The organism is uncultured Bradyrhizobium sp. (genome assembly GCF_936928535.1).
Taxonomy (GTDB): domain Bacteria; phylum Pseudomonadota; class Alphaproteobacteria; order Rhizobiales; family Xanthobacteraceae; genus Bradyrhizobium.
Window position 1 is genome coordinate 113337 of the sequence record NZ_CAKZHY010000094.1, and the last position, 56513, is coordinate 169849.

Consider the following 56513-nt stretch of genomic DNA (forward strand, 5'->3'; position numbering starts at 1 on the left):
TGAATTCCGAATCGCACCAGAGTTGGCCAGTCGTGGAGCCCCAGCCTTTCTTTCCCGCACCGCGTCGCCGGTGGCCGCTTGCGCTCGTCACGGGCGTCATCTTTGCGCTCGCAGGCGCAGGCGCCTGTTATGTCTGGCTGAATCCGGGATTGTTGATCCAGTCCGCGGGACGCGAGGCCGCCGACCCCGATTCCAGTGCCAATGACAAAGCTGTTATGACCGACCTGCTCGCAACGCAGCAGAAGTCGGCCGACGATCTGGCCGCGATCGAAAAGGCCGTCGCCGATCAGCAGGAGCAGCTCAAGGCGATCGTCGGTCAGCTTGCCGACCTCAGCTCGAAAATCGACGCGCTGAAGGGCTCATCCCCTCAGCCATCGGTCCCGCCATTTCCCTTGCCTGGGCCGACTGCGTCGATACCGCCGGCTTCGGCGTCTCAAGTCGCACCAGCTCCCGCAGCGCGCGCCGTCCCACGGTCGAAGAAGCCACCGCGCGCAGCGACCCAGACGGGTCCGATCTCGGTCGGGGGAGCGCCGCTGAACGCTACGCCCGCGCGCTGAGCAAGCCCTTCTAGACAATCAGCTGCTTCGCCGCCGCCGAGATCATCACCAGCCCGCCGGTGATCACCGCGACGTCGAGGATCGCGGTGTGGATATGCACCGGCATCCGCTCGACGAAGGCTTTGGCCAGGAATGCGCCGGGGATGGCGATGCCGCCGATCAGCAGCGCGAGGGCGAGCACCTGCGCGGTCACCGCGCCGGCGAGGCCGAACACCGAGATCTTGATGAGGCCGGTGCCGAGCGAGACCATCGCATCGGTCGCAATCACAGCGGCGCCTTCAAGGCCCGCGGCCATCAGCAGCGAGAGCAGGATCACGCCCGAGCCCGACGTGCCGCCGACAAGGACGCCGTAACCGACCGAGCCCGCCGCAAGGCCGGTGTCGCCGATCCTGACCTGGCGACGGCGCAGGACACGGCGCAGCGGCACGCTCAGGATCAGCATGGTGCCGATCACGAGCGCCGCGCCTGTATTGGTGAGGCGGGTGTAGCCGTAAGCGCCGAGCGCGGTCGTCAGCGCCGCGCAGGCCAGCACGATCGCTGCGCGGCGACGGTCGGCATAGCGGAGATAAGCAACCGCGCGGCTGGAATTGGTGAAGAGCGCCGAGATCGCGATGATCGGCACAACAGGCTCGGCGCCGACGAGAGGCACCAGCACCAGGGGCATCAGGGCGCCGGTGCCGTAGCCGGCGAGACCACCGATGATCGAAGCAAACAACGCCATCATTGCAACCAGCAGCAGCTGGAGAAGCGAGATGTCGGCGAAGCCTGAAACGATGCTCAATTTTTCCCGTCGCGGCTGACGCGTGCCAAGGCCTGGTCGGCGATGGCAGCGAGTGCGGCCTGCTCTAGGGGAAAATCGGCCGCGAGCCAAGCGTCCTCGGCGAGTGTCAACACATGTCCGAGCGCGGGTCCTTCCGAGAGGCCCCGCGCGATAAAGTCGGCGGCCTTCAGCGGAAATTTCGGCGCGGTCCAGCGCTGCGGAAGCTCGGCGAGCTCGCGCCAGCGCGACGAATGCGCATCGTCGCCGCGGCGCGCCCAGGCCAGCAACACGCGATCGTGATAGCGCTCGGGGCCCAGCCGATAGACCAGCCGCCGCGCGCTGGCCTCGTCCCTGGTTGGGAAGCGCCACCAGCGATGGCCCATCGAGTCCAGCGCCTTGGTTTCCGCATTGGAGAGCCGCAGGCGCGTTGCGACACGCTTGGCGTCCTCCGTGACGGCGACGGTGAGCGCAGCGAGACGGCGCGTCGGGCTTGCGGTGAGGCCGAGCGTGCGCTCGATCGCGATCATCGCCTCAAACGGCCCGGCATAGGCAACGCCGCCAATCATCGCCTGCAGCAGGCCGGCCTCGATCATGGCGAGTGCGGCGGCGGACGCGCCTTGCGCCACCAGCAATTTCAGCATCTCCATGCGCACTCGCTCGGCCGAGAGCGTGGCAAGGCCTTCGCGCCCGCGGATGCAGGCGAGCGTGCCGTCACGATCGGGCGCGCCGACGCCGAAGGCGGCGTGGATGCGGAAGAAGCGCAGGATGCGCAAGTAATCTTCGGCGATACGCTGGTCGGGCGCGCCGATGAAGCGGACGCGGCGCGCCTTGGCATCCGCAATGCCGCCGACATAATCGTAGACCACGCCGCTTGCATCGACCGACAGGCCATTCATGGTGAAGTCGCGCCGCTCGGCGTCCTTCACCCAGTCGCGGCCGAAGGCAACCTTGGCCTTGCGGCCGAAGGTCTCGGTGTCCTCGCGCAGCGTCGTGACCTCGTAAGGCGCGCCGTCGATGACCAGCGTGACGGTGCCGTGGTCGATGCCAGTCGGCACGCATTTGATGCCGGCAGCCTTGGCGCGCCGCACCACCTCCTCCGGCAATGCCGTGGTTGCGATGTCCATATCGCCGGGCGGCAGGTCGAGCAGCGCGTTGCGGACGGTGCCGCCGACCACGCGCGCCTCCTCGCCGTCGGCGTTGAGCAGTTGCAGGACGCGCGCGGTCCCGCCTGCGATCAGCCAGGGCGCACCAGCAAGGATCGGCTCCGTGCTCATCGTCCGGCCCTTAGCTTTCTCTGCCCGGCACGAGCTTGCCGTTCTCGATATGGGCGGGAATGTAGGTCGAGTTCGGCGCGGCGCCGGAGAAATGCGCAAGGCCGATCAGCCCGGCGATGACGAGCACCAGCGCCACCAGGATGAGGCGCGCGACGACGGTGATCGGCCAGGACGATTGCACGAACAGGCCGGACCGCGTGGCGGCCAGAAACAGCGCATAGACGGCAAAGGGGATGAGGAAGATTCCGATCTCGGTCAGGATCGGCCGGATCATGACGAATAGATCCGCTCATACAGCACACGGAGCATCCCCGCCGTGGCGCCCCAGATGTAGCGCTCCGCAAACGGCATCGCATAGTAAAACCGCTCCATGCCGCGGAATTCCTTGCTGTGGACCTGGTGATTGGCCGGATTCATCAGGAAGGATAGCGGCACTTCGAATGCGTCATCAACCTCGGAATGGTTGATCGTCAGTTGAAAACCGGGGCGGACCCTGGCCACCGTCGGCAGGATGCGGAAGCCGAACGCGGTGCCATAGAGATCGAGATAGCCGATCGGATCGACGAAATCCCTCGATAACCCGACCTCCTCCTCGGCCTCGCGCAGCGCGGCATCGAGCGGCGAGGAATCGATCGCGTCGATCTTGCCGCCGGGAAAGGCGATCTGGCCGGCATGGTCGTTGAGATGCGCCGAGCGCTGCGTCAAGAGGATGGTTGGCTCGGCATGGTCGACCACGGCTATCAGGACCGCCGCGGGACGCACCGGCTGCTCGCGCGCGACGATCTCCAGCATCTTGTCGGTGCCGGGATCGCCCGAGGCCGGGATGATATTCGGATCAAACAGCCCGGGCGGCACGTCGAAACTGAGCTTTGCCTTGGAGCGGGCGAAGAAATCTGCCGCGCGGAACGCGACGGGCGCCTGCTCACTCTTCGAGATGGAGTTGGAGATCAGCTCGTTCAAAGCGCGGCCCTCACCTGCTCCGCGTCGGCCATGGCGAAGAACTCGCCTGATGATTCGACGCCGAACATCGGCTGGCCATCGACCATCCGCTCCTCGCCCATGTCAACCAGATCGTAATAGAGCGCACGGGTGACCTTGGCCCAGAGATCGGCGCGGACATGCAGGTATGGCGTTAATCCGCCGTCCGCCGCCTGCTCGAAGCGGAGCCGGTGCGCGCCATCGCAGGTGACCCAGTCATCGACATTGGTGCGGAAGCTCAGCACGCGATGGTTGTCCTCGTCGTGCTTGAGCATCTCGACCGCCATGAACGGCGCGTCGTCGACGCGGATGCCGACCTTCTCCACCGGCGTGACGAGAAAATGCTTGTCGCCCTCGCGCTTCAGAATCGTGGAGAACAGGCGAACCAGCGCGTGACGGCCGATTGGCGTGCCCATGTAGAACCAAGTACCATCGGAAGCGATTCGGATGTCGAGATCGCCGCAAAACGGCGGATTCCACAGATGCACCGGAGGCAGGCCCTTTTTGGCGCCTTCGGCATTGGCAGCACTTTTGGCGGCGGCACTCAGCCCCTCAAGACCTTGGTTTGTGCTCTGCCCTTGGTTCGCCATGGTTTGCCCTGACTTTGCGTTTTGGCACGATTGGTGCAGGTCTGACTTAGAAGTCTACGTTGCACGTAAGTCTACGGTTCCACCCCGGATTCGTCCGGTGTGGAGGTCTCCACTTCGTGATGCCGTACATAACCCGAAGCCGATAAGGTGGGGATAGGTTAATTCAACGAATACATGGCGTTCCTGCAAGTCTAGCATAGCGCCCATGACGCAGGTTGATGCGATCATTCGACGACGCAGGGAAGCCGCGTGGCAGGCTTGAGGAGCTAACGGATGGCAGAAAGTGTCGAGAAGCTCGAAGACGGCATCGTCCGTTCGGCCGAGCAGGTGTCCGCTCAGATTCGCGCGGCGAAGGATGCGATCGGGTCGGTCATCTTCGGCCAGGATCGTGTGGTCGAGAACACGCTGGTCACCATCCTCTCCGGCGGCCACGCGCTGCTGATCGGCGTGCCCGGTCTTGCCAAAACGAAACTGGTCGAGACGCTCGGCGTCACGCTCGGTCTCGATGCCAAGCGCATCCAGTTCACGCCTGATTTGATGCCGTCGGATATTCTCGGCGCCGAAGTGCTCGACGAGAGCACCGCCGGCAAGCGCTCGTTCCGCTTCATTTCGGGCCCCGTGTTCGCGCAGTTGTTGATGGCCGACGAGATCAACCGCGCCTCGCCGCGCACGCAATCGGCGCTGCTGCAGGCGATGCAGGAGCAGCACATCACCGTGGCGGGCGCGCGTCATGATCTGCCGAAGCCGTTCCATGTGCTGGCGACGCAGAACCCACTGGAGCAGGAAGGCACCTATCCGCTCCCCGAAGCGCAGCTCGACCGCTTCCTGATGGAGATCGACGTCGACTATCCCGATCGCGATGCCGAGCGCCGCATCCTGTTCGAAACCACAGGTGCCGAGGAGACGCTGGCGAAGGGATCGATGAACGCGGATGCGCTGATCACGGCGCAACGGCTGGTGCGCCGCCTGCCGGTCGGCGATTCCGTGGTGGAAGCCATCCTCTCGCTGGTGCGTTCGGCCCGTCCCGGCGCCGAGAGCGGCGAGGCCGGAAAATCCATCGCCTGGGGCCCCGGCCCGCGTGCCAGCCAGTCGCTGATGCTCGCCGTGCGCGCCCGTGCGCTGATCGACGGGCGTCTCGCGCCCTCGATCGACGACGTCCTCGACCTCGCCGAGCCCGTGCTGAAGCACCGCATGGCATTGACGTTCCAGGCCCGCGCGGAAGGGCGGACCATTCCTGACGTGATCAAGCAATTGAAGACACGGATCGGTTGATGGCGGCAGAGAACGGGCACACAGCGAAGGAGATCATCGCGATCCGACGTGCCGATGGCGAAAGCCGTACGCTCGCCGCTTCGCTGCCGCGCCTGGTGCTCGAGGCCCGCCGTATCGCCGCCAACGTCATCCACGGCTTGCATGGACGGCGCCGCGCCGGCTCGGGCGAGAACTTCTGGCAATACCGCCGCTTCGTCTCGGGCGAGCCGGCGCAGAATGTCGACTGGCGCAGATCGGCGCGTGATGATCATCTCTATGTCCGCGAGCTCGAATGGGAAGCCTCGCACACGGTCTGGATCTGGCCCGATCGGTCGCCGTCGATGGCGTTCGCCTCGAAGACCGCGCGCGAATCCAAGCTGGAGCGCACGCTGATCGTCGCCTTCGCGCTGGCCGAGCTGCTGGTCGCGGGCGGCGAACGCGTCGGCATTCCCGGATTGATGGCGCCGACCGCCAGCCGCAGCGTCATCGACAAGATGGCGCAGGCGATGCTGCATGACGATGCCATCAGGCTGAGCCTGCCGCCCTCTTTCGTGCCCGCGGCTCTCGCCGAGACGATCCTGCTGTCGGATTTCTGGTCGCCGATCGCGGAGATCAGGACGACGCTCGCAGGGCTGTCCGGCTCCGGCGCGCATGGCACGCTGGTGCAGATCGTGGATCCCGCGGAGGAAAGCTTCCCCTATTCCGGCCGCGTCGAGTTCGTCGAGCCGGAAGGCTTTGGCATGATCACCGCCGGCCGCGCCGAGAGCTGGGCGCAGGATTACACCACGCGGCTTGCGCTGCACCGCGACCAGATCCGCGCCGAGACCAACAAGCTCGACTGGCTGTTCACGACGCATGCGACCGACCGCTCGGCGGCTGAACTCCTGCTGTTCCTCCATGCCGGCATGCAGGTGAGCAAGTCGGGCGCCCGCGTCACCTCGATCAAGGCGGGGCCGGCCGCATGATGGGATTACCGCTCGCCTTCACCGAACCGCTGCTGCTGATCGGCCTCGTCAGCCTTCCCGTGTTGTGGTGGCTGCTCCGCGTGATGCCGCCGCGGCCGCGCCGGATCGAGTTTCCGCCGACCCGCCTGCTGTTCGACATCGCGCCCCGGGAAGAGACGCCCGCGCGGACCCCATGGTGGCTGACGGCACTGCGGCTCCTGGCCGCGGCCCTCGTCATTTTCGCCGCCGCCGGCCCGATCTGGAATCCGCAAACCGGCCTTGCCGGCAGCAAGGCGCCGCTGATGATCATGCTCGACGACGGCTGGAGCGCCGCCTCGAACTGGGACACCAGGATCCGGGCCGCCGACGAGCTGATCGCCAACGCCGACAACGACCGCCGCGCGATTGCGCTGGTGCCGCTGTCCGAGCCGAACCGCGACATCACGCTGATGCCGGCGGGCGCGGCGCGCGTTGCGCTGCGGCAGATCGTGCCCAAGCCCTATTCGATCGAACGGGGTGAAACCCTTACCGCGATCGATCGTTTCCTCAAGACAACCGGCGATTGCGAGATCGCCTGGCTGTCTGATGGTGTCGACACCGGCCGCGGCGAAGAGTTCGTGGCTGGGCTCGGCAAGACCATAGGGGATCGCAGCTTGACGCTGTTCGAAGGCGGCACCTCTTCCCCGCTCGCGCTGGTCGCGGCGGAAAATGCGGCCGCGAAGATGACCGTGAAGGTGCTGCGCACCGACAGCGGCATTGCCACCGGGACGGTGCGGGCCCTCGACCAGAAGGCCTCGCCGATCGGCGAGGCGCGCTTCACCTTCGGGATGCAGGACAAGGAGACCGAAGCGGCGTTCGACCTGCCGGTCGAGCTGCGCAACGATATCTCCAGGCTCGAGATTTCAGGCGAGCGTTCGGCGGGCGCAGTGCAGCTGCTCGACAAGCGCTGGCGCCGCCGCGCCATCGGCATCGTCTCGGGCTCGACAAGCGAGACCTCGCAGCCGCTGTTGGCGCCGACGTTCTACCTGACGCGCGCGCTGGCGCCGTTCGCCGACGTCAGGCTCGCCGACAAGGGCGCCCCGCAGCAGGGCATCACCCAGTTTTTGGACCAGAAGCTGCCGATGATCATCCTCGCCGATGTCGGCACCGTCGCGCCAGAATTGCGCGAGCGCCTCAACGCCTGGATCGACCAGGGCGGCGTGCTGGTGCGGTTCGCAGGTCCCCGCCTCGCTCAGGCCGAAGACGATCTCGTGCCGGTCAAGCTGCGCAAGGGCGGCCGCACGCTCGGCGGCAGCCTGACCTGGGAGAAGCCGCAGCATCTCGCCAGCTTCACTGCCGACGGCCCGTTTGCCGGCATCGCAGTCCCCAAGGATGTCACCGTGAGCCGGCAGGTGCTGGCCGAGCCCGACGCCGTGCTCGCCACCAAGAGCTGGGCCTCGCTCGAGGACGGCACCCCGCTCGTGACCGGCGAACATCGCGGCAAGGGCATCGTCAGCCTGTTCCATGTCAGCGCCGACATGCGCTGGTCGGATTTGCCGATGTCCGGCACCTTCGTCGAAATGCTCCGGCGTGTCGTCGACATGTCCGGCTACACCGCCAAGCCCGGCCCCGGCGTCGCCACCGAGGCGACTGCCGAGACGCTGGCGCCGCTGCACACGCTCGACGGCTTCGGCGCCTTCGGGCCGCCGCCCGCCACCGCCAAGCCGCTGACGGCTGATTACCGCGACCGCGCCACGCCGGACCATCCGCCCGGCTATTACGGTCCGGCAGAAGGACCGCTCGCCGTGAACACGCTCGCTGCTGCCGACCGCATCGCCGCGCTCAACACCGCGCCCCTGCACGCAAGGCGCGCAACCTACACCAACGCCGAGCCGCGCGACCTGCGCGGCTGGCTGCTGTCGACCTCGCTGGCGCTGTTTCTGGTGGACGCCCTCATCGTCGCGCTGCTCGGTGGCGGTCTTGCCGCATTGCTGCGCCGGCGCGCTGCACCTGCCATGATCCTGCTCGGCGTCCTGCTCGCAGGCATCGCGGTGCTGGCGCCGACGCCCTCGCGTGCCGACAGCGCGTCGGACGAGTTCGCGATGAAATCAACCTCGCAGACCCGCCTCGCCTATGTCGTGACAGGAAATGCCGACGTCGATTCCATCGTCAAGGCCGGCATGTCCGGCCTGACGCTGTTTCTGGCGCAGCGCACCGCGCTCGAGGCCGGCGATCCTGTCGGCGTCGATCCCGCGCGCGACGAGCTCGCTTTCTTCCCGCTGATCTACTGGCCGATCGTGCCGGGCCAACCGAAGCCGCCGCAGGACGCGATCAACAAGATCGACGCCTATATGAAGCAGGGCGGCACCGTGATCTTCGACACCCGCGACGCGGTCGAAGCGCCGCCCGGCGATAACGGCGCTTCGCAGACCCCGGGCATGCAGGCGTTGCGCGAGATCCTGTCATCGCTCGACGTGCCCGAGCTCGAGCCGGTGCCGCGCGAGCACGTGCTGACCAAGACGTTCTATCTGCTGCGCGACTTCCCCGGCCGCTTCAATTCAGGCCAGACCTGGGTCGAGGCGCTGCCGCGCGAGGATGACGACGAGAACGCACAGCGGCCGGCACGCGGCGGCGACGGCGTCTCGCCGATCATCATCACCTCCAACGACCTCGCCGGCGCCTGGGCGCTCCGTCCCGACGGCCAGCCGATGCTGCCGCTCACGCCGGGCGAACCGCGCCAGCGCGAATTCGCCTACCGCGCCGGCGTCAACATCGTGATGTACACGCTGACCGGCAACTACAAGGCCGATCAGGTGCACGCACCGGCCCTGATCGAACGGCTGGGGCAATAGGATAGAGATGAACTACGGCATCGCGTTCACGCCGCTTGTCCCTGCGATCGTCCTGTGGATCGCGCTGGCGGCAATCGTCCTCATCGCCATCGTGCTGCTGGTGGCGCGGGCGCGCGGCGCGGCCGTGCGCGTGGCGGCGCTGGCGCTGTTCCTGCTGGCACTCTCCAATCCGTCCTTCACGCGCGAGGACCGCGATCCCCTCACCTCAGTCGCCGCCGTCGTGGTCGACAAGAGCCCGAGCCAGAATTTCGGCAAGCGCAACCAGGAAGCCGCAAAGGCGCAGGAGGCGCTGGTCGACAGCCTGAAGAAGATCAAGGGGCTGGAGGTACGCGTCGTCGAGGCCGGACAGGCCGACGGCGAGACCGACGGCACAAAACTGTTCGGCGCGCTGGCCTCTGCGCTGTCGGATGTGCCTGTCGACCGCGTCGCTGGCGCCTTCCTGATCACCGACGGCCGCGTTCACGACATCCCGGCCAATGCCGCCGCGCTCGGCTTCCAGGCGCCGGTGCAGGCGCTGATCACCGGGCAGAAGGACGAGCGCGACCGCCGCATCGCGATCACCGCGGCGCCGCGCTTCGGCATCGTCGGCCAGAACCAGACCATCAGCTACAAGCTCGACGACCAGGGCGTCACCGGCGAGCGCGCCAAGGTCACGGTGCGCCGTGACGGCGAGGTCATCAACGAGCGCACGCTCGCGAGCGGCCAGAGCGCAAGCGTCGACGTCGAGATCAAGCATGCCGGCCCCAATATCGTCGAGATCGAGGCCTCGCCGCTCGAGCGCGAGCTGACGCCGGTCAACAACCGCGCCGTCGTCGCCATCGACGGCGTCCGCGACAAGCTGCGTGTGCTGCTGGTCTCGGGCGAGCCGCATTCCGGCGAGCGCACCTGGCGCAACCTGCTGAAGTCCGACGCCAGCGTCGACCTCGTGCATTTCACCATTCTGCGTCCGCCGGAGAAGCAGGACGGCACGCCGATCAACGAGCTATCGCTGATCGCGTTTCCGACCCGCGAGCTGTTCCAGCAGCACATCAATGAATTTCAGCTGATCATCTTCGACCGCTACGCCCGCCAGGGCGTGCTGCCGATCCCCTATTTCGAGAACATGGCACGCTATGTGCGCGCGGGCGGCGCCGTGCTGGTCTCGGCAGGCCCCGACTATGCATCGACCAGCAGCATCTGGCGGACACCGCTGGACGCGGTGCTGCCGGCCGAGCCGGTCGGCGTGACCGAGAAGCCGTTCTATGCGCATCTCTCCGATGTCGGCAAACGCCATCCCGTCACGCGCGGGCTGGAGGGCTCGGCATTCGAACCGCCGCACTGGAGCCGCTTCTTCCGCACCGTCGAAACCCGCAATGCGGTCAACCCGCCCGTCATGACGGGTGCGGACGGCAAGCCGCTGCTGTTCCTGTCGCGCTTCGGCGAGGGCCGCGTTGCGCTCCTGCTGTCGGACCACATCTGGCTTTGGGCGCGCGGCTATGAAGGTGGCGGCCCGCATCTCGATTTGCTCAGGCGCATGTCGCACTGGCTGATGAAGCAGCCGGACCTCGACGAGGAAGCGCTGCGCATGCAGGTGCAGGGCAAGGATCTCGTGGTCGTGCGCCAGACCATGGCGGACACCGTCCAGCCGGTGAGCGTGACCTCGCCGTCCGGAATCTCGCATGATCTGACGCTCAGCCCCGGCGATCCCGGCGAGTGGCGTGCCAGCCTTCCCGCAAACGAGCTCGGCCTGTGGCAGGCGACCGACGGCACGCTGAAGGCGCTGATCAATGTCGGCCCGACCAATCCGAAGGAATTTTCGGAAGTCACCTCCACCACCGAGACCCTGAAGCCGCTGACGCAGGCGACCGGCGGCAATTCGTTGCGCATTGCGGATGGCGGCAGCGTCGAGCTGCCGCGCATCGTCCCGGTGCGCTCGACCGGCGTCTTTGCCGGCGACGGCTGGATGGGCGTGCGGATGCGCGACGCCAGCGTCGTGAAAGGCGTCGGCGTGCTGCCGATCTTCTCCGGCCTGATCGGCCTTCTGTTGCTGCTCGGCGCGTTTGCGGCGACCTGGGTGCGCGAGGGGCGGTAAAGATCAGTGCTCTCGCGCTTCCGTCTCCCTCTGTCGGCGAAGGTAGCATGTGAGCTCGGCAGGGGTCTGAACAAGCGCCTCGTCCTTCGAGACGACCGCTTCGCGGTCTCCTCAGGATGAGGCTAAGCGGCAGCTTTTGTCGAGTTGCAGCCGCGCACTCCGACCTCATCCTGAGGGCCCGCCGCAGGCGGGCGTCTCGAAGGATGGGCCAGAGGCAAGCATGCCGAGTTGCCCGAACGACACATGCGGCTCACTGCCTACTACCCTGAGCCCGCCCGCAGTTGACATCCGCAGATCGATCAGGCGATGTTACAATATAACATCGCGATACCCCGGTTGGGTGCCTCGCGATGCGGGGTGGTTTTTTTGAGATGAAGTGGTTCCGGTCGAATATCAGGCACGGTGCCCGCCTCGCATTGTTTGCGATGCTGGTGCAATTCGCGCTGACCTTCGGCCACAGCCATTGGTTCGCGCAGGCTGCGCCGCTCGCGCAGTCGCAACTCGCCGACAGTGCCAAGGGGACGGCCAAGAGCATTGCGTCGCCCGATAGCGCGGCGGTTCAGAAGCAATCACCTGCAAATCCCGATCGCGAACATCCGGGCGAGGACAATTGCGCGATCTGCGCGCTTGTCGCGATGGCCGGCACGGCCATGTTCGCGACACCGCCTTTGCTGCATTTGCCGCAGGCGGTCGAGCTGCTCTACCGCACCACCGATGCCGAATTCATTCATCTGGAATCGGCACGCCACGCGTTCCAGCCGCGCGCCCCTCCCGCCTCCTGATCTCCCGTCGATTGAACTGTCTTGTGCATCGGCCGCACGTCGCGCCGATTCCACTGGGCTATCGCAGATGACCCGTCGCATGGCGACGGCGCATGCCGCCTGCAAGCGCTCTGAATGCGCGCGGCGGTGCGCGATCGGAAATCAGGACAATGCTGTCTTCAAAAGCAATCTTGGCGGGCGCGAGCCTCGCCGCACTCACGCTGTCTTATCCCGGCGCCAGCGCCATGGCGCAGACGACGGCGCCCGTCACGACGCTTCCCGGCGTCGAGGTCGATGCGCCCAAGCAGGCGCAGGCGAGGCGCCGCCCGAAAGTTCGCGTCGCCGTCGACAGGCGACGTCCGGCGTCGCAGGCGCGTCCGCAGACCGAGGCGCCCGCTGCCGTCGAGGGTCCCGGCGAACGGCTCGATGCCGCGCGCCAATCCATTTTGCCGCCCGGCGGAGCCACGGCGCACACGCTCACGCGCCAGGCCATCGAGGCGCTGCCGCAAGGGACCAACGCCTCGCTCGACAAGGTGTTGCTGCAATTCCCCGGTGTCACCCAGGATTCCGCGGCAAGCGGCGATCTGCATATCCGCAACGAGCATGCCAATCTGCAATACCGCATCAACGGCGTGATGCTCCCTGACGGTGTCGGTGCGTTCGGGCAGATCCTCGACACCGGCATCGTCGGCAGCCTCAGCCTGCTCACCGGCGCGCTGCCGGCGCAGTATGGCCAGCGCACCGCCGGGGTGCTCGACATCTCCACCAAGGCCGACGCCTTCAACAACACAGGCCTCGTCGGCGTCTATGGCGGCAGCAACGGCACCATCTCGACCAATGTGGAATATGGCGGGACCGCCGGGCAGACGCAGTATTTCCTGTCGGGACGGTTTCTGCAGAACAATCTCGGCATCGAGAACCCGACCCCGTCGGTCAACGCGATCCACGACCGCACCAATCAGGAGAAGGGCTTTCTCTATCTGTCGACGATGATCGATCCGGAGAGCCGCCTCACCTTCATGAGCGGCGTGTCGAATGCGACGTTCCAGATCCCGAACAATCCGGGCCAGGCGCCCGCCAACACGGCGTTCGGCGTCTCGAATTTCGACTCGTCCCGGCTGAACGAGCACCAGAACGAGTTCAACCAGTTCAACGTCGTCTCCTACCAGACCTCGAACGGGGAGTTCGACACGCAGACGTCGTTTTTCAATCGCACCAGCCTGCTGCACTTCTATCCTGATCCGATCGGCGATCTCGTCTTCAATGGGGTATCGTCGGACGTCTATCGGCAGAGTGTGGTCAACGGCATCCAGCAGGACACGTCATGGCGCATCGGCTATGCGCACACGCTGCGCTTCGGCCTGTCTGTCAGTGCGGAGCGGACGCTGGTCAACAGCGGAACCACGGTGCTGCCGCTGGTCGATCCCACTGACCCGACCGCAGGCACAATCGACGCGCCATTCTCGGTGTTCGATTCCAGCGCCAAGACCGGCTGGCTGATCGGAACCTATCTCCAGGACGAGTGGAAGATCACCAACAATCTGACTGTGAACGCCGGCCTGCGCTTCGACCAGATGGTGCAATTCGTCGATGCGAACCAGCTCAGCCCGCGCGTCAGCCTGACCTGGAAGCCGTTCGACGGCACCACTTTCCACGCCGGCTATGCCCGCAACTTTACCCCGCCCTCGCAGGTGATCGCCTCGCCCGTCAATCTTGCCCTGGTGACGCCACCGGGTGCGCCTGCCAACACGCAGACGCCGGAGGTCGGGCTGAACAGCCCGGTGCTGCCGGAACGCTCGCACGTCTTCGATGTCGGCGTGACACAGAAGATCTACGCCATCCCCGGTCTCGAAGTCGGTGCCGACGCCTACTACAAAAAGGCGCGCGACCTGCTCGACGACGGCCAGTTCGGCGCGGCCTATGTGCTGAGCGGCTTCAACTACGATCGCGGCGAGAATGTCGGCGTCGAGCTGAAATCGACGTACCGAAACGGAAATTTCAGCGCCTACGCCAATCTCGCCTGGGCCAAGCAGATCGCGACCAATGTCGTCTCGAACCAATATCTGTTCGGGGCGGATGAGCTCGCCTACATCTCCGGCCATTACATCTACACCGACCACGCGCAGATGCTGTCGGGCTCGGCCGGCGCCTCCTATCTCTGGGCGGGCACGCGCTACAGCATGTCGATGGTCTATGGCAGCGGCCTGCGCTCGGGCTTTGCCAACACCGATCATCTCCCTGGCTACACGCAGGTGAATCTTGGCCTGTCGCACGATTTCAACATCGTCGCGCCGAACAAGCCGACGACGCTGCGGTTCGACGTGGTCAACGTGTTCGACACGATCTACCAGATCCGCGACGGCTCCGGCATTGGCGTGTTCGCCCCGCAATACGGACCGCGGCGCGGCCTCTATGTCGGCGTCTCGCAGCGGTTCTAATTGCGCGGTATCCTTGTGGCGCATCCTTCGAGGCGCCCGCCTTTGGCGGGCCCTCAGGATGAGGACGGAGTGCGTGGCACCAGTTTTAGCGGACGCAGATGTCGCTTAGCCTCATCCTGAGGAGACCGCGGAGCGGTCGTCTCGAAGGACGAGGCGCGCGCACAATCGATGGCCTACTTGCGATAGGCGACGCAGTCGATTTCCACCTTGCAATCCACCACCATGCTCGACACCACGCAAGCGCGCGCCGGCGGATTGGCGCCGAAATATTCGGCGAAGACCTTGTTGAAGCTCGGGAAGTCGCGGGGGTCGTCGAGCCAGACGCCGCAGCGCACGACATCCTTGGGTTCGAAGCCGGCTTCGGTGAGGATCGCGAGCATGTTGCGGATCGCCTTGTGCGATTGCGCGATGATCCCGCCCTCTATCACCTCGCCGTTCTCCATCGGCGTCTGGCCGGAGACGTAGAGCCAGCCATCGGCCTCCACCGCACGGGCAAACGGAAGGTGCTGGCCGCCGGTGCCGGTGCCGCCGGCCACGCCGTATCGTTTCAACGTCATTGGGTATCTTCCTGTCTCGTGATTCAAGTCAGGGCCCGGCCTGGCCGCGCGAAGGTGCTGCGTCCGTCCGCGACCACGGCCTCGCCGGCGACGAAGACCGAACGGATGCCGGCCGGCATTTCCGTCGGCGTCTCGAACGTCGCCTTGTCCATGATGGTCTCGTCGAACAGCGTGAGGTCCGCGATCATGCCGGGTCGCAGGATGCCGCGGGCGGACAGGCCGAAGCGCTGCGCAGGCATCGCCGTCATCCGCCGCACGGCATCTTCCAGAGACAGCCAGCCCTGCTCGCGCGTCAACCGGCCGGCGACGCGCGGGAAACTGCCATAGGCCCGCGGATGCGGCTTGGTGCCCGGGCGCGGAATGCCATCGGAGCCGACCATGTGCAGGCGATGGGTGAAGGCCGCGCGCAAATCGGCCTCATCGAGCTGGAACATGATGATGCCGGTCTGGCCTTGATCCTCCTCGATGCAGCGGACCATCAGCTCGAAAGCGGAGATGCCGAGCTCGCGCGCGGCATCGACCATCGACTTGCCTTCGAGCGGCTTCAGCGCCGGATTGGCGGTAGCGGAGATGCGCACATTGTGCCAGCCGATCAGCACGATCTTCGACTGCGCCGCATGCGGATCCGGATCGCCTTCCTCCACCAGCACGCGCAGCGCCTCGCGCTTCTGCGGATCGCGCAGACGCTCGCGCAGCGCGTCGATGCCGCCTTCAAGGGCGGCCGGCGGCAGCAATTGCAGCATGTAGGAGCTGCCTGCGGGATACGGGTACATGTCGAAGGAGATGTCGATCCCCTCCGCGCGCGCCGCTTCGAGCTTGTCGAGCGCCTTGGGGATGGCGCCCCAGTTCGGCTTGCCCGCCGATTGCAGATGCGACAGCAACCCCGCCGCGCGCGACGCACGCAAGATCGCGATGAACTCGTCGATGGATTGCAACAGGCCGGCTTCATAGGAGCGGACATGTGCGGTGAGCAGCTTGCCATGCGCCCGCACCGTCTCCGCCAGCGCGTTCAATTCATTGGTGTCGGCATAGGCGCTCGGCGGATAGACCAGGCCGAGCGACAGGCCGGCCGCGCCCTGGGCGAGCTGCCGCGCCAGCAGCGCCTGCATCGCCGCGATCTCCTGCGCCGTCGCCGCGCGGCGCTCATAGCCGAGCACCGCAAGGCGGATCGCGGCATGTCCGACCAGGGAGACAAGGTTGAGACCCACGCCCGGCCCTTCCAGAGCATGCCGATAGCCATCGAAGCTGCCGAAGATTTCGTTCGCCCTGACTTCGCCGGCGAGCCCCGAGAAGTGCAAACGTAGCATCTCGGCGGAGCCCGTGGTGGCTGGATAGAGCGAGAAGCAGCAATTGCCGACCACGAGCGTGGTGACGCCCTGCATCACCTTCTCGGGCCTGTCGGGCTCGCGCAGGCAGATCAGATCGTCATGGCAATGGGCGTCGATGAATCCCGGCGCGAGATAGCATCCGCTCGCCTCGATGATCTCGGCCCCCTCCGCCGGCAACGCAGCCCCGATCGCCGCGATGCGGCTGCCGCTGATACGCAAGTCCGCCTCGAACCACGGCGCGCCGGTGCCGTCGATCAGCCTGGCATTGCGTATCAGCGTGTCCTTGCCGTCGGTCGTCTGGGGCATGCCCCTCTCCTCAAGTCGCAGGCACGGCGCCTGCTGGCGGTGCCTCTTCGAAATCGGGGATCGGCTCGATCCGGCCGAGCACCACGACGTAGAAGAAGATGCCGATCAGCAGCACGACGCCGGCGATCATGAAGGCACCGGCGAAGGATTGCGTCCAGTCCACCACGATGCCGGTCACGATCGGCGCGAGCACGCCCATCATGTTGTTGGTGAAATTCAGGATGCCGCCGACGGTTCCTGCACCGCCCTTGGGCGCGATCAACGACACGATCGAGGATCCGACCGGCGCTGCGGCTGACAACCCTGAGATCGCGATCGACAGCCACAGCAGGGCCCAGCCCGGCCTCACGGTGAAGGCCGCACCGATCACGGCAAGCCCCATCAGCATGCCGACGATGATCACCGACTGGCGCACCCGCGTCGAGTCGTAGCCGCGCGCGATCAGGTGATCGACCAGGAAGCCGCCGATCAGGAGATCCGACAGGGTCGCGAAGATCCAGGGGATGGTCGAATAGCCCGCGGCCGACATCAGGTTCATGTGCATGGTCTGGGCGAGATAGCCCGGCAGCCATGTGAGGAAGAGATAGAAGGTGTAGCCGTAGGCGGAGAAACCGATGGTCAGGCCCCAGACCTTGCGATTGCGCAGGAGGTAGCCGAGCATGCGGCTCTGCCCTGCGGTCGCCGGGCCTTCCGGCGTGCCGCCGCCAGCGACGATGTAATCATGCTCGGCCTTGGAGAGCTTCGGATCCTCGCTCGGATTGCGATAGATGATGTAGTAGGCGATGAAATACGCAAAGCTCAGCACCGCCGTGACGCCAAAGCCCCAGCGCCAGCCGTAGAGAAAGATCACATAGGCGACCAGCGGCACGCCGATCACGTTGGAGAATTTTGCGGCGGAATCGAAGATCGCGGTCGAGCGCGCGCGCTCGTCGAGCGGAAACCAGTGGCCGGTCGCCTTCTGGCTGGCCGGAAAGGCGGGGGCTTCCGCGACGCCGAGCAACAGGCGCGCGCCGGCGATGCCCCAGAGACCGCTGGCAAGCGCGGTGATGGTGGCGGCGACCGCCCAGAGGAGGCTCGAGGCGCGGCCGACCATGGTGACACCGAAGCGGTCGAGCACCATGCCGCCGGGGACTTGCAGCAGCGAATAGGTCCAGAAAAACGCGCTGCCGAGCAGGCCGATGTCGGTGGCGGTGAGGCCGAGCTCCTTGGTGAGCTCGGGCGTCGCGGCCGAGAGGCCGACGCGATCGATGTAGTTGATGAGAATTCCAACGCCGAGCAGACAGCCGATCAGCCAGCGTCGTCCGGGTACCTGCTTGCCTGCATTCGCCATGTCGAATCCTCGCTTGGACACGCAGGATCGCGTCTCTCGCCCCGACATGGGACGGGAGAACCTCGTCGCGCCTGCAATTGCATTGTCTCTTATAGTGTACAATATTATCTTATAGCGACAACGTAGATATTACAGCGGCGTGATGTCAAGCCCGGACATTCTACTCCCGCTCGCCGCGACGCGCATTCGCCGAGCGTTGCGCGCTGCGTCATCATTGGAACGCGCGACGACGCCCCCGCGAAGACGAAGCGGATGAATCGGTCAGCGACGCTGACGGTCGGCTTGTTCAGGAACGGTCCGAGAGTTCCGTTGCGGTGGCGACCAGATCGTCGAGCAGCGCGGTTCTGCGCTCCTTCACCGAGTCAGCGGGGACGACGAAGCAAAGCGTCGCGACCGCGACACCCTTCTTGTCACGGATCGGCGCGGCAAGGCAGGAGGTGAAGCGATCGGACAGCGCGGTCGTCACGCATTTTCCATCGCGCCGCGCGCGCGCGACATCCTTGATGAAATCATCGACGTCGAGCACGCGGCCATCGGGAAGGCGAAAATCCTCTTTCGGCACGAAGGCGCGGATCTCGGCCGGGCTCATGTGATCGAGCAGCAAGCGGCCGGAGGCCGTCCAGGGAAGCGGCACCTCGATGCCGACATCGGTCGTGATCCGGAACAGCCCCGACCCGTCACGTGTATCGACCACCACATATTTGCGGCCGCGCAGCGCACAGAGCTGTGCCGTGGCGCTGTGCTGGGTGGCGAGACGATCGAGCGCCTCGCGGCATCGGCGATGCAGCGGATTGGCCTCCGCATAGGCCCGCCCGTAGAGATGCACCGCCTTGCCGAAATAGACCTGGCCCTCGCCGACGCTCTCGAGCAGGTCCGCCTCGATCAGGCGGTTGGCGATGGCATAGACGGTCGATCGCGGCGCCCCCATTTGTTTTGCGAGGTCGCTGAGCTTGGAGGGCGCACGCAAGTGCAACAGCGCTTCCAGGAGATCGATGGTCCGATCAATCCCGTTCTGGCGTTCCGCGGGCGGGGCGCCCTTCTTCGATGCAGCCAAACTTCACACATCCTTCGTCAGCTTCGCCTTGCGGTTTTGGCATAAACCGTGCCGAGGGTATAGCGTGTCCGCCTTTGCGCATTCAGAATTCAGCTTCAATGTTATCCAGATCACAAAGCTGCAGCCGTTCTCCTGCGGTTTGCCGCAAGCGTGATCAGCACCCCCTCCAAACCTGTGGTAGCATCTCTTGGTGAAGCTCTATTAGCGTGCAATTGTTTTGAACACCATGGCAGGTTGTGATTGCAACACTGCCTGTGCCGAATCCGAACAGCAACGATCGCATTGCTTGCGATCAACGTGCCGGACAACCGACCCAATTTATTCACGCGCAGGCGAGGCCAAGCGTCTGCAAGCCATAGCACCTTGACTGCGGAATTTTCTCGATCGGCGCCAAACAGCGCCTGCGCAAACCCAGAAGCGATCGCGAGACATTCAGTTCAGGGAGTAGCAACATGGCTCTCAGCAGCAGCAATTTGACTGATATTGGACAAGGCGCCGGCAAGACCAGCAATTTCTGGATACGATACGAGGATTCGCTCGCCGACCAGACCAACGTGGTCAATAACGCAAACTCCCTGCTCAGCGTCGTCGAGAACGAGTTCACCGTTACCACCGGCTGGTTCGGAACGCCCTCTACCCAGTTCGGCACCAGTCACCGGCAAGAGGTTCGTCTCGACCAGGCCGACACCGACCTTGGCGGCGGCAGCTTCAGCTTTCCCGGTGCCAGCAACAACGGCTTCGGAAATCCGATCAGCCTCGATTCGCAAAACCTGATGAGCGATGCGCCGCTGCCGGCGCAGCGCGTCGAAATGGTATTCATGGCCGAGTGGGTCGAGGTGCTGATGGGCATCCGCGGCAACTGGAACGCCGGTGACAGCAGTGGCGAAGGATTGTCGCATTGGTCGGCCATCACCCGCTTCCAGCAGGGGCATGACCATTACTACGGATCGTTCGTCGCGAACTGGTTGAACGGCGACGGCTCCCCCAATCAAGGATCGATCCTGCCGAACCCTGCGCGCGGCGACTGGGTCACCACGACCTACACGGGCTCGACCGTGAGCGACGGCACGTTCGTTCACGGCGATGGCGATCCGGTCAGCTACGGCTGCGCGCTCGGCTTCATCTACTATCTCAACGTCCAGCTCGGCTTCAGCATCAACCAGATCATCGCGAACTACGCTTCCAATCTCGCCAGCGTCTACCACGCGTTGACCAGCGACAATTCCAACCCGTTTCCGATCTTCCTCGGCCTCGTCCAGAGCGTCTATCCGCCCGGCGTGACCGCGTCGATTTCGGGCCCCAACCGAAACAATCCGTTCCCGATCGCCCGCGTCTCCTTCGGCGCCGGCAAGAACACTTTTGGCAAGGACGAGGCGCAGGACATCATCAACACGCAAGGCGGCTACGTTCCCAACGCCTTCACGATCTTCGTCGAGGGGTTCAGCAAGTCTTCCTTCCTGTCGCTCGGCATCACCGTCGGAAGCTTTGGCGGTTCGTTCCCAGGGCTATCAGGTGTTGCGATCACGCCCAACCCGACCGGCGTGCAGTTCGAGAGCGGCATCAACGACTTCACGCCGCAGCGTATCGAGATCCCCTATGACCTGCATATCGACACGCCGTTGCTGGCACAGTTCCCTACAAGCGGCGAGACCGAATTCGACCTCACGGTCTCACTGAATGCCTCCGCGACCGGACAGGTCAGCGGCTCGCAGGCCACAATGCAGTTCGAGCTGATCGCCGGCGCCGATCCTTATTTCACCAATCTGAACGCCGACCACAGCAACCTGCCTTATCTCAGCCAGGACCTGCGCGTCTTCACGATCACCCCGGCGCTCAATGCGACGCCGATCCCCGGCGTGCCTGCGCTCGCCGACAATGTCTCCGGCGCCTACACTTACATCCAGAACCTGCTGTCGCGCTGGAATTCAGCGGCCAACGGCTTCACCAATCCGAACGGTCCCGATCCGTTCACGACGATCCTTCCTGACCAGGGCGACGCCAACCAGGGTGACTCATCCGTCAATCCGTTCACCGTGCAGATCAGCGGCACGTTCCCGCCCAATATCAGCATCGATAACAATTACAGCTTTGCCGTCGCGCGCGTGCGCTTGCGTGGCTCCGCGGCATCGCAAGCCAGCAATGTCCGCGTGTTCTTCAGGCTGTTCACCACCCAGACCAACGATACCGACTACGACGTCAACGGCGCCTATCTCTCCAACAACGATCCCGCCGGCAAGCCGGGATCACCGAGGCTGGGTGCCGGGAACACGACGATCCCGTTCTTCGCGACCAACAATTTCTCGAGCCAGACCGACTATACGACCGGTCCCAACATCCATACGCTGACGATCCCTGACCATCAGGACCAACTCTGGTGGTATTTCGGCTGCTTCCTCAATCTTTATGACAACGGAAACGTCATCAACGGCGCGCAGGTGCAGACCTTATTGAACGGCACGCATCATTGCATCGTCGCCCAGATCGCCTTCGACGACGCGCCGATCCCGCAAGGCGTCTCGCCTTTGTCCTGGGACCAGCTCGCGCAGCGCAACCTCCAGGTCACGCGCTCGGACAACCCAGGCCCGGCGGCGGCGCATCGCATTCCGCAGACCTTTGACACGAAGCCGGGCCGGACCATCCGTCCACCGCACGGGCCGAACACGATCTATCCGGACGAGTTGATGATCGAATGGGGCGACGTGCCGTCGGGCTCGGTCGCCTCGCTGTACTGGCCGCAGGTGCATGCCAGCGACGTGCTGGCACTGGCCAAGGCCTTCTACGGCGTCTCGCCGCTCGGCATGAGCGATGCCAACACCATCCGGATCCCGATCACCCGTGGCGTCAGCTATGTGCCGATCCCGCCCGGCAGCGGCGACAATTTCGCCGGCCTTATCACCATCGATCTTCCCCTGGGCGTCCGCAGCGGACAGGTCTTCGACGTCACGGTCAAACGGCTCGGCACGCGCATCGGCAAGCCTTTGCCGCCGCCACCGCCGCCGGGCCCCAAGCTGCAGACCGCGCCTGCCGTGCTGCACGCCAACGGCAAGACGATGCAGGAGGGAACCGCCAAGGGCAGCTCCAAGCCACATCGCACCGAACCGACACGCGTGGAGCGGATCCCCCAGTGGCGCTACGTCGTCGGCACGTTCCAGATCCGCATTCCCGTGACCACGGGCGACAAGATCCTCCCCGCGGAGGAGACGACGCTCGCGATCATGAAATGGCGGCTGGAGCAGATGTCGCCGTCCAATCGCTGGCACCCGGTGCTGGTGCGCTACATCAAGTACATCTCCGACCGCGTCGACGGGCTCGGCGGCAACGCGAGTGCCGTGCCGCCTTCACTGACCTTTGTGCCGCCGTTGCCGAAGCCGCCACATGAGCCCGAGCGCGAGCGCTGCGGCAAGGTTTGCGAGGTGCTGTTCGACTGCCACGGCGAGTTCACCGGCTTCGTCCTCGAGGATTGCTGCGAGAAGCATGTGTTCCACAGCCGCGCCAGAGACGTCGGCAGGCTCGCGGTCAAAGCCTGCCGCTACGGGTTGACGCTGTGCGTCTGGGTCGACGGAAAGGACGGCGAGAAGATCCGCAAGCTCGCGATCAAGGCGTAGGAACTGGCGCGCCGAGACGACCTCGTCGATATGACCGACACGGTCGTGCGTAGGCGCGCTAGCTCGAAAGAAAATGCAGCAAGTCAGTCATGCCCCGTCCCTCGCCGTCGGGAACGGCGTCGAGCTGTTCCCGCGGCTGCTTCTGCCGGTTGACCCAAAAGGTGGGGTAGCCGAACAGCTTTGCGCCCGAGGCATCCCAGCCGGCGAAGGCGGCAAACAGGATTTCTTCGCGCTTCAGGGCGAAGGCATCGACACCCATCTGGTAGGCGCGTGGATCGGGCTTGTAGGTCCTGACAGCATCCGTGCTCAGCTGAAATTCGAAGATGCCCTCGAGCTCCGTGCCGCTGATATTGCCGTCAAACATCGCGGGCGAGAAATTGCTCAGGAGTGCCAGTCGCAAACCGCTTTCCTTTAGTCCGGACAAGGCCGGCAGCACGTCGGGCCAAGTCGGCATTCTGAGATAGCTCTCGACGAGAGCGCTTCGCTTGACACCGGTCAGCTCAAGATCGAGCGCCTTGCAGGCGAACACCAGCGCCTCGTCGATAACGCCGAGGAAGTCGCGGTAACGTCCTGCCAAGCTTCGAAGCCAGGTGTACTCGAACTGCTTCGTTCGCCAGACGTTCGAGAGCTCGGCGCCGCGCCCGGGAAACAGCTGCTCCGCCAGCGCAAAGACCGGACGCGGATCGAAAATCGGAAAGCCGTCGAAGGCGATCGCCTTGATCGGTGTGCCTGCTCCCGGGGAGGAGCTTGCGATTCCTGATGCGATGGACAACGACGTGATCGCGAGAATCTGGCGACGACTGAAGGGCATCTGTGAGTGCTCATGCGATAGACGAACCCCCACCGATCATGATTGACCATGCACCTCGGATATTCCCGATTGCAGCGGATCGGGACGCATGCCGCGCACACAAAGTCTGCGCGCGTTGCTACAGCACCGGCAGATCAGGAACCCTGCATATAGCGAACGGGATTCTCAGGATCCGCTGCGAAGATGCCGGCCACCTCCGCGAAAAGGCTCGATACGGCATCCTGCTTGAGGTCGTCGAACCGCTCGAAGCTGAAATTATTGCCTCCCATGCGGAGCTCGCCGAGTTTGCCGGCATAGCGGGAGACGATCGGCGCGCCTTGCCTGGTCACGGTCACGTAGACGCTGATGTAGTTCTTCTGGAGCGCAACGCCGATCACCGGCCAGTCCGTGCTTTTGCCTGATTTGATGGCGTAGCGAAACTTGCCATAGCCGATCATCTTCATGCGCATGCCCGCCTCTCCCGCCGGCGTTCCCTGATGGAAATGGCGTTTGAGGACTGGCGCGGCCGAGACGATCAGCTTGTGCAACTCAGTCAGATCGCGCTTTCGCTCGGGATCGAAATCGAGGTAGGCCTGCAACGTATCGGCGGTGACGCGAAACATGTGAGCCTCGACTGCTGGCTGCTGCGCTACTCCCGCGCCTTGCTCCAATCAGGGGCAACCGTGCCCGAGACGCCTTCGAAGGCGCCATCCGCAAGCTCGAACACCAGGACGCGCGCGGCATCGACCGGGCCCGGCATGGTGATGCGGCCCTTGGGCACCAGCTTGAAGCCGACGCGGCTGTAATAGGGCTCGTCGCCGACCAGCAGCACGATGCGATGCCCCTTCTCCCTGGCCTCGCTCAACGCCCGCTCCATCAGCATACGGCCGATGCCGCGGCTGCGGAACGGCGGCTCCACCGTCAGCGGCCCGAGCAGCAGCGCCGGCGTCTCGCCGACCGTCACAGGCAATTGCCTGACGGAGCCGACCAGCAACGTACCGATGCGGGCGGTGAAGGAGACGTCGAGCAGGTGGTCGACATGTTCGCGGATGCGATAGGCGCTGAGCACGAAGCGGCCGGGGCCAAACGTGCGTTCGTGCAGGCGTTCGATCGCCTGGGCGTCGCCTGCGGCTTCGGGACGGATGGTGATGGAAAGATCGTTCATGTAACCAGCGCGTTTTCGAGCGAAGTGGGACCCGGTTCGCGTTCAGAAAACGCGTCAATACGGGAAGCGGAGTAGCATCTGGACGTGCTGCCGTCCATGGGAGCGCTCCAGGTCAGGTCCTTATCAGCCCCGGCTGGGACAGATAGGCCAGCATTTTCATCTCCCGCCGTCCTCGCGTGACGGTGTCGAGCACGAGGCCCGAGGAGACCGACAGCATCGCCATGATCATCAGGCCCATCGACAGCACGGCGGTCGGCAACCGCGGCACCAGCCCGGTTTCGATGAAGGTGATCACGACAGGAATCGCAAGCAGCACCGACACGACAGCCAGCAGGATGCCGATGGCTCCGAAGAAGCGCAGCGGCTTTTCGGAGCGATAGAGTTTCAGCATGGTGCCGAGAATGCGAAAGCCGTCGCGCCAGGTGTTGAGTTTCGAGAACGAACCTTCAGGCCGCGCGTAATAGGGCGTCTCGACCTCCGCCACCGGCAGCGACAATTCCAGCGCGTAGACGGCAAGCTCGGTTTCGATTTCGAAGCCATCCGACAAGACCGGGAACGATTTGACGAAGCGGCGCGAGAACACCCGGTAGCCGGAGAGGATGTCCTGGAAGTCGCGGCCGAAGGTCCAGGCCAGGAACCCGGTCAGCATGCGGTTGCCGGTGCGATGGCCGAGACGGTAGGCGGCTTGCGACTGGTCGATGCGGAGCCCGACCACCATGTCGAGATTTTCGCCGAGCAGCTTGTCGATCATGCCCGATGCGCTCGGCGCGTCGTAGGTGGCATCGCCGTCGACTAGTACGTAGATGTCGGCCTCGACGTCGGCGAACATGCGACGCACGACGTGGCCCTTGCCCTGCCGCCGCTCACTGCGGACGATCGCGCCGGCCTCGCGCGCAACGGTCGCGGTGCGGTCGCGTGAATTATTGTCGTAGACATAGATCTCCGCCGCGGGCAGCGCGCTGCGGAAGGCGGTGACGACGGTCGCGACCGCGGCCTCCTCGTTGTAGCAGGGCACCAGCACGGCGATGCGAGGTTGCGCCGACGTCATCGTGGTGTGGCTCCGAGACCAGCCGGCGCATGCTGAGCCGACGCAGCCTCAGACACAGCGGCAGGCTGCAGCAGCCGCGCAAACGACAGCGTCCACAACGACAGCATCGTGACCGGCACGACATAGTATGGCGTGAAGATCGGGTGGCTCATGAAGAAGCCGAGATTGACGACGAGGTTGCCGGCAACGACGAGCGCAGCCTGTTGCACATGCGGCTCGACGGCCCGCAGCAGCGCGAGCGTGGCGCCGATCGCAAGCACGATCAGCACGATTTGCGTGTCGCGCAGATACTGGCCGAACACGGCAAGGTCGAACGCGGGCGCCACCACGTCGGCGCTGCCGTAGGTCGTCGCCAATGCGCTGCCGGCGTTGATGGCCTGCGCGACCAGCGTCGGCGCCATGCCGACGAGCACGCCGGCACCGAAGGCGAGGCCCCGCACGAAGGTTGCGAGCGAGCGCGTCCACATAAAAGGAATGCCGAGGAACAGGAAATAGCCGGCGGCGAGCAGCGCGTTCGGCAGCCTGAAATTGACGGAGGCGCCGAGCAGGAGACCGATCAACGCGATCAGCAAGACGCTGCGTTTGTCCCGGCTCAGCCATATCGCGGTCAGGAAACCGGAAAGGGCGCACAGCGCCATGGTCGGAGCGACCGAATAGCTCGCCTTGGCTGGGTTGACCATGAGATAGACGGCAAGCGCGCCGAACAGGCCCGCAGCAACGACCGATGGCAGCGTCCGCGCCATCGCAATGCCTGCGAGTGCGAGGCCGCACACGATCAGGCTCGCGGCAATGTAGAGCGGCACCACCTGGTGGCCTTCCGGAAACAGCGCCAGCAGAAAGCCCGTGCCCGGCGGGTATTGCAGCACGACCTTCCCATCACGCATCGGATTGTGGCAGGGCCAGCGGATCGGATCCTTCCACTCGGGAAAGGCGATCTGCTTCATCTTGCCTTCGAAGTAGCGATCGTCGTCCCTGACCGCATTGGTGTCGAGCCCGCCGGCGCCAAAGCGCTGGAACAGATGGGCCTGCCTGAGATAGCAGATGTCGTCATAAACCCCGCGCGCCTCGCTCCAGCGCGACATTGTCCAGATGTTGCTGGCGAGGATCGCGAGGCAGATCAGGCCGAAGGCGAGTTTTGCGGCTTTCATCAGGTTTCCGTGGTGTCCTTGAGGACCCGTACTAGCATAGCCAGCCCTCAGCGCCACGTCGCCATCACGGGCTTGCCATCGAGCACTTCCGCGATCCGCAAGCGCGTGCCGGGCGTTACCCCCTCCGGCAGCGCGGCGACGTCGAAAAAGCCGCATTCGACGATCTCGCGGTTGGGCGCAGGCAACCGGTCCTGCCGGAAATGCCTGACGACGTAGACCGCGACATGGTCGCGGCGGGAGACGTGGCTGTTCAGGAAAATGCCATGCAGCGAGGCCTCTCCGGTCAGGTCGATGTCGCCCTCCTCCTTGAGCTCGCGGCGCATCGCCTGTTCCATGGTCTCGCCGAAGTCGACGCCGCCGCCGGGCAAATACCAGCCGGAGACGTAGCTGTGCTTGACCAGGAACACCTTGTTGTCGGCATCGAGCACCACGGCGCGAACGCCCAGCGTCATGCCACGGACCACCAGGAAATAGGCGTGGAAGAACCGCCGCAGCAGCGGCTCGAATTTTCGTCGGACCCGGTGCAGACGCTCTCCCATCAGTCTCTCAGGCTTCCCTTGCACGTCTCTTGCACGTTGCCGGCGACCTTGCCATTACAGCATATGAATAGCGAGGCAATCGCACGCCATGGCCCTTTTCACGCTCGCCCATCTGTCCGACCCGCATCTGCCGCCGCTGCCGAAGCCGCGGCTGAGCGAGCTCGCGGGCAAGCGCGCGCTCGGCTACGTCAACTGGACGCGCAACCGCCATAAATACCAGCGCCGCGAGGTGCTGGACGCGCTGGTTGCCGATGTGAAGGCGCAGGCGCCGGATCACATCGCGGTCACCGGCGATCTCGTCAATCTGGCGATGGAGGCGGAGTTCGCGCCGGCGCGCGCCTGGCTCGAGGGCGTCGGCTCGCCCGACCGCGTCACCACGATTCCCGGCAATCACGACGCCTATGTCCGCGCGACCTCTCACCGCTTCGGCGAGACCTTTGCGCCCTATCTTGCCGATGACGACGGCCGCATTGGCTTTCCCGGCGTGCGTCGCCGCGGACCGGCTGCGCTGATCAGCCTCTCCAGTGCCGTGCCGACGCTGCCCTTGATGGCGACGGGCACACTCGGGCGCAATCAGCTCGCCGATCTCGAACAGGTGCTCGAGCAGCTCGCGACCGAAGACGTCTTCCGTGTGCTGCTGGTGCATCATCCCCTGAAATCCAACGCGCGCCAGAAGCGGCTGACGGATTCGGCCGCGCTGCTGGCGCTGCTGCAGCGCCAGGGCGTCGAGCTGGTTCTGCACGGGCACGACCACATTCATTCGACGATGTGGTTCGAGGGCCCAAACGGAAAGATTCCCGCGATCGGGGTGCCATCGGCCTCTGCGCTCGCGCACGGGCGTTATCCCGCGGCGGCCTACAATCTGCTCGCGATCGAGAAGGACAATGCCGGCTGGCGCTGCGAGCAGATCGTGCGGAGCATCGATCATGGCTTGCAGGTCCGGGAGATCAAGCGCGCAAGATTGGTGTGAGAGTTTCGTCATTCCGGGGCGCGCGTCAGCGCGAACCCGGAATCCATCGGGCGACAGCGCACGGCGATGAATGGATTCCGGGTTCATGCTTCGCATGCCCCGGAATGACAGAGAGAAACACCCCGGGGCAACGGAAAGAATCTCACCAGCTCCGCAGCGCCGCGATCACGGCAACGCCGAACAACGCGGCGGCGCCGAGGATGAAGCCGAACAGGAACGGCCAGACCCGCGAGCGGCGGCGCGGCTGCTCGGCGACCTCCTCCTTCGGCTCCGGCGGCACCACCATCGCATGCTCGCGCTCGATCATGCGGCGGGCGACGTAGTCGGTCACGGCCTCGACGATCACAGCGGTGTCGTGCGATTCGGCGAGCACGATGCGGCCGAACCGGGTGTCCTGCACGAAGCGGTACTGCCGCTTGTCGCGTCCCATCATGATGTGGGCGACGACGTCGATCCAGAGCCTCGGCGTATCGCCCTGGCTGATGCCGCGGTCGAACAGATCGATCCTGTCGGGCACCTGGGCGAAAAGCGGGTCGAGCGCGTCATTGAGGATCTCGAGCCGGGCCACCTCGGCGTCCCTGAGATCGACGACGACGCCGGTCCGGTCGGCGGCCTCGATCCGTGCGCGGAGCAGCGCATCGCGCAGCCGCACCGGGCGCGGCTGGCCGGGATTGATACCGCTGGTCTCGGGCTCTGACATTGTCGGCCTCGTCCTCAACTCTCCCCGTTAACCTATCAGCAACCATCCCCCCCGCAAAGGGCCCATTATTCCAGATACTTACGGTGCCCACAGGGACGTCATCTGTGCCAAAAACAGACGATCCCACCCGGCTTGCGCCGGATGGGACCCTCCGTCCTTGGACGTCTTCTTAAGTCGTTATCAGCTGGCCGTCAGGCCGAGACCCGCGAGGGCTCTTCCACGATCGAGAAACGGACGCCGGCCTTGTGGCGGTTCTCTTCCGAAACCGAGCGCCAGGCATCTTCGGCTTCCTTGCGGGTCTTGAACGGACCCTGCACCTGAGCCGAGCCTTCGACGAGCTTGTGGAAGTTCATCGAGCCGAACTCGCCGCCGATCACCCAGAAATTGCTGCCTTTGGTCATTGTCAGTCTCCTGCTGATGTAGCGTTAGCCGAACTGGTTCATCGTGTTGTGGGCGCCGCCCGCCTTCAGGGCCGCTTCACCCGCGAAGTATTCCTTGTGGTCGTCGCCAATGTCGGAGCCGGCCATGTTCTGGTGCCTGGCGCAGGCGATGCCCTGACGGATCTCCTGGCGCTGCACGTTCTTGACGTAGCCGAGCATGCCCTGCTCGCCGAAATACTCCTTGGCGAGATTGTCGGTGGACAGCGCGGCCGTGTGGTAGGTCGGCAGCGTGATCAGATGGTGGAAGATGCCGGCACGCTTGGCCGAATCCGCCTGGAAGGTACGGATGCGCTCGTCGGCTTCGATCGCCAGCGGCGTGTTGTCGTATTCCGGCTTCATCAGCTCAGTGCGGTTGTACTTGCTGACATCCTTGCCGGCTTCCTTCATCGCGTCGTAGACCTGCTGACGGAAGTTGATGGTCCAGTTGAACGACGGCGAGTTGTTGTAGGCGAGCTTGGCGTTCGGGATGACCTCGCGGATGCGGTCGACCATCTTCGCGATCTGCTCGATATGCGGCTTCTCGGTCTCGATCCAGAGCAGGTCCGCGCCGTTCTGCAGCGAGGTGATGCTGTCGAGCACGCAGCGGTCCTCGCCCGTGCCGGGACGGAACTGGTAGAGGTTCGAGGGCAGCCGCTTCGGACGCATCATCTTGCCGTTGCGGTTGATGATGACGTCGCCGTTGCGGGCGTTCGCCGCCGTGACTTCCTCGCAGTCGAGGAAGCTGTTGTACTGGTCGCCGATGTCGCCGGGCTTGTGGCTGACCGCGATCTGCTGCGTGAGGCCGGCGCCGAGCGAGTCGGTGCGCGTGACGATGATGCCATCCTCGACGCCGAGCTCGAGGAAGGCGTGGCGGCAGGCGCGGATCTTGGCGATGAACACCTCGTGCGGCACGGTGACCTTGCCGTCCTGGTGGCCGCACTGCTTCTCGTCCGAGACCTGGTTCTCGATCTGCAGCGCGCAGGCTCCCGCTTCGATCATCTTCTTGGCGAGCAGATAGGTCGCCTCGGCGTTGCCGAAGCCGGCGTCGATGTCGGCGATGACGGGAACGACGTGGGTCTGGAAGTTGTCGATCTTCGCGATCAGCTCCTGCTCGCGGGTCTTGTCGCCTTCCTTGCGCGCCTTGTCGATGAGACGGAAGATGTCGTTGAGCTCACGGGAATCCGCCTGACGGAGGAAGGTGTAGAGCTCCTCGATCAGCGCCGGCACCGAGGTCTTTTCGTGCATCGACTGGTCGGGCAGCGGTCCGAACTCGGAGCGCAGCGCCGCGATCATCCAGCCCGACAGGTACAGATATTTGCGATCGGTCCTGCCGCCGAAGTGCTTCTTGATCGAGATCAGCTTCTGCTGGGCGATGAAGCCGTGCCAGCAGCCCAGCGACTGGGTGTACTTGGTCGGATCGTTGTCATAGGCCGCCATGTCGGCCCGCATCAGCGCCGCGGTGTAGCGGGCGACATCGAGGCCGGTCTTGAAACGGTTCTGCAGGCGCATGCGTGCGACGGCCTCGGCCGACACGCCGTTCCAGGTCGGCTGCTTCTGGAGGAGCGCCTGGGCCGCCTCAATCTCGCTCTGATACGAGGCCGGGCCCTGGAGGGTGTTGATGCCGCGGGGCTGGTAGTTCATGTGCCTTATCCTTCTCGACGGATGACAAGACAAAGGCCTCGTCATCGACATTTTTGACAATGCATTGCGAAATGCGTGTCCTGAGATAAACGCGAGAAAGATAAGTTCGTACAGAGGCCTTGTATTTGAATGGTGATGTCATGTAACATAAGAACATGTAATAGATGTTATTTTGTAAAGTTTGTAAATTATAGGTCAGAATGACTGACCTTGATGGCTCTGGAGATCTGAAAATGCCCGCTGAGTCCGGGAAAAAGCTGTTCGTCGGCCCCCGCTTCCGGCGGATCCGGCAGCAATTGGGGCTCTCGCAGACCCAGATCGCCGAGGGGCTCGGGATCTCGCCGAGCTATGTCAATTTGATCGAGCGGAACCAGCGTCCGGTGACGGCGCAGATCCTGCTGCGGCTGGCCGAGACCTACGACCTCGATCTGCGCGACCTCGCCACCGCCGACGAGGACCGGTTCTTCGCCGAGCTCAACGAGATCTTCTCCGATCCGTTGTTCCGCCAGATCGACGTTCCCAAGCAGGAGCTGCGCGATCTCGCCGAGCTCTGTCCCGGCGTCACCCATGCGCTGCAACGGCTCTATGCGGCCTATACCGAGGCCCGCCAGGGCGAGACGCTGGCGGCCGCACAAATGGCCGACCGCGACGTCGGCACGCGCTATGAGGCCAATCCGGTCGAGCGCGTGCGCGAGCTGATCGAGGCCAACCGCAACTACTTTCCGGAACTGGAGCAGGCCGCGGAGAATTTGCGCGACGAGCTGAACGTGCCGGCCGAAGGGCTCTATGCCGCGCTGGTGGAGCGCCTGCGCGAAAAACACTCGATCCAGACCCGCATCATGCCTGTCGATGTGATGCGCGAGACGCTGCGGCGCTTCGACCGCCACCGTCGGCAGCTCTTGATCTCGGAGCTGGTCGATCCGCCCGGCCGCGCCTTCCAGCTCGCCTTCCAGCTCGGCCTCGGGGAGTGCGCGCAGGCCCTGGAGACCATCATCGGCCGCGCCGGCCCGCTTGACGATGCGCCGCGCCGGCTGTTCCGCATCACGCTCGGCAATTACTTTGCGGCCGCGGTGATGATGCCTTATCCGGCGTTTTTGGCTGCGGCCGAAACGCTCAATTACGACATCCACGTGCTGGCGCAGCGCTTCAATTCCGGCTTCGAGCAGGTCTGCCACCGCCTCACCACGCTGCAACGGCCGAACGCGCGCGGTATTCCGTTCTTCCTCTTGCGGGTCGACAATGCCGGCAACGTCTCGAAGCGGTTTTCCTCCGGCACCTTCCCGTTCTCGAAATTCGGCGGCACGTGTCCCCTGTGGAACGTGCACTCGACCTTCGACACGCCGGATCGTCTGCTCAAGCAGGTGATCGAGCTCTCCGACGGCACGCGCTATTTCTCGATCGCGCAGATGGTGCGCCGCCCCGTCGCGCCGCACCCGCTGCCGCAGCCGCGCTTTGCCATCGGCCTCGGCTGCGAAATCCGCCACGCCGCGCGCCTGACCTACGCCGCCGGCATCGACCTGGAGAAGACGGAAGGCACGCCGATCGGCGTCAACTGCCGCCTCTGCGAACGCGAAAACTGCGCCCAGCGCGCCGAGCCGCCGATCACGCGCACGCTGATTCTGGATGAGACGACGCGGCGGGTGTCGAGTTTTGCGTTCTCGAATGCGCGGGAGTTGTGAGGAGGGCAGCCGAACGCCACACACTCCGCTGTCGTCCTGGACAAGCGAAGCGCAGATCCAGGACCCATCACCCCAGGATCGCGTTTGGCGAAGATTCGTAACTCCAATCTCGCGCCACAACTACTCCCTGGGCTAATGGGTCCTGGCTTTCGCCAGGACGACGCTGGGGAGAGAACTCGACCCTAGGCCAGCGTATGCACGATCACCGGCCCGGCGGCGGCGCTGGCGTGCCCTGCCAGCAATGATCCCAGATCCTTCTCGATCCAGGCGATCGCTCGCTTGTTCGCCTCCTCGGCCTGCTCGAATTTGTCGAAGATCGAGATCGCGGTCACCGTGTCGTCGCCGGCATAGACCACGTAATAGGCCCTGAAGCCGTCGACGTCGCTGATGATCGGAACGGCACCGTCCTTGATGCGGCGCGCCAGCTCCTCGGCGCTTCCGCTCTTCGCCTTGGCCTGACGGATGGCGGCATACATGGCATCCTCCCTTCCGGCTACTGATGCGGGCATGGTGCCCGGCAGGATGTTACGCCGAAGCAGGCGGCCGATCTACGGCTTGGTTAACCCGGCCCTAACCCTCTGCCGGGATCTGCAACCTTGGATTAAGCACGCCTCAACATCGGTGCCTTAGTCTCGCCCCACTCACTTTTCGCAAACAACGGCAGCCTATCCTGCCGCGTGAAGTGACATCAGGGGGTTCATCATGCGCATTGCGTTGCTGCTGACCGCGACCATTGTCGGCGCGCTGTTCGCCAATCCGTCCAACGCCGGCTCGCTCGACGCAGCATCAGCCGATGCCGCGAAATCGCTGCCGCCCGGCTTTCAGAGCTACCGCGGCTACATGTTCGACGTGTCGGAGGCGTCCGATCGCAAGGACCTCGACAAGCTCACGGACAATCTGAAGCAGCAGATCGACGTCGTCGAGGCCGCCGGCCTCTCGCCGCGAGTGATGCACTTCTTCCGCACCGTTCCGATTATCGCGAGCGAGCTGGCTTGCCTCGACGAAGGCGCGGCGACCGCGTGCTACGGCCGCGTCACGCCGGACATCCAGCGCACGACGCCCCGCACGCTGACGGTGTGGGACCATGACAAGCAGCGCTGGACCAATCCGAATGCCGTCGACCTCGCGGTCGATTCCGGGCTCGGCGTGATCATGATCCGGCCGGACATGATGCGTTACGAGAAGGAGGCCGTGCTGCTGCACGAAATGCTGCACGCCTATCACGCCCGGCTGCTGCCCGACGGCTACGCCAACAAGGGCGTGATCAGCTATTACGCCTATGCCAAGTCCAAGGATCTCCTGCCCAAGGAGGCCTACGCGATGAAGAATCAGATGGAATTCTTCGCCGTGACCGCGAGCATTTTCCTGGCGGGCAAGAGCGATTACCAGGATCCGAAAACCCGCGAGGCGCTCAAGGAGAAGATGCCGGACTATTACAAATATCTGGTCGGCGTGTTCGGCTTCGACCCCGATCCGGCAGCGGCCTCGAGTGGACCGGTCGCCTCGCTGAAGTGAGTTCGACCTGGCGCAGCTGGCGCCGACCTCATGCCAAAAGCCGCGCGGCATGCGCGGCTTTTTTGGTTTTGGCGGCCGGAAGCTGCGGATGACGCATCTGCGGCAATTGCCAAGGCGGGGGCTGATCTGCATAGTCCCGCCGCATCGACGGACTGTTTCGAAGAGGGATAGAAGACATGGCGGACGCCGACCTGGATGTCGTGATCCGGCAACTGGCCAGACAGCTGCAGACGGGCCTGATGACCCGTGCCAAGGAACGTCGGGATCGCTTCGGCGGCCTTGCGGCCAAGGCCAAGAGCAAGGAGACCGGCGCCCGCTTCAAGATGATGGCCAAGGCCACCATGGAACAGGCCAATGCTGCCGCAAGGCGCCTGCAGATGTCCGCAGACAACGTCGCCGACAGCTACGCCCGCGCGATGCGGCTTGCCGCCAGCACGCCGGTCGAGGTGAAGGCGGAAAAACCGGTGAAGGAAAAGCCGGTGAAGAAGGCTGCCAAGGCGAAAAAGGCCAAAGCCAAGAAAGCGAAATAGTCAACGTCTCGCCGCTGATGCCTTGGCCGATGGAAAGCATCGGCGTTCTTAAGAACGGCGGCCGAAAGGCCGCCTATGCCACGCTCCCGCAAGGGGGTAGAGGGAAAAAGAACTCACTGCCTCGGCGCCGACACCCCTGTCGGCCCGGCCTGGGTCAGCTCGGCGAGCTTGGCGCGCGCGGCGTCTTGGGTCCGGCTGTCCTTGCCGGCAGGCAGCGCAAGGGCGGCTTCGAAATCGGCGCGAGCTTCAATGGCCTGTCCGCGGGCAAGGAATGCGAGGCCACGGTCGAGGCGGGCTTGCGCATCGCTGGGATCGAGGCGGACCGCCGTGCTGTAGCTCAGGATCGCGCGGTCGAGATCCCCCTTGGCAATGAGTGCACGGCCGCGCTCGCGATAGGGCGCAGCCGGCTTTGGATCGAGTGCGATCGCCTCATCATAATCGGCGATCGCAAGGCCCGGCTCGCCGTTCTGCCGGTACGCCTGCGCACGATCGCGATAGAGCGTGGCGCGGTTGGGATTGAGGTGGATGGCCTCGTTGAAATCGGCGATGGCCCGGCCGCTGTCGCCGTGCCGTAGCGCGATGCGGCCACGCCCCTCATAGGCGAAGGCAATCAGGGAGCCACGCAACGGCGAGAAGCCGATCACGGCCGAACAGATATCGGGCTCGTCCTCGTCGCCACAATTCACGACCGTATGCGTGGACAGGCCGATGGCCACGCCCAGGACGATCAACAATGGCACGGTAACTCTGGTCATCTTCGACGGTGCCCGGCAGGCCGGCCACACATCCCCTTTCGAAGGAACACTCTCAGTTAGCTGTTAGCACCGGCCGAACCGGCGCTCTGTGCTCCAGGTCACAAAGCAAGGCAGAATCTCCGGATCAGCCCCAAGGACCACGCGCAGGACCACGCGAAGGGCCATGCGAGGACGAGCGGCCCCAAGGGCCCTGCGGCGGATAGTTCTCGTTGGCGCCCACCGAGGGCGCCGCCTGCGCGCCGCCGAGCTCGGCCGCGAGCTGCCGGAGCGCCGCGATGCGGTTCTGCGTCGAGGGATGGGTTGCGAAGAGATTGTCGACGCCATGGCCCGAGAGCGGGTTGATGATAAACATATGCGCGGTCGCAGGGTTTCGCTCGGCCTCGAGATTCGGCACCTGGTGCGCGGCGCTCTCGATCTTGAGCAGCGCCGAGGCCAGCCACATCGGCTGTCCTGCGATCCGCGCGCCGAGATTGTCGGCGGCATATTCGCGGGTGCGGCTGATGGCCATCTGCACCAGCATGGCCCCGAGCGGCGCGAGGATCATCATCAGGATCGAGCCGACGATGCCGGGACCATTGTTATCGCGGTTGCCGCCGAAGAACATGCCGAACTGCGCCAGCATGGAGATCGCGCCCGCGATGGTTGCGGTCAGGGTCATCAGCAGCGTGTCGTGATGCTTGATATGCGCAAGCTCATGCGCGATCACGCCGGCGAGTTCCTCGCGGCTCAGCTGGTTCATCAGGCCGACAGTGACGGCGACGGCGGCGTTCTCGGGATTGCGCCCCGTGGCGAACGCATTGGGCTGCGGCTCGTCGATCAGGAACACGCGCGGCATCGGCAAGCCCGCACGGCCGGCCAGCTCGGCGACGAGGCCGACCAGCTCCGGCGCGCTGCGACGGTCGACCTCATGGGCGCCGTACATCGAGAGCACCATGCGGTCGGAGTTCCAGTAGGTGAAGAGATTGGTCGCGGCGGCAATGACGAGCGCGATCATGGCGCCGCTCGCGCCGCCGATCAGATAGCCGACGCCCATGAACAGGGCGGTGAGGCCTGCGAGAAGTATTGCGGTGCGCAGATAGTTCATGGCCGTCTCCAGCGCCGGCGATGCCGCCGAAGGCACTACGCGCCAGCACCCATCAGGTAGGGACGCCCCCGGCCGAAGCGCAAGGTTTCAGGGTGCGTCGCGGAGCCGCGGCACTTGACCCGGCCAAGAACAGCCGGGCACCATTGCAGCCATGCAATTCGAGATTGTCGGCGACATCACCGAGGTCGAAACCTTCGCGAGTGGTTCAGGCATCCGCGAGATCGCCCGCCTGCGACGGATTTATGGACGTGGACGCTGGCGCAAGCGCAAGGGCATCGCCAAAGTGCGATTATCCAATGGCTCTATCCACCTCGCTGAGATACACTGGTATGAAGCCGCCGGGATCGGCCGCAAGGAATTCAAGATCAAGGGCCTGCTCTGACAATCATGACGAAGTCGCGAAGCAAGCAACTGGTGATCTGCGTGGACAATGAGGGCTACGAGGTATCCCTTGAGAAGCGCAAGATCTACGTGACGCTTCGGGATCCGGCGGCCGAGAGGCTCGACATGCTGCGGGTCGTCGACGAATCCGGTGAAGGCTATCTCTATCCGAAGGCCTTTTTCCGCGAGATCGCCCTCCCCCTCGCTGTGAAACGCGCCGTATTGGCGGCCTAGCAGTTCCCTGACAGCAACAGAGATATCGATGCCGACGAACTGCCTTGGTTCTCGCCTTGCGGTCGCAACAATCGCGACAGTTGCCCTCGCCGCGCTCGCCCTTCCCGCCTCCGCCCAGCTCGCGCCGCTGCCCGCAAGGCCCGCGGCGCCGAGGGTCATCGCGCCCTCGACGCGCGCCGCCTCGTGCCACAATGGGGCGAGCTTCGATCGCTTTCTCGCTGAGGTAAAACAGCAGGCGATCGCCGCAGGCGTGTCGCAGCGAACGATATCGGAGGCTTCGCCCTACCTCGTCTACGACCAGGGCATCGTCAACCGCGACCGCGGCCAGCGCGTATTCGGCCAGCTCTTCACCGAATTCGCCAGCCGCATGGCGGCGCCCTATCGCATGCAGAATGGCCAGCAGCACATCAAGCAACACGCATCGGCGTTTGCGCGCGCCCAGAAGGAATATGGCGTGCCGCCGGCGGTCATCGCGGCGTTCTGGGGTCTGGAGAGCGACTTCGGCGCCAACATGGGCAATCTGCCGACATTGAAATCGCTGGTGTCACTCGCCTATGACTGCCGACGCTCGGAGATGTTCGTGAACGAGACCATCGCCGCGCTGAAGATCATCGACCGCGGCGATCTCACGCCCGACGAGATGATCGGCTCCTGGGCCGGCGAGCTCGGCCAGACGCAATTCCTGCCGACGCATTACGTCAATTACGCTGTCGACTATGACGGCGACGGACGGCGCGACCTCTTGCGCAGCGGGGACGACGTGATCGGCTCGACCGCCAACTACATCGCCAATGGATTGAAGTGGCGGCGCGGCGAGCCGTGGCTGGAAGAGATCAAGGTGCCGCAAAACCTGCCATGGGATCAGACCGATCTCAGCGTGCAGTTGCCGCGCTCGAAATGGGCACAGTTCGGCGTCACCTATCCCGACGGCCGGCCGTTGCCGAACGACAATCTTCCGGCCTCCGTGCTGCTGCCGATGGGGCGCTTTGGGCCGGCCTTCATGGCCTACGCGAATTTCGCGGCCTATACCGAATGGAATAATTCGCTGATCTATTCGACCACCGCCGGCTATCTCGCCTCGCGCATCGCGGGCGCGGCGCCGATGCGCAAGCCTGCCGGACAGGTGGCGCAATTGCCGTTCAACGAGCTCAAGCAGTTGCAACAGCTTCTGGTCCAGGCCGGCTTCAATGTCGGCAAGGTCGACGGCGTGCTGGGTCAGCAGAGCCGCTCGGCCGTCAAGGCCATGCAGATCAAATACGGCCTGCCCGCCGATTCCTGGCCGACGGCCGAGCTTCTGGCCCGCATGCGCGGCGGCACGGCACAGGCGCAGCCGGGGGCGGTGGTGCGGTAGGCAATCTTGCTCAGGGTCATGCCCCGTGGCGCCACAGAATTTTCGCACCGCACAAGCCGTTTTCGCAATTGTATTATTCCATGAGGCTCCCATGTGAGTGGCTCAGGTTTTCCCTGAGATTTCCCACCATCTGAAGCGAGCATCACATGTCCTTCTACGACGCCGTCGTCCCCGCTTACTTGCACATGCTGAACAGCCTGACCGGCCTGCTCACCAAGGCTGAGGCGCATTGCTCGGCCAAAAAGATTGACCCGAGCGTGTTGCTCGGCTCCCGCCTCTTCCCGGACATGCTGCCGCTGTCGAAGCAGATCCAGCTCGTCAGCGACTTCGCGGCCAAGGGCTGCGCACGGCTCACGCATACCGACGTGCCGGCGATGCCGGATACCGAAACCAGCTTCGCGGAATTGAAGCAGCGTCTGGCAAAGACCATCGACCTCGTCAAATCGTTCAAGCCGGAACAGTTCGAGGGCGCCGACGCCAAGGACGTCACGTTCCCGGCCGGTCCCGACCGGACCATGACACTGAAGGGCCAGCAATTCTTCAGCTCGGTGTCGTTGCCGAACTTCTATTTCCATGCGGCCACCGCGCACGGCATCCTGCGCCATAACGGTGTCGAGATCGGTAAGCGCGATTTCCTTGGCGTGAACTGATCTTTGCACAATCGCACGGCTGCGGTAGCGAAATCACGCTGCCGCGGCCGGAATGGCGCATGAACTATGCTGCGCAGCCTCCGCCGCGCAGCATCCCTGCACTTTCCGTATGGCTCATCCCTTGCGCCTGATGTCGCGATGCACAAGTGTTTCCAGACCTCTTACCCCCTGGAAGCATTCCGATGAGCCGTCCGACCAAATTGTTTGAGACCTACAAGCTCGGCCCGATCACGCTGGCGAACCGCCTCGTGATGGCACCGCTGACGCGCAACCGCGCCGCGCCCGGTACCTTCGTCCCCTCCCCGCTCGCCGCCGAGTACTACGGCCAACGCGCTTCGGCAGGCCTCCTGATCACCGAAGCGAGCCAAGTCTCGCAGCAGGGCCAGGGTTACCAGGACACCCCCGGCATCTACAGCAAGGAGCAGGTCGCCGGCTGGCGCAAGGTCACCGAAAAGGTGCATGAGCGCGGCGGCAGGATCTTCATCCAGCTCTGGCATGTCGGCCGCATCTCGCATGTCGATCTCCAGGCAGGTGGCGTAGCCCCGGTGGCGCCGAGCGCGATCCGCGCCAAGGGTAAGACTTTCGTGAACGGCACCTTCGCCGATGTCTCCGAGCCCCGGGCGCTCGACCTGTCCGAAATTCCCGGGATTATTGACGACTTCAAGCGCGCCACGAAGAACGCGCTCGAGGCCGGCTTCGACGGTGTCGAGATCCATGGCGCCAACGGCTATCTGCTCGATCAGTTCGCCAAGGACGGCGCCAACAAGCGCACCGACGCTTACGGCGGCTCGATCGAGAACCGCGCCAGGCTGATGCTGGAAGTCTCTAGGGCCGTCGTCGCGGAAGCCGGCGCCGACCGCACCGGCATCCGCATCTCGCCGGTGACGCCGGCTAACGACATCGTGGATTCCAATCCGCAAGCGCTGTTCGACCACATCACCGACGGCCTCAACGCCTTGAAGCTCGTTTATCTCCATGTCGTCGAAGGCGCCACGGGCGGACCGCGCGATTTCGCGCCGTTCGATTATGGATCCTTGCGCAAGCGCTTCTCCGGCGCCTACATGGCCAACAACGGCTACGACTTCGATCTCGCCACCAAGGTGCTGGACGCTGACGCGGCCGATCTGATCGCTTTCGGCAAGCCGTTCATCTCCAACCCCGATCTGGTCGAGCGCCTGAAGAAGGGCGCAGCGCTGAACGATTGGGACAAGAACACGTTCTACGGTGGTGGCGCCAAGGGCTACACCGATTACCCGACACTGGCGGCCGAGCCGGCGGAATGAGGCCACATCGCTGCAAATGAAGATCCGGAGCGCTCATGCGCTCCGGGTTTTTTGGCGCATCCGACCTCGGCTTCGCTATTCCAATTCACTGGGGTAGTCCCTCGACTGCATAGTGTCTAAGCGTCGTCCCGATTCCCATGCGCTCCTTTTCCAGATCCTGGACCTGAGGGTCGGATCGCCAAGCCCTGATGCGTTCCATGCTGTCGAACGCGACGATGATGATGCGGTGAGGCGACTCTCCGCCGAAGGCGATCGTATTGCCACCTCGGGCTAGATATTTCCCGCCGTAGCGCCGGGCCGTATCGGGCAATTTGGATATGACAGCCTTGTCTGCATCAGGATTGGTGACCACCGCTTCGGCAACGAAATAGGCCGGCGGGGCCAGCTGCGCCGTAACGGTTTGTGTAATCGCCGAGCCGGCCACCGCGCCAATGAACAATGAAGCAAGTCGCACATCGATCATGTTTCGCTCCTCACCAATCACCTGTCGCCATCATTCTATCACAGGGCCGGCGGCGGGCTGGGAGCGCTCGCCATATTGCCGTGTTCCGGCAGCCTTGCTCTAATGCGGCGATGGACACGCAGACACTGGTTCGCCGCGCAACCGAAGCGGTCAATTCGGGCAAGCCGGATGAGGCGCAGCGTCTGTGCGAACAGGGCCTTGCCCGCGATCCCGGCGATCCGGTGCTGCACCATCTGCTGGCCGCCGTGTTGTTCTCCAGGGGCGTCGTCGCCCCGGCTCATGCCCATATCGACGTGAGTCTCGCCAAGCGGCCCAACAACGCGCCGGCCCGGCTGCTGGCCGCCCGTATCGCGCGAAGCGAAGGCCAATTCGACGTTGCGCTCGGACATCTCGATGCCGCGATCGCCGTCGGCCCGCAGCGCGAGATGTTCATCGAGAAGGCACGAACGCTCGATATGGCCGGACTGCGAGATCAGGCGCGCGGAGCCTGGCAGGCGATCCTCAAGGTCATCCCTGGTCATCAGGAAGCGACGGCGCGGCTTGGAAGGCTGGCGTGGGAGGATGGCGATGCCGCTACCGCCGCAAGCCTGCTCGCGCAGGCAGTCGCAGTGAGCGCACCGGCTTCGGTGTGGTTCGATCTCGGCGTTGCGCGACAGGACCTGCGCGATCACGCAGGCGCTGCCATCGCCTACCGCAAGGCGCTCGAACTCAAGCCGGATCATGCCGAGGCGGCACTCAATCTCGGCATCGCCTTGCAGGAGAGTGGAGACGTCGACGGCGCCATGCGTGGCTTTGCCCAGGCCTATCGCCTCCGTCCACAGCTGTTCGGCTCGATCGCAATGGCGCTGACGTCGGCCTCGCACGGCCGTCTATGGCTCGACGAGGACGCGCTGCGGCGCGCTCTAGCGCGTTAGCCGCCCGCGTTTGGCTCGGAACTGCTTGCGGTAGACATTAGGCGCAGCCAGCACGTCGGCGACGACCTTCGCGTAGGATTGTTGGTGCGCCTCGTCGAAGGGCTCGAACGCCAGCTCGGGGGCCTGTCGCGGAACGGCGAAGCATTGCGCAATCGGCGTCCCCTTTGCCAGGACACCCGAGAATTCGGGCTTGATCCAAACGGCCGGAAAATTGATGCCGCCGTCATGGAAGCGATCAGCGTCCACCAGGCCTGACACGAGGCGAAACGGCAGGTCATCCCGGTTGACGGGATGGGTCGCGAACAGCGACCAGCCGGGCTCGAGCTCGATGGTCCAGAAGCTGTTGAACTTGATGGCGGAACGTCCGTTCGCGAGAGGCGCAGCAGCAAACTGCGCGGCAGGATGGAAGCTCAGCGGCGCGCGCGGATGCCCCGCCGTCGACGGCTCGGGGATGTCCCAATCCCACGAAAACTCCCCGGACTCGATCCTGACGTCGCACGGCAGCGGAATCATGACGCCGTAGGCCATCGCATCGACGAAGGGCGGGCATTGCTTGACCGTGCGGATGTCTCGGCCATGGATATCCGAATGCGCCGTCGCAGGCATTGCCCGCAGCCAGTCAGGCAGGGCGCTGCGTGCGGGAAACGGCTGCACCAGATGACCGGTCAGCTTTGGATCACAACGGAAAATCATGCGCATGGCGAAGTCTCGCGTCTGGATCCGAACCGTTCAGGACCGGACCTCGGCCAATTCAGATCACCACCGCCGATAAGGCAATAGCCAATAAGACAAAAGGCCGGGATTGCTCCCGGCCTCCTGCTTTCGTGGACGGCCGGGACGCGCCCGGCCATCATGATGTCCTGCGAATTACTTCGCTTCGGCGCGCTTCGGCGGCGAGGCCGGCCACGACTTGATCAGCGTGTCGTAGTCGACGGTTTCGCCCTTCGGCTTCTCGTTCGCGAGCTTGCGCTGCGGAGCGATGTTGCCGTCCTTGGCCGACTTGGCGAACCAGTACTCGGCGGTCTCCTTCTTGTTCAGCTTCGGACCGCAGGCACCCTGCACGCCCGACTTCTCGAGACGCTCCATGACCGAGTCCTGAGCGGCTGCCAGCGCATCCATCGCCGCCTGCGGCGTCTTCGCACCGGACGACGCATCGCCGATGTTCTGCCACCAGAGCTGAGCGAGCTTCGGATAGTCAGGCACGTTGTTGCCGGTCGGGGTCCACTGCACGCGCGCGGGCGAGCGGTAGAACTCGATCAGACCGCCGAGCTTCGGCGCGCGTTCCGTGAACGACTTGTCCCAGATGTCGGATTCACGGATGAAGGTCAGACCGACATGGCTCTTCTTCAAGCTGACCGTCTTGGAGACGATGAACTGGAGATACAGCCACGCGGCCTTACGGCGATCGACCGGGGTCGACTTCAGCAAGGTCGCCGAACCCACGTCCTGGTAGCCGAGCTTCATGCCGTCCTTCCAGTACGAGCCGTGAGGCGACGGAGCCATACGCCACTTCGGCGTACCGTCCGCGTTCATCACGGGCAGACCGGGCTTCACCATGTCGGCGGTGAAGGCGGTGTACCAGAAGATCTGCTGGGCGATGTTACCCTGCGACGGAACCGGACCGGACTCCGAGAAGGTCATGCCCTGGGCCTGCGGCGGAGCATACTTCTTCATCCAGTCGAGGTACTTGACGATCGAATAGACCGCCGCCGGACCATTGACGTCGCCGCCGCGCTCGACGCTCGAGCCGACCGGACGGCAGCCTTCCATACGGATGCCCCATTCGTCGACCGGCAGACCGTTCGGAATGCCCTTGTCGCCGTTGCCGGCCATCGACAGCCAGGCGTCGGTGAAACGCCATCCGAGCGACGGATCCTTCTTGCCGTAGTCCATGTGACCATAGACACGGGTGCCGTTGATTTCCTTGATGTCGTTGGTGAAGAACTCGGCGATGTCTTCATACGCCGACCAGTTCACGGGAACGCCGAGATCGTAGCCATACTTGGCCTTGAACTTGGCCTTGTAGTCGGGGTTGGTGAACCAGTCGTACCGGAACCAGTAGAGGTTGGCGAACTGCTGGTCGGGCAACTGATAGAGATGACCGTTCGGCGCGGTCGTGAACGACTTGCCGATGAAGTCGTTGACGTCGAGCATCGGGTCCGTGACGTCCTTGCCGTCCTTCGCCATCCAGTCGGTCAGGTCGACCGCCTGGCCATAGCGGAAGTGCGTTCCGATGAAGTCGGAGTCGTTGATCCAGCCGTCGTAGACGTTCTTGCCGGACTGCATCTGGGTCTGGATCTTCTCGACGACGTCACCTTCCTGGATGATGTCGTGCTTGACCTTGATGCCGGTGATTTCCTCGAACGCCTTCGCCAGCGTACGGGATTCATATTCGTGCGTCGTCAGCGTTTCGGAGACGACGTTGATCTCCATGCCCTTGAAGGGTTCAGCGGCCTTGATGAACCACTGCATTTCCTTCAGCGCATCGTCCTTCGACAGGGTCGACGGCTGGAATTCGCTGTCGATCCACTTCTTGGCGGCGGCTTCGTCCGCGCGCGCCGGCGCGGCGATCGTCACCGAAGCCGCGATCAGCGCGATCGCGCTGGTCATGGTCAGAAGACTGTCCTTGGTCGTTCTCAAGTGTCGCATTAGTTTCCTCCGGTTGAAGCGACAAACTAAAATCCAGGCCCGGGTAGACCCCGGATCTGCTCTTTCTCGCATGTCTCAGACGGTGCGAAAGATCACCACGCCTGAAGCAAGCGAAATCACGGTTGCGAGCCACAGGCTCGTGATCTCATATCCTTCCTCGCCGATCGGAAGCGTTGCGATCGGATTGGTACCGACGAAGCCGATCCACACCAGGTGGATGACGGCGGCCACGATCAGCGAGACGAACAGGCGATCGCCACGCGTGGTCGGGATGCGCAGGATCCCGACGCGCTCGGCCTCGGGATAGGCGGCGGCGAGCCAAGTCATGACCGCCAGCGTGCAGGCCAGCGCCGCGAAGAAGATCGCGGTCGGCAATGTCCAGGCCATCCATGCGATGGAGTCCATGAAAACCTCCTACACCCGGCCGAGCGCGAAACCGCGCGCAATGTAGTTGCGGACGAACCAGATCACGAGCGCGCCCGGGATGATGGTGAGCACGCCGGCAGCCGCCAGCAGGCCCCAATCCATGCCGGCCGCCGACACGGTGCGCGTCATCACCGCTGCGATCGGCTTGGCGTTGACCGAGGTCAGCGTGCGCGCCAGCAGCAGTTCGACCCAGGAGAACATGAAGCAGAAGAAGGCGGCGACGCCGATGCCGCTCGCGATCAGCGGCACCAGGATCCTGATGAAGAAGCGCGGGAACGAATAGCCGTCGAGGAAGGCGGTCTCGTCGATCTCGCGCGGCACGCCCGAGACGAAGCCTTCGAGGATCCACACCGCCAGCGGTACGTTGAAGATGCAGTGCGCGAGCGCGACGGCCCAGGGAGTGTCAAAGAGCCCGATCGCCGAATAGAGGTTGAAGAACGGCAGCGCATAGACCGCCGCCGGCGCCATGCGGTTCGACAGCAGCCAGAAGAACAGATGTTTGTCGCCGAGGAAGCGATAGCGCGAAAACGCGTAGGCTGCCGGCAACGCCACCGAGATCGAGATGATGGTGTTGATGATGACGTATTCCAGCGAGTTGATATAGCCGGAATACCAGCTCTCGTCGGTGAAGATACGCCTGTAGTGCTGCAGCGTCGGTGCATGCGGCCACAGCGTCATCGTCGAGATGATCTCGCCGTTGGTCTTGAAGCTCATGTTGACGAGCCAGTAGATCGGCAACATCAGGAAGATCAGGAACAGCCCCATGATAAGGCGGCGGCCGGGGATCGAGTGCATCACGCGGCTCCTTCCTGCGGCTTCCGTTCACTGCCGGCGTTGGTCATGACGGTGTAGAAGATCCAGCAGACGATCAGGATGATCAGGTTGTAGACGAGCGAGAGCGCGGCAGCCTTGCCGAGATCGAACTGGCCGAGCGCGATCTTGACGAGCTCGATCGACACGAAGGTGGTCGAGTTGCCGGGCCCGCCGCCGGTGACGACGAACGGCTCGGTGTAGATCATGAAGCTGTCCATGAAGCGCAGCAGCACCGCGATCAGCAGCACGCGGTTCATCTTCGGCAGCTGGATCGCCTTGAACACGGCCCAGCGCGAGGCGCCGTCGATCTGCGCGGCCTGATAATAGGCCTCGGGAATCGACTTCAGGCCGGCGTAGCAGAGCAGCGCGACGAGGCTGGTCCAGTGCCAGACGTCCATCACGATGACGGTGACCCAGGCGTCGATGTCGTTGGAGACGTAATTATAGTCGAGCCCGATGTGGTTGAGGACATAGCCGAGCAGGCCGATATCGGGGCGGCCGAAGATCTGCCAGATCGTGCCCACCACGTTCCACGGAATCAGCAGCGGCAACGCGAGGGTGACGAGGCAAGCGGCAACCGTCCAGCCCTGCCGCGGCATCGACAGCGCGACGACGATGCCGAGCGGCACCTCGATGGCGAGGATCACCAGCGAGAAGAACAGATTGCGGCCGAGCGAAGCCAGGAAGCGGCCGCCGAGGTCGGTCGAGGGATCGAGCAATTCCTTGAACCAGCCGACGCCGTTCCAGAAGAACTGGTTGTTGCCGAAGGTGTCCTGCATCGAATAGTTCACGACCGTCATCAGCGGCAGCACCGCCGAGAACGCGACGACCAGGAACACCGGCAGCACCAGGAACCAGGCTTTTTGGTTGACGGTCTTGTCCATCAGGCGGCTCCTTCCACCAGAAGGCTGTCGGCATAGACGTGGATGTGCGCCGCATCGAATTTCAGCCCGGCATTGCCATCGGAGCCGGTGAAGCCGGCCGGCGCACGCGCCGCGATCCTGGCGTCGCCAAGGCGCACGCGCGCGAAACGAATGCGGCCGAGATCATCGATGCGCTCGATCTTTGCGCTGAGCAGGCCGGGCCCCGGCGCAACCGCGTCGACGAATTCCGGACGCACGCCGATCTCGATCTTGGCGCCTGCGGGCAGGTTGTCGTAGCTGCGGTTCAGTGCGATCACGTGGTCGCCGATCTTGGCCTCGCGCCCCTTCACTTCGGCCGGCAGGATGTTCATGCCGGGCGAGCCGATGAAATAGCCGACAAAAGTGTGGGCAGGCTTGTCAAACAGCTCGGCCGGCGTGCCGCTCTGCACTACGCGGCCGTCATGCATGACGACGACGGTGTCGGCGAAGGTCAGCGCCTCGGTCTGGTCGTGGGTGACGTAGATCATCGTGAGATCGAGCTCGCGATGCAGGGCCTTGAGCTTGGAGCGCAGCTGCCATTTCAGCTCGGGGTCGATCACCGTCAGCGGCTCGTCGAACAGCACGGCGGCGACGTCGGAGCGGACGAGGCCGCGGCCGAGCGAGATCTTCTGCTTGGCGTCAGCGGTAAGCCGTGTCGCCTTGCGGTTCAGGTACGGCTCGAGATCGAGCAGACGCCCGATCTCGGCGACGCGCTTGTCGATCTCGGCCTTCGGCACGCCGCGATTCTTCAGCGGGAACGCCAGATTCTCCCCCACCGTCATGGTGTCGTAGATCACCGGAAACTGGAACACCTGGGCGATGTTGCGCTTCTGGGTTGACAGCGGTGTGATGTCCTTGCCGTCGAACATGATTTTTCCGCGCGAGGGCGTGATGATGCCGGAGATCACGTTGAGCAGCGTGGTCTTGCCACAGCCTGACGGTCCGAGCAGCGCATAGGCGCCGCCCTGCCGCCAGGTCATGGTCACCGGCTTCAGCGCAAAGGTCTCCTGCGGCGCGTCATTGCCGCCGTAGGAGTGAGCGAGATCGACGAGGTCAATGCGGGCCATGGCGCATCTCCCTCACGTCGCGGGTGCGGCGACCAGACGGTCTGCCGCATCAAAGACGAAGACATCATTGGGATCGAGCACGGCATCGATGGTCTGGCCGGGCTCGAACTCGTGCACGCCGTGCAGCACCGCAACCCAGTTCGATCCGTCGCGGGTCAAATGCACAAAACTCTCCGAACCGGTGATCTCGGTCACCGTGACAGTGGCATGGAAGGCGTGGCGGTCGGTCTCGCCATTGGCGAGCGCAAGCTGGTGGGCGCGAAAACCGACGCGATAGGCGCCGTCGGCGAGCGACGAATAGAGGCCGGACGCCGGCGCGGCGATGCCGCCCGCATATTGCACCGAGCCGTTCTTCTTCTCGATGCCGACGAGGTTGAGCGGCGGATCGGAAAAGACCTGCGCGACGCGCAGCGTCTGGGGACGGCGGTAGACGCCGGGCGTCTCGCCGATCTGGAGCGCCTGGCCTTCCCACATGCACACCGTGTTGCCGCCAAGCAGCAGCGCCTCGGTCGGCTCCGTCGTGGCATAGACGAAGATCGCACCGGAGGCCTCGAAGATGCGCGGCAATTCGGCGCGCAGTTCCTCGCGGAGCTTGTAGTCGAGATTGGCGAGCGGCTCGTCGAGCAGCACGAGGTCGGCGCCCTTCACCAGCGCGCGCGCCATGGCGGTGCGCTGCTGCTGGCCGCCGGAGAGCTGGAGCGGCGTTCGCTTCAGGAACGGCTCAAGGCGCAACAGCCTGGCGGCTTCCGCCACGCGCGTCTCGATCTCCTCGCGCCGCTTGCCCTGCACGCGCAAGGGCGAGGCAATGTTCTCGTAGACCGTCAGCGAGGGATAGTTGATGAACTGCTGATACACCATTGCGACCGAACGCTGGCGCACATCTACGCCAGTGACGTCCTTGCCGTTGACCAGCACCTTGCCCGTGGTCGGCCTATCGAGGCCGGCGAGCAGCCGCATGATCGAGGTCTTGCCGGACAGCGTCGGCCCGAGCAGCACGTTGAGCGTGCCGCTCTCGAGTGTCAGCGAGACGTCGCGGATATGCTCGATTCCGTCGACGGTCCGGGTCACGTGCTCGAGTGTCACACTCATGAGCGTCCTCCTGCTTCCAGCAGAGGACTTTGCGATACAACGTGGCTCCTGATCCAGTCGTCCAGTGCGGCAATTTCGCCGGCAGACAGCCGCAAACCGAGCTTGGACCGGCGCCAGACGATATCTTCGGCGGTCACCGCCCACTCGTTGGTCATCAGGTAGCGAACCTCGCGTTCGGTCAGAGTTGCGCCAAAGGCCTGGCCGAGATCGGCTGCCGACTTTGCGTCGCCGAGCAGCTTGATGGCGCGGGTGCCGTAGGCGCGCGCGAGGCGTCGCGCATGCTCATGGCTCAGGAAGGGATAGCCGCGCTGGAGCTCGGCGATCAGGCCATCGACGGCGGAGACGTCCATGTCACCACCGGGCAGCGGCCATTTGCCGGTCCAGCCTTCGCGCGCTTTCGCACTGCGAAGATAGGGCGCGAGCCGCTCCAGTGCCTCTTCGGCAAGGCGGCGATAGGTCGTGATCTTGCCGCCGTAGATCGACAGCAACGGTGAACCGCCGGGCGTGTCGAGCTCGAATACATAGTCGCGGGTGGCGGCCTTGGCTTCGCTGGCGCCGTCGTCATAAAGCGGTCGCACGCCGGAATAGGTCCAGACCACGTCCTCCGCCGTTACGGGCTTGGCGAGATACTCGCTTGCGGCAGCGCAGAGATACTGGATCTCCTCCGGCGTCGCCTTCACCTTGGAGGGATCGCCGTCATAGTCGCGATCGGTGGTGCCGATCAGCGTGAAGTCATCCTGATAGGGGATGACGAAGATGATGCGGCCATCCGCGTTCTGAAACATGTAGGCGCGGTCATGGTCGTAGAGTTTCTTGACCACGATGTGCGAGCCCTGCACCAGCCGCACTTTGGCTTTCGCGTTGACGCCGGCACCGCGGCCGAGCACGTCCTCGACCCAGGGACCACCGGCATTGACCAGCGCGCGCGCCTGGATCTGTGAACGCGCACCGGTCAGCGTGTCGACCATGCTGACGGTCCAGATGCCGTCGGATTGCTTGATATCCGTCGCGCGGGTGCGGGTACGGATCTCGGCGCCCTTGTCGGCGGCGTCGCGCGCATTGAGCACGACGAGCCGGGCATCATCGACGAAGCAGTCGGAATATTCGAACGCGCGGCCGTATCGATTCGGAATCAGCGGCTTGCCGACCTCGTCGCGCCGCAGATCAACCGAGCGCGTCGCCGGGAGCAGATGACGGCCGCCGATGTGATCATAGAGGAAGAGGCCCAGGCGGAGCAGCCAGGCCGGGCGCTGGCCGGCGTGATGCGGCAAAACGAAACGCAACGGGCGGATGATATGGGGCGCGATGCCCCAGAGAATTTCGCGCTCGATCAGCGCCTCGCGAACCAGCCGGAACTCGTAATATTCGAGATAGCGCAGGCCGCCATGCACCAGCTTGGTCGACCAGGACGACGTCCCGCTCGCCAAATCGTTCATTTCGCACAGGAAAACAGTGTTACCGCGACCGACCGCGTCACGCGCGATGCCGCAACCGTTAACACCGCCTCCAATGATGGCGAGGTCGAAAATACGCTCCAACAGACGCATCCCCCGGAAACCGCTCGTTCAGTCGAGCGGCAGCTTTCGTTTTTGATTAGATCACACCGCAAAACGAAAGCAAGACGAAAGAGAGACCAAAGGAAGCGAAAATGGAACTTTCTGTGGGGCAGTTCGCCATCGAATTGGGCATGCCAAGTGGTGATTTAGGGCGCAGAACAGCGCTTGAATGGTCGTTGCGAGGTTATATAGTCACAATGGTCATATTGGTTGTTTCGACATGACAGATCCCAGCACATCTCCCGATTCTCCCCCCGACACTTGGACGCTTGCCAATGCCAAGGCACGCCTGTCCGAGGTGGTCGACCGCGCCCAAGCTGGTCCCCAAATCATCACCCGTCACGGCAAGCCCAATGCCGTGGTCGTTTCCGCCGAAGAATGGGCGCGAAAGACTGCGCGCAAAGGCACGCTCGCTGAATTTCTACTGGCTTCACCACTCCGCGGCGCTGAGCTCGAACTTGAACGGGTACAGGACGAACCACGCGAAGAGATGCCGTGAACCTGCTGCTCGACACCAATGTGCTCTCCGAGGTTCAGCGGCCGGCGCCATCGCCGAAAGTCTTGGCGTGGCTTGATACTGTCGATGAGGATCGCGCCTTCATCAGCGTGGCCTCGATTGCTGAACTTCGCCGCGGCATCGCGCTACTGGAGGATGGCCGCCGGCGCACGGCGCTGGCTGCTTGGTTGGCCCACGATCTGCCCGAGCGTTTCGCCGGACGCATTCTGCCGATCGGTCTTGCGATAGCCGAACGCTGGGGCGATCTGATGGCTCAAAGCCGCAGGAGCGGCATTGCATTGTCGGTCATGGACGGATTCTTTGCTGCGACCGCACTTACAAATGGACTCACGCTCGTCACGCGCAACGTGAATGATTTTGCAGCCTTCGGCGTGCCGCTGCTCAATCCATGGGAGGGCGCTTAGGCTGCTAGCGCAGCCGCACCACTGGTGCGGCCTCAGGCGCCGCATCCTGCGCATCGGCCTGGTTCTCGTCGATCTCGGCGCCCTTCGGCATCGCCTCCACCACCTCGATGCCCTTGCTGTGACAGATGGTGGCGAGGCGCTCGGGCAGCTCCTGGTCAGTCACGAAGGTCTGGATCTGGGTCATGTGCGCGATGCGGACCGGCGCGCTGCGGCGAAGTTTTGTGGAATCGGCGACCAGCATGACGCTGCGAGCATTGGCGATGATGGCCTGCGCCACCTGCACCTCGCGATAGTCGAAGTCGAGCAGCGCGCCCTCCTCGTCGATCGCGGAGGCGCCGATGATGGCGTAGTCGACCTTGAACTGGCCGATCAGCTGCGTCGCGGTCGAGCCGACCACGGCCCCGTCGGCACGCCGCACCGTGCCGCCGGCGACCACCACCTCGATCCGGGGATGGCGATAGAGCAGCATGGCGACGTTGAGGTTGTTGGTGATGACCAGCAGATCCTCGTGCGAGGTCAGCGCGCTCGCCACCTCCTCGGTCGTGGTGCCGATGTTGATGAAGAGCGAGCAGCCGTTCGGGATCAGCGAGGCGGCCGCGGCGCCGATCGCCTTCTTCTCGTCGGCGGCAACGAAGCGGCGCGCCTCATAGGCGAGGTTTTCGACGCCGGAGGCGATGATGGCGCCGCCATGGATGCGGGTGAGCGACCGGCGCTCGCAGAGATCGTTGAGATCCTTGCGGATGGTCTGCGCGGAGACTTCGAACCGGCGTGCCAGCTCCTCGACCATGACGCGGCCGGAGGCGCGGGCGATGTTGAGGATCTCGGCTTGGCGATGGGTCAATCCGGTCACGGCAATGGCCTCAAATCAGAATGATGCATGGTGCGGCTTCTCGCGCGCGCGGTCAATGCGCAAGCCGATCACGGTTAATGGATGGGACCCTCACCACGCCATTGCGCGCGCGAGCCGCTCAAACAGCGCGGGATCGTCGAAGGCGCTGGCGGAGGCAACCGCGCCTGCTGCGACAAGGTCAGCATCGCTTAGGCTGGTCCGGATACCGATGGTCGGGATACCGGCGGCGGTCGCCGACTGCACGCCGGAGCGGGAATCCTCGAATGCGATCGAGGCTGCCGCGCTGGCACCGACGAAGCGCAATCCCTCCTGGTACGGCAGCGGGTGCGGCTTGCCATATGGCAGCTCATCACCGATCACGAGCGCCTTGAAGCGTTGCGTGATGCCGAGACCGGAGAGCAACAGCTCGGCATTGAGACGCGGCGCGTTGGTGACGGCGACCATGGGAACGCCGGCGTCATCCGCCCGGTCGAGCAGCGCCATCAGGCCCGGCAGCGGTTCGATCTGCCCGGCAACGAGGGAACGAAACACTTCTTCCTTCTCATCGAGGATCGCCGCACGCCGCTCGATTGTCTCATTGGGGAGAAAGCGCTCACCGATCGAGATATTGGCGAAGCCTTGCAGCTCCCTGGAGAAGCGCGCGTGATCGAAAGCATGACCGTGAGGACCCAGCACCTGGTTGAAAGCCTTCAGGTGCAGCGGATCGGTATTGGCGAGCGTGCCGTCGATATCGAACAGCAATGCCCTGCCCATTGTCTCGATCATGTCCATACTTTCCCAAATGCCGGATGCTTCGATGCGGAAGACGTATCAATACAGCCCCCTGCGAGCAATGGCACATGCGCATGACGACCAAGCGCCACTCGACAAAGTCGAATGCGGCTGCAACAGTGGGCGCAAGATCAAGAACGGAGGATACGATGACACTCAATCGCGATCACGCTGCCACGGCCGACCAAGAGACGGTGGCGCAAAAAGTCGAGGCCTTTCGCCTCGCCCAGATCGCGGCCGATTCAAGGGCGCTCAGTGCGCTGTGCGCGGACGAGCTGAGCTACAGCCATTCCAACGGCTTCCTCGAGGACAAGGCAGCCTTCGTTGCCAACGCCACCGACGGCAAAACCGTGTTCCAGTCGATCACGTACAAGGATCCGACCATCAGGATCGTCGGTCCTGCCGCGATCGTGCGCTTTCACTGGATGGCCGAGATGACGACCGACGGAAAGAAAGTGGCAAACAGCCTTCACATCCTGATGAACTGGCAGAAGCAGGGCCACGAGTGGAAGCTGTTGTCGCGCTCGGCGACGAAGTTGTGATGACGCTTCTTACCCTCTCCCGCTGCGGGAGAGGGTGGCTCGCCGCATCGCGGCGAGACGGGTGAGGGGTCTGCCTCCGCGAGTCCAACTCTCCCGTGAAATTGCTGAGACAACCCCTCATCCGGCGCTTCGCGCCACCTTCTCCCACAAGGGGAGAAGGAAAAAAGAGATCACCCCTTCCGTTCCGGCACGCGGCGGATCTTCGCGCCCAACGCGTTCAGGCGTTCGTCGATGCGCTCATAGCCGCGCTCGATCTGGTCGGCGTTGTTGATGGTGGAGGTGCCCTCGGCGCAGACCGCAGCGAGCAGCATCGCCATGCCGGCGCGGATGTCGGGCGAGCTCAGCGTCGCGCCGTGCAGCCGGCTGGGACCTGCGATGATCGCGCGATGCGGATCGCACAGCACGATGCGTGCGCCCATTCCGATCAGCTTGTCGACGAAGAACATCCTGGATTCGAACATCTTCTCGAACATCAGGATCACGCCTTCGCACTGCGTGGCGGTGACGATCGCGATCGACATCAGATCGGCCGGGAAGGCCGGCCACGGCTGGTCCTCCAGCTTCGGCACATGGCCACCAAAGTCGTCCTGGATCTTCAGGGTCTGGTTCGACGGCACGATCAGGTCGTCGCCCTCGACGCGGCAGACGATGCCGAGCCGCTCAAAACCCATGCGGATTGAGCGCAGATGCTCGACGCCAGCGCGCACGATGCGCAAGGGCGAGCGCGTCACGGCGGCCAATCCGATCAGCGAGCCAACCTCGATATGGTCGGGCTGGATCCGATAGGTGGCAGCGCCGGGCGTCCCCGGACCGTGGATCACCATCGTGTTGGTGCCGACGCCCTCGATCTTCGCGCCGAGCGCGATGAGGAAATTGGCGAGGTCCTGCACGTGCGGCTCGGACGCGGCGTTGCGCAAATAAGTGACGCCGTCGGCCGCAACGGCGGCGACCAGCGCATTCTCGGTCGCGGTGACGCTCGGCTCGTCCAGGAACACGTCGGCGCCTGTGAGTTTTGGCGCGCGGAATTCGAGCCGGTCGGTCGCGGTGACTTTTGCGCCAAGCTGTTCCAGCGCCAGCACATGGGTATCGAGCCGGCGCCGCCCGATCACGTCGCCGCCGGGTGGCGGCAGCATCACCTCGCCGCAGCGGGCGAGCAGGGGGCCTGCCAGCAGGATCGAGGCGCGGATGCGGACGCAGAGCTCGGGATCGAGGTCGGCGGCACGGATGCTCTTGGCGTGGATGTGAAGCGTGTTGCGCTCCGTCCATTCCGCCGATGCGCCGACCGAGCGGATCAGCTCGACCAGCGTCTCGGTGTCGCGGATCCGCGGCACGTTCTGAAGCGTCACCGGATGCTCGGTGAGCAGGGCGGCGGCAATGATCGGCAGCGCCGAATTCTTGTTGCCGGCCGGCTCGATCGAGCCCGAGAGCCGGTGACCGCCCTCGACGAAATACTGAATGGGCGCCACTGGGTTCTCTCCGTCCTGTTGGGTTGGGGCGGGCTGCTTTGGGGGCGGAAACTATAGGGAATTGCGCGCGGTAGCAATTGCGCTGGGCACGGTTCGGCCGTCCTCGTCAGCCTCCGGAGAGGGGCCCATTCCTCATGGCAAGAGCGAGCGGGGATGATGCTTCGCATCGTCGGGGCGCGCCACCCTCTCTCGTAAGCAGGAGAGGTTACACCGTGCGTCAATTGCGGAACAGATTGATCGCGCCGCCTTCGCCTTTGACTTCGAAATACATGAGATCGATGTAGATCGCGGCTGCGAGAACCAGCGCTCGCTCATCTTCCGTCAGGCCGCGTTCCAAAAATTCCACCAGAAAATTATCGCGGTCGGTGAACAGTTCAGAGCCGAGGCCCGACCATTTTTTCGCGACGCGCGCGTGCTCCTGCCCTCCGCGCATGAACGGAAAGGTCCACACGCGCCACCATGGCGAACTGACTTCGAGCACCACTCTGCCTTGCGCGTCGTGCACATGGAAGCTCTTGGTCAGAATCGAAAACTGGCGCTCGATGGTCCCGATCAGGCGGCCGTCGCGCGAACGCAGCTCCAGACACTGAAAGAACCAGCGGAAGGGGTGTCTCCCGATCATGACCGGCTGACGGGAGTTGTCGAAAAAATGAACCTCGAAGGAACGCCAATGCCCGAAGGCCTGGCGTCCCAGGAATCCGAGAAGGCCCTTTTGCTGTTCGGCCGCATAGAGGAGATCGCGGCCATTTTCATCGCGGATGCGATATTTGTTGCGGGTTTCGAAGCCGAGCAGCTCGGCCATTTCGAAGACCTGCTGCACGTACATTCGGTGCTGGGCGGCTAAAGTCGGCAACATTCGTTCGGACCTCTTCCAGAGCCGGCTACGCCATTTCGTCGCAATTGCCGGGGGTGAGGTTCAGGAGGCGATGTTACCCAGTCGTCATGCCCGGGCTTGTCCCGCCTGCGCGGCCGAAGCCGCTTCGGCGAGGCGAAGGCCCGGGCATCCACGTTCTTGGTTCCGTGGCACGGCGTGGATGGCCGGGACAAGCCGGGCCATGACGCTGTGGAAAGCAGCCAGGCCCTAAATATCGATCGTCGCGCTCAGCGAATGTTCCTGGATGAAGTCGCGGCGCGGTTCGACCACGTCGCCCATCAGCTTGGTGAAGATGTCGTCGGCCTCGTCGACCTCCTTGACCTTCACCTGCAGCAGCGAGCGCACGTCGGTGTCGAGCGTGGTCTCCCAGAGCTGCTCGGGGTTCATCTCGCCGAGACCTTTGTAGCGCTGCAGCGTGATGCCCTTGCGGCCGGCATCGGTCACGGCCTCGAACAGATCAGCCGGGCCGTGCACCACGTGCTCGCTGTCCTTGCGCCGCAACTTGCCGGAGCGTGCGTAGACGTCCTGGAGCTTTGGCGCGTACTCGTCGAGCTTGCGCGCCTCGGCTGAACCGAGCAGCGCATCGTCGATGATGGCCGCTTCCTTGACGCCGCGCACGGTGCGCTCGAACAGGAAGCCCTGGCCCTCGACGAATTGTCCGACCCAACCGCGCTCGACCTCTTCCGCCTGGCT

56 protein-coding genes (2 of these 56 cut by a window edge) are annotated in these 56513 nt (G+C 64.3%); 21 read left to right on the forward strand and 35 right to left on the reverse strand.

The window, feature by feature from the left end; genetic code table 11:
• Window positions 1-557 carry the 3' portion of a hypothetical protein gene (locus tag Q0687_RS16910; protein WP_298878748.1) on the forward strand. The gene continues 1 nt to the left of window position 1, outside the view, so the window shows 557 of its 558 coding nt (coding positions 2-558); its start codon straddles the left edge of the window (only 2 of its three bases are visible, at window positions 1-2); the stop codon is at window positions 555-557.
• A gap of 10 nt (window positions 558-567) precedes the next feature.
• Here the strand turns inward: Q0687_RS16910 and Q0687_RS16915 are convergent, their stop codons facing one another.
• From Q0687_RS16915 to Q0687_RS16935, 5 genes are read right to left on the reverse strand one after another with little or no spacing between them, the layout of a single operon-like run.
• A complete protein-coding gene (locus Q0687_RS16915) occupies window positions 568-1338 on the reverse strand; it encodes a sulfite exporter TauE/SafE family protein (protein WP_298878750.1) in 771 nt (256 codons plus the stop codon).
• Entirely contained in the window at window positions 1335-2591 is a 1257-nt protein-coding gene (locus Q0687_RS16920) for a CCA tRNA nucleotidyltransferase (RefSeq protein WP_298878751.1), read from the reverse strand. Before Q0687_RS16920 ends, Q0687_RS16915 begins: the two co-directional genes overlap by 4 nt.
• 10 nt (window positions 2592-2601) lie before the next feature.
• Window positions 2602-2865 carry a DUF6111 family protein gene (locus Q0687_RS16925; RefSeq protein WP_298878753.1) on the reverse strand — a complete coding sequence of 88 codons (264 nt, stop codon included), beginning with the start codon at window positions 2863-2865 and terminating at the stop codon, window positions 2602-2604.
• A complete protein-coding gene (locus tag Q0687_RS16930) occupies window positions 2862-3527 on the reverse strand; it encodes a CoA pyrophosphatase (RefSeq protein ID WP_298878948.1) in 666 nt (221 codons plus the stop codon). Before Q0687_RS16930 ends, Q0687_RS16925 begins: the two co-directional genes overlap by 4 nt.
• 20 nt (window positions 3528-3547) lie before the next feature.
• Complete coding sequence (locus Q0687_RS16935; protein WP_298878755.1) at window positions 3548-4159, reverse strand: DUF1285 domain-containing protein; 612 nt, start codon at window positions 4157-4159, stop codon at window positions 3548-3550.
• Between the two features lie 273 nt (window positions 4160-4432).
• On the opposite strand from Q0687_RS16935, the gene Q0687_RS16940 reads away from it, so the two are divergent.
• From Q0687_RS16940 to Q0687_RS16965, 6 genes are all read left to right on the forward strand, one after another.
• Window positions 4433-5431, forward strand: a complete 999-nt coding sequence (locus tag Q0687_RS16940) for a MoxR family ATPase (protein WP_298878756.1) — start codon at window positions 4433-4435, stop codon at window positions 5429-5431.
• Window positions 5431-6375 carry a DUF58 domain-containing protein gene (locus Q0687_RS16945; protein WP_298878757.1) on the forward strand — a complete coding sequence of 315 codons (945 nt, stop codon included), beginning with the start codon at window positions 5431-5433 and terminating at the stop codon, window positions 6373-6375. Before Q0687_RS16940 ends, Q0687_RS16945 begins: the two co-directional genes overlap by 1 nt.
• Entirely contained in the window at window positions 6372-9185 is a 2814-nt protein-coding gene (locus tag Q0687_RS16950) for a DUF4159 domain-containing protein (RefSeq protein ID WP_298878758.1), read from the forward strand. The genes Q0687_RS16945 and Q0687_RS16950 overlap by 4 nt, the downstream gene beginning before the upstream one ends.
• A gap of 7 nt (window positions 9186-9192) precedes the next feature.
• Window positions 9193-11256: a hypothetical protein gene (locus Q0687_RS16955; protein ID WP_298878760.1), complete on the forward strand. Its 2064-nt coding sequence runs from the start codon at window positions 9193-9195 to the stop codon at window positions 11254-11256.
• Between the two features lie 371 nt (window positions 11257-11627).
• Entirely contained in the window at window positions 11628-12038 is a 411-nt protein-coding gene (locus tag Q0687_RS16960) for a DUF2946 family protein (RefSeq protein ID WP_298878761.1), read from the forward strand.
• 149 nt (window positions 12039-12187) lie between these two features.
• Window positions 12188-14455, forward strand: a complete 2268-nt coding sequence (locus tag Q0687_RS16965; RefSeq protein ID WP_298878763.1) for a TonB-dependent receptor — start codon at window positions 12188-12190, stop codon at window positions 14453-14455.
• 173 nt (window positions 14456-14628) lie between these two features.
• Here Q0687_RS16965 and Q0687_RS16970 read toward each other — a convergent pair whose 3' ends face one another.
• The 4 genes from Q0687_RS16970 to Q0687_RS16985 form a co-directional block, all read right to left on the reverse strand.
• Window positions 14629-15012: a RidA family protein gene (locus Q0687_RS16970; protein ID WP_298878765.1), complete on the reverse strand. Its 384-nt coding sequence runs from the start codon at window positions 15010-15012 to the stop codon at window positions 14629-14631.
• 23 nt (window positions 15013-15035) lie between these two features.
• Entirely contained in the window at window positions 15036-16646 is a 1611-nt protein-coding gene (locus Q0687_RS16975; RefSeq protein ID WP_298878767.1) for a D-aminoacylase, read from the reverse strand.
• Between the two features lie 10 nt (window positions 16647-16656).
• Window positions 16657-17976, reverse strand: coding sequence for an MFS transporter (locus tag Q0687_RS16980; RefSeq protein ID WP_298878769.1), 1320 nt, complete (start codon window positions 17974-17976; stop codon window positions 16657-16659).
• A 286-nt stretch (window positions 17977-18262) separates the two neighbouring features.
• A complete protein-coding gene (locus tag Q0687_RS16985; RefSeq protein WP_298878771.1) occupies window positions 18263-19030 on the reverse strand; it encodes an IclR family transcriptional regulator in 768 nt (255 codons plus the stop codon).
• A gap of 452 nt (window positions 19031-19482) precedes the next feature.
• Here Q0687_RS16985 and Q0687_RS16990 point away from each other — a divergent pair, with 452 nt between their 5' ends.
• Window positions 19483-22635 (forward strand): hypothetical protein, encoded by a 3153-nt coding sequence (locus Q0687_RS16990; protein ID WP_298878773.1) that lies wholly within the window; start codon window positions 19483-19485, stop codon window positions 22633-22635.
• 58 nt (window positions 22636-22693) lie between these two features.
• Here Q0687_RS16990 and Q0687_RS16995 read toward each other — a convergent pair whose 3' ends face one another.
• The 6 genes from Q0687_RS16995 to Q0687_RS17020 all read right to left on the reverse strand — a co-directional run bounded on the left by Q0687_RS16995 (window position 22694) and on the right by Q0687_RS17020 (window position 27325).
• A complete protein-coding gene (locus tag Q0687_RS16995; RefSeq protein ID WP_298878774.1) occupies window positions 22694-23446 on the reverse strand; it encodes a haloacid dehalogenase type II in 753 nt (250 codons plus the stop codon).
• A 134-nt stretch (window positions 23447-23580) separates the two neighbouring features.
• Entirely contained in the window at window positions 23581-24048 is a 468-nt protein-coding gene (locus Q0687_RS17000; protein WP_298878776.1) for a hypothetical protein, read from the reverse strand.
• 26 nt (window positions 24049-24074) lie between these two features.
• A complete protein-coding gene (locus tag Q0687_RS17005; RefSeq protein WP_298878778.1) occupies window positions 24075-24590 on the reverse strand; it encodes an N-acetyltransferase in 516 nt (171 codons plus the stop codon).
• A gap of 112 nt (window positions 24591-24702) precedes the next feature.
• The gene (locus Q0687_RS17010) at window positions 24703-25638 is read right to left on the reverse strand and encodes a glycosyltransferase family 2 protein (protein ID WP_298878781.1); all 936 of its coding nucleotides are present in this window, start codon (window positions 25636-25638) and stop codon (window positions 24703-24705) included.
• Entirely contained in the window at window positions 25635-26786 is a 1152-nt protein-coding gene (locus Q0687_RS17015) for a hypothetical protein (protein ID WP_298878783.1), read from the reverse strand. The genes Q0687_RS17010 and Q0687_RS17015 overlap by 4 nt, the downstream gene beginning before the upstream one ends.
• 47 nt (window positions 26787-26833) lie before the next feature.
• Window positions 26834-27325, reverse strand: coding sequence for an NUDIX domain-containing protein (locus tag Q0687_RS17020; protein WP_298878785.1), 492 nt, complete (start codon window positions 27323-27325; stop codon window positions 26834-26836).
• Window positions 27326-27413: 88 nt separating this feature from the next.
• Here Q0687_RS17020 and Q0687_RS17025 point away from each other — a divergent pair, with 88 nt between their 5' ends.
• Window positions 27414-28295 (forward strand): metallophosphoesterase, encoded by an 882-nt coding sequence (locus Q0687_RS17025; protein WP_298878787.1) that lies wholly within the window; start codon window positions 27414-27416, stop codon window positions 28293-28295.
• A 142-nt stretch (window positions 28296-28437) separates the two neighbouring features.
• Here Q0687_RS17025 and Q0687_RS17030 read toward each other — a convergent pair whose 3' ends face one another.
• The 3 genes from Q0687_RS17030 to Q0687_RS17040 form a co-directional block, all read right to left on the reverse strand.
• Window positions 28438-28995, reverse strand: coding sequence for a hypothetical protein (locus Q0687_RS17030; RefSeq protein ID WP_298878789.1), 558 nt, complete (start codon window positions 28993-28995; stop codon window positions 28438-28440).
• 191 nt (window positions 28996-29186) lie between these two features.
• Window positions 29187-29396 (reverse strand): hypothetical protein, encoded by a 210-nt coding sequence (locus Q0687_RS17035; protein ID WP_008137787.1) that lies wholly within the window; start codon window positions 29394-29396, stop codon window positions 29187-29189.
• 24 nt (window positions 29397-29420) lie between these two features.
• Window positions 29421-31055, reverse strand: coding sequence for an isocitrate lyase (locus Q0687_RS17040; RefSeq protein ID WP_298878806.1), 1635 nt, complete (start codon window positions 31053-31055; stop codon window positions 29421-29423).
• Window positions 31056-31288: 233 nt separating this feature from the next.
• Between Q0687_RS17040 and Q0687_RS17045 the strand changes: the two genes are divergently transcribed.
• A complete protein-coding gene (locus Q0687_RS17045; protein ID WP_298878808.1) occupies window positions 31289-32734 on the forward strand; it encodes a short-chain fatty acyl-CoA regulator family protein in 1446 nt (481 codons plus the stop codon).
• Between the two features lie 182 nt (window positions 32735-32916).
• Here the strand turns inward: Q0687_RS17045 and Q0687_RS17050 are convergent, their stop codons facing one another.
• On the reverse strand, window positions 32917-33210 hold the full coding sequence (locus Q0687_RS17050; protein ID WP_074120044.1) for an antibiotic biosynthesis monooxygenase: 294 nt from the start codon (window positions 33208-33210) through the stop codon (window positions 32917-32919).
• Between the two features lie 226 nt (window positions 33211-33436).
• Between Q0687_RS17050 and Q0687_RS17055 the strand changes: the two genes are divergently transcribed.
• Window positions 33437-34249 (forward strand): hypothetical protein, encoded by an 813-nt coding sequence (locus tag Q0687_RS17055; RefSeq protein WP_298878812.1) that lies wholly within the window; start codon window positions 33437-33439, stop codon window positions 34247-34249.
• Between the two features lie 176 nt (window positions 34250-34425).
• Window positions 34426-34779 carry a hypothetical protein gene (locus Q0687_RS17060; protein ID WP_298878814.1) on the forward strand — a complete coding sequence of 118 codons (354 nt, stop codon included), beginning with the start codon at window positions 34426-34428 and terminating at the stop codon, window positions 34777-34779.
• 113 nt (window positions 34780-34892) lie between these two features.
• On the opposite strand, the gene Q0687_RS17065 is transcribed toward Q0687_RS17060, so the two are convergent.
• Both Q0687_RS17065 and htpX read right to left on the reverse strand, forming a co-directional pair.
• Window positions 34893-35534 carry a tetratricopeptide repeat protein gene (locus Q0687_RS17065; RefSeq protein WP_298878816.1) on the reverse strand — a complete coding sequence of 214 codons (642 nt, stop codon included), beginning with the start codon at window positions 35532-35534 and terminating at the stop codon, window positions 34893-34895.
• 124 nt (window positions 35535-35658) lie between these two features.
• On the reverse strand, window positions 35659-36618 hold the full coding sequence (htpX, locus tag Q0687_RS17070) for a zinc metalloprotease HtpX (protein WP_298878818.1): 960 nt from the start codon (window positions 36616-36618) through the stop codon (window positions 35659-35661).
• Window positions 36619-36769: 151 nt separating this feature from the next.
• On the opposite strand from htpX, the gene Q0687_RS17075 reads away from it, so the two are divergent.
• The 5 genes from Q0687_RS17075 to Q0687_RS17095 all read left to right on the forward strand — a co-directional run bounded on the left by Q0687_RS17075 (window position 36770) and on the right by Q0687_RS17095 (window position 40517).
• The gene (locus Q0687_RS17075) at window positions 36770-37000 is read left to right on the forward strand and encodes a hypothetical protein (protein ID WP_298878820.1); all 231 of its coding nucleotides are present in this window, start codon (window positions 36770-36772) and stop codon (window positions 36998-37000) included.
• Between the two features lie 5 nt (window positions 37001-37005).
• On the forward strand, window positions 37006-37233 hold the full coding sequence (locus Q0687_RS17080; RefSeq protein WP_298878822.1) for a hypothetical protein: 228 nt from the start codon (window positions 37006-37008) through the stop codon (window positions 37231-37233).
• Between the two features lie 28 nt (window positions 37234-37261).
• Window positions 37262-38584: a lytic murein transglycosylase gene (locus Q0687_RS17085; RefSeq protein ID WP_298878824.1), complete on the forward strand. Its 1323-nt coding sequence runs from the start codon at window positions 37262-37264 to the stop codon at window positions 38582-38584.
• 146 nt (window positions 38585-38730) lie between these two features.
• Window positions 38731-39234, forward strand: a complete 504-nt coding sequence (locus tag Q0687_RS17090) for a DUF1993 domain-containing protein (protein ID WP_298878826.1) — start codon at window positions 38731-38733, stop codon at window positions 39232-39234.
• 182 nt (window positions 39235-39416) lie between these two features.
• Entirely contained in the window at window positions 39417-40517 is a 1101-nt protein-coding gene (locus Q0687_RS17095) for an alkene reductase (RefSeq protein ID WP_298878828.1), read from the forward strand.
• 85 nt (window positions 40518-40602) lie between these two features.
• Here Q0687_RS17095 and Q0687_RS17100 read toward each other — a convergent pair whose 3' ends face one another.
• Window positions 40603-40980 (reverse strand): DUF1330 domain-containing protein, encoded by a 378-nt coding sequence (locus Q0687_RS17100; protein ID WP_298878830.1) that lies wholly within the window; start codon window positions 40978-40980, stop codon window positions 40603-40605.
• Between the two features lie 110 nt (window positions 40981-41090).
• Between Q0687_RS17100 and Q0687_RS17105 the strand changes: the two genes are divergently transcribed.
• Window positions 41091-41894 carry a tetratricopeptide repeat protein gene (locus Q0687_RS17105; RefSeq protein WP_298878831.1) on the forward strand — a complete coding sequence of 268 codons (804 nt, stop codon included), beginning with the start codon at window positions 41091-41093 and terminating at the stop codon, window positions 41892-41894.
• On the opposite strand, the gene Q0687_RS17110 is transcribed toward Q0687_RS17105, so the two are convergent.
• The 8 genes from Q0687_RS17110 to glpD form a co-directional block, all read right to left on the reverse strand.
• A complete protein-coding gene (locus tag Q0687_RS17110; protein ID WP_298878832.1) occupies window positions 41883-42593 on the reverse strand; it encodes a hypothetical protein in 711 nt (236 codons plus the stop codon). The genes Q0687_RS17105 and Q0687_RS17110 overlap by 12 nt on opposite strands.
• Window positions 42594-42761: 168 nt before the next feature.
• Window positions 42762-44543 carry an ABC transporter substrate-binding protein gene (locus Q0687_RS17115; protein ID WP_298878833.1) on the reverse strand — a complete coding sequence of 594 codons (1782 nt, stop codon included), beginning with the start codon at window positions 44541-44543 and terminating at the stop codon, window positions 42762-42764.
• Window positions 44544-44618: 75 nt separating this feature from the next.
• Complete coding sequence (locus Q0687_RS17120; RefSeq protein ID WP_298878835.1) at window positions 44619-44948, reverse strand: DUF2160 domain-containing protein; 330 nt, start codon at window positions 44946-44948, stop codon at window positions 44619-44621.
• A gap of 9 nt (window positions 44949-44957) precedes the next feature.
• The gene (locus Q0687_RS17125) at window positions 44958-45764 is read right to left on the reverse strand and encodes a carbohydrate ABC transporter permease (RefSeq protein ID WP_298878837.1); all 807 of its coding nucleotides are present in this window, start codon (window positions 45762-45764) and stop codon (window positions 44958-44960) included.
• Window positions 45764-46666 (reverse strand): sugar ABC transporter permease, encoded by a 903-nt coding sequence (locus Q0687_RS17130; protein WP_212237594.1) that lies wholly within the window; start codon window positions 46664-46666, stop codon window positions 45764-45766. The genes Q0687_RS17125 and Q0687_RS17130 overlap by 1 nt, the downstream gene beginning before the upstream one ends.
• Window positions 46666-47751, reverse strand: a complete 1086-nt coding sequence (locus Q0687_RS17135; protein ID WP_298878842.1) for an ABC transporter ATP-binding protein — start codon at window positions 47749-47751, stop codon at window positions 46666-46668. Before Q0687_RS17135 ends, Q0687_RS17130 begins: the two co-directional genes overlap by 1 nt.
• 12 nt (window positions 47752-47763) lie before the next feature.
• Window positions 47764-48840 (reverse strand): ABC transporter ATP-binding protein, encoded by a 1077-nt coding sequence (locus Q0687_RS17140; protein WP_298878844.1) that lies wholly within the window; start codon window positions 48838-48840, stop codon window positions 47764-47766.
• A complete protein-coding gene (glpD, locus tag Q0687_RS17145) occupies window positions 48837-50387 on the reverse strand; it encodes a glycerol-3-phosphate dehydrogenase (protein ID WP_298878846.1) in 1551 nt (516 codons plus the stop codon). Before glpD ends, Q0687_RS17140 begins: the two co-directional genes overlap by 4 nt.
• 229 nt (window positions 50388-50616) lie before the next feature.
• On the opposite strand from glpD, the gene Q0687_RS17150 reads away from it, so the two are divergent.
• The gene (locus tag Q0687_RS17150; RefSeq protein WP_298878848.1) at window positions 50617-50895 is read left to right on the forward strand and encodes a type II toxin-antitoxin system Phd/YefM family antitoxin; all 279 of its coding nucleotides are present in this window, start codon (window positions 50617-50619) and stop codon (window positions 50893-50895) included.
• A complete protein-coding gene (locus Q0687_RS17155; protein WP_298878849.1) occupies window positions 50892-51317 on the forward strand; it encodes a type II toxin-antitoxin system VapC family toxin in 426 nt (141 codons plus the stop codon). Before Q0687_RS17150 ends, Q0687_RS17155 begins: the two co-directional genes overlap by 4 nt.
• Window positions 51318-51321: 4 nt before the next feature.
• Here the strand turns inward: Q0687_RS17155 and Q0687_RS17160 are convergent, their stop codons facing one another.
• Both Q0687_RS17160 and Q0687_RS17165 read right to left on the reverse strand, forming a co-directional pair.
• On the reverse strand, window positions 51322-52167 hold the full coding sequence (locus Q0687_RS17160) for a DeoR/GlpR family DNA-binding transcription regulator (RefSeq protein ID WP_298878851.1): 846 nt from the start codon (window positions 52165-52167) through the stop codon (window positions 51322-51324).
• A 90-nt stretch (window positions 52168-52257) separates the two neighbouring features.
• A complete protein-coding gene (locus Q0687_RS17165; RefSeq protein ID WP_298878853.1) occupies window positions 52258-52932 on the reverse strand; it encodes an HAD-IA family hydrolase in 675 nt (224 codons plus the stop codon).
• A gap of 155 nt (window positions 52933-53087) precedes the next feature.
• On the opposite strand from Q0687_RS17165, the gene Q0687_RS17170 reads away from it, so the two are divergent.
• Window positions 53088-53480, forward strand: coding sequence for a nuclear transport factor 2 family protein (locus Q0687_RS17170; protein ID WP_298878855.1), 393 nt, complete (start codon window positions 53088-53090; stop codon window positions 53478-53480).
• A gap of 170 nt (window positions 53481-53650) precedes the next feature.
• Here the strand turns inward: Q0687_RS17170 and murA are convergent, their stop codons facing one another.
• The 3 genes from murA to gyrB form a co-directional block, all read right to left on the reverse strand.
• A complete protein-coding gene (gene murA, locus Q0687_RS17175) occupies window positions 53651-54946 on the reverse strand; it encodes a UDP-N-acetylglucosamine 1-carboxyvinyltransferase (protein WP_298878857.1) in 1296 nt (431 codons plus the stop codon).
• 217 nt (window positions 54947-55163) lie between these two features.
• Window positions 55164-55802, reverse strand: a complete 639-nt coding sequence (locus tag Q0687_RS17180; RefSeq protein ID WP_298878859.1) for a phospholipid scramblase-related protein — start codon at window positions 55800-55802, stop codon at window positions 55164-55166.
• Between the two features lie 225 nt (window positions 55803-56027).
• On the reverse strand, window positions 56028-56513 hold the final stretch of the coding sequence (gyrB, locus tag Q0687_RS17185; protein ID WP_298878861.1) for a DNA topoisomerase (ATP-hydrolyzing) subunit B. The gene runs 1950 nt beyond the window's last position; 486 of the gene's 2436 nt are visible here — the last part of the coding sequence; the start codon falls outside the window, past its right edge — the gene reads right to left on this strand; the stop codon is at window positions 56028-56030.

Bases quoted from the DNA above. Each gene is read 5' to 3' on its own strand.
- Q0687_RS16920 (WP_298878751.1), bottom strand. From the start codon at position 2,591: ATGAGCACGGAGCCGATCCTTGCTGGTGCGCCCTGGCTGATCGCAGGC.
- Q0687_RS16925 (WP_298878753.1), bottom strand. From the start codon at position 2,865: ATGATCCGGCCGATCCTGACCGAGATCGGAATCTTCCTCATCCCCTTT.
- Q0687_RS16935 (WP_298878755.1), bottom strand. From the start codon at position 4,159: ATGGCGAACCAAGGGCAGAGCACAAACCAAGGTCTTGAGGGGCTGAGT.
- Q0687_RS16940 (WP_298878756.1), top strand. From the start codon at position 4,433: ATGGCAGAAAGTGTCGAGAAGCTCGAAGACGGCATCGTCCGTTCGGCC.
- Q0687_RS16945 (WP_298878757.1), top strand. From the start codon at position 5,431: ATGGCGGCAGAGAACGGGCACACAGCGAAGGAGATCATCGCGATCCGA.
- Q0687_RS16950 (WP_298878758.1), top strand. From the start codon at position 6,372: ATGATGGGATTACCGCTCGCCTTCACCGAACCGCTGCTGCTGATCGGC.
- Q0687_RS16955 (WP_298878760.1), top strand. From the start codon at position 9,193: ATGAACTACGGCATCGCGTTCACGCCGCTTGTCCCTGCGATCGTCCTG.
- Q0687_RS16960 (WP_298878761.1), top strand. From the start codon at position 11,628: ATGAAGTGGTTCCGGTCGAATATCAGGCACGGTGCCCGCCTCGCATTG.
- Q0687_RS16965 (WP_298878763.1), top strand. From the start codon at position 12,188: ATGCTGTCTTCAAAAGCAATCTTGGCGGGCGCGAGCCTCGCCGCACTC.
- Q0687_RS16970 (WP_298878765.1), bottom strand. From the start codon at position 15,012: ATGACGTTGAAACGATACGGCGTGGCCGGCGGCACCGGCACCGGCGGC.
- Q0687_RS16975 (WP_298878767.1), bottom strand. From the start codon at position 16,646: ATGCCCCAGACGACCGACGGCAAGGACACGCTGATACGCAATGCCAGG.
- Q0687_RS16980 (WP_298878769.1), bottom strand. From the start codon at position 17,976: ATGGCGAATGCAGGCAAGCAGGTACCCGGACGACGCTGGCTGATCGGC.
- Q0687_RS16990 (WP_298878773.1), top strand. From the start codon at position 19,483: ATGGCTCTCAGCAGCAGCAATTTGACTGATATTGGACAAGGCGCCGGC.
- Q0687_RS16995 (WP_298878774.1), bottom strand. From the start codon at position 23,446: ATGCCCTTCAGTCGTCGCCAGATTCTCGCGATCACGTCGTTGTCCATC.
- Q0687_RS17000 (WP_298878776.1), bottom strand. From the start codon at position 24,048: ATGTTTCGCGTCACCGCCGATACGTTGCAGGCCTACCTCGATTTCGAT.
- Q0687_RS17005 (WP_298878778.1), bottom strand. From the start codon at position 24,590: ATGAACGATCTTTCCATCACCATCCGTCCCGAAGCCGCAGGCGACGCC.
- Q0687_RS17010 (WP_298878781.1), bottom strand. From the start codon at position 25,638: ATGACGTCGGCGCAACCTCGCATCGCCGTGCTGGTGCCCTGCTACAAC.
- Q0687_RS17015 (WP_298878783.1), bottom strand. From the start codon at position 26,786: ATGAAAGCCGCAAAACTCGCCTTCGGCCTGATCTGCCTCGCGATCCTC.
- Q0687_RS17020 (WP_298878785.1), bottom strand. From the start codon at position 27,325: ATGGGAGAGCGTCTGCACCGGGTCCGACGAAAATTCGAGCCGCTGCTG.
- Q0687_RS17025 (WP_298878787.1), top strand. From the start codon at position 27,414: ATGGCCCTTTTCACGCTCGCCCATCTGTCCGACCCGCATCTGCCGCCG.
- Q0687_RS17030 (WP_298878789.1), bottom strand. From the start codon at position 28,995: ATGTCAGAGCCCGAGACCAGCGGTATCAATCCCGGCCAGCCGCGCCCG.
- Q0687_RS17035 (WP_008137787.1), bottom strand. From the start codon at position 29,396: ATGACCAAAGGCAGCAATTTCTGGGTGATCGGCGGCGAGTTCGGCTCG.
- Q0687_RS17040 (WP_298878806.1), bottom strand. From the start codon at position 31,055: ATGAACTACCAGCCCCGCGGCATCAACACCCTCCAGGGCCCGGCCTCG.
- Q0687_RS17045 (WP_298878808.1), top strand. From the start codon at position 31,289: ATGCCCGCTGAGTCCGGGAAAAAGCTGTTCGTCGGCCCCCGCTTCCGG.
- Q0687_RS17050 (WP_074120044.1), bottom strand. From the start codon at position 33,210: ATGTATGCCGCCATCCGTCAGGCCAAGGCGAAGAGCGGAAGCGCCGAG.
- Q0687_RS17055 (WP_298878812.1), top strand. From the start codon at position 33,437: ATGCGCATTGCGTTGCTGCTGACCGCGACCATTGTCGGCGCGCTGTTC.
- Q0687_RS17060 (WP_298878814.1), top strand. From the start codon at position 34,426: ATGGCGGACGCCGACCTGGATGTCGTGATCCGGCAACTGGCCAGACAG.
- Q0687_RS17065 (WP_298878816.1), bottom strand. From the start codon at position 35,534: ATGACCAGAGTTACCGTGCCATTGTTGATCGTCCTGGGCGTGGCCATC.
- htpX (WP_298878818.1), bottom strand. From the start codon at position 36,618: ATGAACTATCTGCGCACCGCAATACTTCTCGCAGGCCTCACCGCCCTG.
- Q0687_RS17075 (WP_298878820.1), top strand. From the start codon at position 36,770: ATGCAATTCGAGATTGTCGGCGACATCACCGAGGTCGAAACCTTCGCG.
- Q0687_RS17080 (WP_298878822.1), top strand. From the start codon at position 37,006: ATGACGAAGTCGCGAAGCAAGCAACTGGTGATCTGCGTGGACAATGAG.
- Q0687_RS17085 (WP_298878824.1), top strand. From the start codon at position 37,262: ATGCCGACGAACTGCCTTGGTTCTCGCCTTGCGGTCGCAACAATCGCG.
- Q0687_RS17090 (WP_298878826.1), top strand. From the start codon at position 38,731: ATGTCCTTCTACGACGCCGTCGTCCCCGCTTACTTGCACATGCTGAAC.
- Q0687_RS17095 (WP_298878828.1), top strand. From the start codon at position 39,417: ATGAGCCGTCCGACCAAATTGTTTGAGACCTACAAGCTCGGCCCGATC.
- Q0687_RS17100 (WP_298878830.1), bottom strand. From the start codon at position 40,980: ATGATCGATGTGCGACTTGCTTCATTGTTCATTGGCGCGGTGGCCGGC.
- Q0687_RS17105 (WP_298878831.1), top strand. From the start codon at position 41,091: ATGGACACGCAGACACTGGTTCGCCGCGCAACCGAAGCGGTCAATTCG.
- Q0687_RS17110 (WP_298878832.1), bottom strand. From the start codon at position 42,593: ATGCGCATGATTTTCCGTTGTGATCCAAAGCTGACCGGTCATCTGGTG.
- Q0687_RS17115 (WP_298878833.1), bottom strand. From the start codon at position 44,543: ATGCGACACTTGAGAACGACCAAGGACAGTCTTCTGACCATGACCAGC.
- Q0687_RS17120 (WP_298878835.1), bottom strand. From the start codon at position 44,948: ATGGACTCCATCGCATGGATGGCCTGGACATTGCCGACCGCGATCTTC.
- Q0687_RS17125 (WP_298878837.1), bottom strand. From the start codon at position 45,764: ATGCACTCGATCCCCGGCCGCCGCCTTATCATGGGGCTGTTCCTGATC.
- Q0687_RS17130 (WP_212237594.1), bottom strand. From the start codon at position 46,666: ATGGACAAGACCGTCAACCAAAAAGCCTGGTTCCTGGTGCTGCCGGTG.
- Q0687_RS17135 (WP_298878842.1), bottom strand. From the start codon at position 47,751: ATGGCCCGCATTGACCTCGTCGATCTCGCTCACTCCTACGGCGGCAAT.
- Q0687_RS17140 (WP_298878844.1), bottom strand. From the start codon at position 48,840: ATGAGTGTGACACTCGAGCACGTGACCCGGACCGTCGACGGAATCGAG.
- glpD (WP_298878846.1), bottom strand. From the start codon at position 50,387: ATGCGTCTGTTGGAGCGTATTTTCGACCTCGCCATCATTGGAGGCGGT.
- Q0687_RS17150 (WP_298878848.1), top strand. From the start codon at position 50,617: ATGACAGATCCCAGCACATCTCCCGATTCTCCCCCCGACACTTGGACG.
- Q0687_RS17165 (WP_298878853.1), bottom strand. From the start codon at position 52,932: ATGATCGAGACAATGGGCAGGGCATTGCTGTTCGATATCGACGGCACG.
- Q0687_RS17170 (WP_298878855.1), top strand. From the start codon at position 53,088: ATGACACTCAATCGCGATCACGCTGCCACGGCCGACCAAGAGACGGTG.
- Q0687_RS17180 (WP_298878859.1), bottom strand. From the start codon at position 55,802: ATGTTGCCGACTTTAGCCGCCCAGCACCGAATGTACGTGCAGCAGGTC.